At 41.2% G+C, this 57,671-nt stretch carries 49 protein-coding genes and 1 pseudogene (1 of these 50 running past the window's edge); 25 read left to right on the forward strand and 25 right to left on the reverse strand.

Annotated features, from left to right (window positions below; translation table 11 throughout):
* Positions 1–339: 339 nt before the first annotated feature.
* A pseudogene (locus V7K73_RS01305) lies at positions 340–646 on the forward strand (ISH3 family transposase); the annotation flags it as partial.
* 571 nt (positions 647–1,217) lie between these two features.
* Here the strand turns inward: V7K73_RS01305 and V7K73_RS01310 are convergent.
* The 3 genes from V7K73_RS01310 to V7K73_RS01320 all read right to left on the reverse strand — a co-directional run bounded on the left by V7K73_RS01310 (position 1,218) and on the right by V7K73_RS01320 (position 6,858).
* Positions 1,218–2,882 carry an O-linked N-acetylglucosamine transferase, SPINDLY family protein gene (locus tag V7K73_RS01310; RefSeq protein WP_334876414.1) on the reverse strand — a complete coding sequence of 555 codons (1,665 nt, stop codon included), beginning with the start codon at positions 2,880–2,882 and terminating at the stop codon, positions 1,218–1,220.
* Positions 2,879–6,352, reverse strand: a complete 3,474-nt coding sequence (locus V7K73_RS01315) for an FkbM family methyltransferase (protein ID WP_334876416.1) — start codon at positions 6,350–6,352, stop codon at positions 2,879–2,881. Before V7K73_RS01315 ends, V7K73_RS01310 begins: the two co-directional genes overlap by 4 nt.
* Positions 6,353–6,459: 107 nt before the next feature.
* A complete protein-coding gene (locus tag V7K73_RS01320) occupies positions 6,460–6,858 on the reverse strand; it encodes a tetratricopeptide repeat protein (RefSeq protein ID WP_334876417.1) in 399 nt (132 codons plus the stop codon).
* Between the two features lie 886 nt (positions 6,859–7,744).
* Here V7K73_RS01320 and V7K73_RS01325 point away from each other — a divergent pair.
* Positions 7,745–7,963 (forward strand): DUF4327 family protein, encoded by a 219-nt coding sequence (locus V7K73_RS01325; RefSeq protein ID WP_012407469.1) that lies wholly within the window; start codon positions 7,745–7,747, stop codon positions 7,961–7,963.
* Between the two features lie 86 nt (positions 7,964–8,049).
* Here V7K73_RS01325 and V7K73_RS01330 read toward each other — a convergent pair whose 3' ends face one another.
* Together V7K73_RS01330 and V7K73_RS01335 are read right to left on the reverse strand one after the other, a co-directional pair.
* Positions 8,050–9,318: an FHA domain-containing serine/threonine-protein kinase gene (locus V7K73_RS01330; protein ID WP_334876419.1), complete on the reverse strand. Its 1,269-nt coding sequence runs from the start codon at positions 9,316–9,318 to the stop codon at positions 8,050–8,052.
* Positions 9,319–9,498: 180 nt separating this feature from the next.
* On the reverse strand, positions 9,499–11,469 hold the full coding sequence (locus V7K73_RS01335) for a serine/threonine phosphatase (protein ID WP_334876421.1): 1,971 nt from the start codon (positions 11,467–11,469) through the stop codon (positions 9,499–9,501).
* A 628-nt stretch (positions 11,470–12,097) separates the two neighbouring features.
* Between V7K73_RS01335 and V7K73_RS01340 the strand changes: the two genes are divergently transcribed.
* On the forward strand, positions 12,098–13,300 hold the full coding sequence (locus V7K73_RS01340) for an aminotransferase-like domain-containing protein (RefSeq protein ID WP_334876423.1): 1,203 nt from the start codon (positions 12,098–12,100) through the stop codon (positions 13,298–13,300).
* Positions 13,301–13,466: 166 nt separating this feature from the next.
* On the opposite strand, the gene V7K73_RS01345 is transcribed toward V7K73_RS01340, so the two are convergent.
* The 3 genes from V7K73_RS01345 to V7K73_RS01355 all read right to left on the reverse strand — a co-directional run bounded on the left by V7K73_RS01345 (position 13,467) and on the right by V7K73_RS01355 (position 15,698).
* The gene (locus V7K73_RS01345; protein ID WP_334876425.1) at positions 13,467–14,093 is read right to left on the reverse strand and encodes a J domain-containing protein; all 627 of its coding nucleotides are present in this window, start codon (positions 14,091–14,093) and stop codon (positions 13,467–13,469) included.
* 207 nt (positions 14,094–14,300) lie between these two features.
* Positions 14,301–14,912, reverse strand: coding sequence for an ATP-dependent Clp protease proteolytic subunit (locus tag V7K73_RS01350; protein WP_334876427.1), 612 nt, complete (start codon positions 14,910–14,912; stop codon positions 14,301–14,303).
* Between the two features lie 123 nt (positions 14,913–15,035).
* Entirely contained in the window at positions 15,036–15,698 is a 663-nt protein-coding gene (locus V7K73_RS01355) for an ATP-dependent Clp protease proteolytic subunit (RefSeq protein ID WP_334876429.1), read from the reverse strand.
* A gap of 238 nt (positions 15,699–15,936) precedes the next feature.
* Between V7K73_RS01355 and V7K73_RS01360 the strand changes: the two genes are divergently transcribed.
* The 4 genes from V7K73_RS01360 to V7K73_RS01375 all read left to right on the forward strand — a co-directional run bounded on the left by V7K73_RS01360 (position 15,937) and on the right by V7K73_RS01375 (position 19,822).
* Positions 15,937–17,193 carry a vWA domain-containing protein gene (locus V7K73_RS01360; protein ID WP_334876431.1) on the forward strand — a complete coding sequence of 419 codons (1,257 nt, stop codon included), beginning with the start codon at positions 15,937–15,939 and terminating at the stop codon, positions 17,191–17,193.
* A complete protein-coding gene (locus V7K73_RS01365) occupies positions 17,190–18,470 on the forward strand; it encodes a vWA domain-containing protein (RefSeq protein WP_334876433.1) in 1,281 nt (426 codons plus the stop codon). The genes V7K73_RS01360 and V7K73_RS01365 overlap by 4 nt, the downstream gene beginning before the upstream one ends.
* A 42-nt stretch (positions 18,471–18,512) precedes the next feature.
* Positions 18,513–18,713, forward strand: a complete 201-nt coding sequence (locus V7K73_RS01370; RefSeq protein WP_334876434.1) for a hypothetical protein — start codon at positions 18,513–18,515, stop codon at positions 18,711–18,713.
* 659 nt (positions 18,714–19,372) lie between these two features.
* Positions 19,373–19,822, forward strand: coding sequence for a DUF1036 domain-containing protein (locus tag V7K73_RS01375; protein ID WP_334876436.1), 450 nt, complete (start codon positions 19,373–19,375; stop codon positions 19,820–19,822).
* A 359-nt stretch (positions 19,823–20,181) separates the two neighbouring features.
* Here the strand turns inward: V7K73_RS01375 and V7K73_RS01380 are convergent, their stop codons facing one another.
* Both V7K73_RS01380 and V7K73_RS01385 read right to left on the reverse strand, forming a co-directional pair.
* The gene (locus V7K73_RS01380) at positions 20,182–20,610 is read right to left on the reverse strand and encodes an MAPEG family protein (RefSeq protein ID WP_334876438.1); all 429 of its coding nucleotides are present in this window, start codon (positions 20,608–20,610) and stop codon (positions 20,182–20,184) included.
* A gap of 368 nt (positions 20,611–20,978) precedes the next feature.
* Positions 20,979–22,379: an esterase-like activity of phytase family protein gene (locus V7K73_RS01385; protein ID WP_334876441.1), complete on the reverse strand. Its 1,401-nt coding sequence runs from the start codon at positions 22,377–22,379 to the stop codon at positions 20,979–20,981.
* A gap of 466 nt (positions 22,380–22,845) precedes the next feature.
* Here V7K73_RS01385 and V7K73_RS01390 point away from each other — a divergent pair, with 466 nt between their 5' ends.
* From V7K73_RS01390 to gloA2, 3 genes are all read left to right on the forward strand, one after another.
* Positions 22,846–25,869 carry a beta-propeller fold lactonase family protein gene (locus tag V7K73_RS01390; protein ID WP_334876443.1) on the forward strand — a complete coding sequence of 1,008 codons (3,024 nt, stop codon included), beginning with the start codon at positions 22,846–22,848 and terminating at the stop codon, positions 25,867–25,869.
* 97 nt (positions 25,870–25,966) lie between these two features.
* The gene (locus tag V7K73_RS01395) at positions 25,967–26,494 is read left to right on the forward strand and encodes a PEP-CTERM sorting domain-containing protein (protein ID WP_334876446.1); all 528 of its coding nucleotides are present in this window, start codon (positions 25,967–25,969) and stop codon (positions 26,492–26,494) included.
* A 222-nt stretch (positions 26,495–26,716) separates the two neighbouring features.
* On the forward strand, positions 26,717–27,103 hold the full coding sequence (gloA2, locus tag V7K73_RS01400; protein WP_334876447.1) for an SMU1112c/YaeR family gloxylase I-like metalloprotein: 387 nt from the start codon (positions 26,717–26,719) through the stop codon (positions 27,101–27,103).
* A gap of 224 nt (positions 27,104–27,327) precedes the next feature.
* On the opposite strand, the gene V7K73_RS01405 is transcribed toward gloA2, so the two are convergent.
* Positions 27,328–27,825, reverse strand: coding sequence for a hypothetical protein (locus V7K73_RS01405; protein WP_334876449.1), 498 nt, complete (start codon positions 27,823–27,825; stop codon positions 27,328–27,330).
* Between the two features lie 195 nt (positions 27,826–28,020).
* Here V7K73_RS01405 and V7K73_RS01410 point away from each other — a divergent pair, with 195 nt between their 5' ends.
* The gene (locus tag V7K73_RS01410; RefSeq protein WP_334876451.1) at positions 28,021–28,815 is read left to right on the forward strand and encodes an Rpn family recombination-promoting nuclease/putative transposase; all 795 of its coding nucleotides are present in this window, start codon (positions 28,021–28,023) and stop codon (positions 28,813–28,815) included.
* A 63-nt stretch (positions 28,816–28,878) separates the two neighbouring features.
* Here V7K73_RS01410 and V7K73_RS01415 read toward each other — a convergent pair whose 3' ends face one another.
* A complete protein-coding gene (locus V7K73_RS01415) occupies positions 28,879–29,955 on the reverse strand; it encodes a PIN/TRAM domain-containing protein (protein WP_334876453.1) in 1,077 nt (358 codons plus the stop codon).
* Between the two features lie 249 nt (positions 29,956–30,204).
* Here V7K73_RS01415 and hemW point away from each other — a divergent pair, with 249 nt between their 5' ends.
* On the forward strand, positions 30,205–31,386 hold the full coding sequence (gene hemW / locus V7K73_RS01420) for a radical SAM family heme chaperone HemW (protein WP_334876455.1): 1,182 nt from the start codon (positions 30,205–30,207) through the stop codon (positions 31,384–31,386).
* Between the two features lie 44 nt (positions 31,387–31,430).
* Complete coding sequence (locus V7K73_RS01425; protein ID WP_334876456.1) at positions 31,431–32,318, forward strand: UTP--glucose-1-phosphate uridylyltransferase; 888 nt, start codon at positions 31,431–31,433, stop codon at positions 32,316–32,318.
* A gap of 507 nt (positions 32,319–32,825) precedes the next feature.
* Here V7K73_RS01425 and V7K73_RS01430 read toward each other — a convergent pair.
* The gene (locus V7K73_RS01430; RefSeq protein WP_334876458.1) at positions 32,826–34,226 is read right to left on the reverse strand and encodes a hypothetical protein; all 1,401 of its coding nucleotides are present in this window, start codon (positions 34,224–34,226) and stop codon (positions 32,826–32,828) included.
* Positions 34,227–34,532: 306 nt separating this feature from the next.
* Between V7K73_RS01430 and V7K73_RS01435 the strand changes: the two genes are divergently transcribed.
* Positions 34,533–35,657 (forward strand): THUMP domain-containing class I SAM-dependent RNA methyltransferase, encoded by a 1,125-nt coding sequence (locus tag V7K73_RS01435; RefSeq protein ID WP_334876459.1) that lies wholly within the window; start codon positions 34,533–34,535, stop codon positions 35,655–35,657.
* 121 nt (positions 35,658–35,778) lie between these two features.
* Here V7K73_RS01435 and V7K73_RS01440 read toward each other — a convergent pair whose 3' ends face one another.
* From V7K73_RS01440 to V7K73_RS01465, 6 genes are all read right to left on the reverse strand, one after another.
* The gene (locus V7K73_RS01440) at positions 35,779–36,198 is read right to left on the reverse strand and encodes a type II toxin-antitoxin system VapC family toxin (RefSeq protein WP_334876461.1); all 420 of its coding nucleotides are present in this window, start codon (positions 36,196–36,198) and stop codon (positions 35,779–35,781) included.
* Positions 36,188–36,463: a hypothetical protein gene (locus V7K73_RS01445; RefSeq protein ID WP_334876463.1), complete on the reverse strand. Its 276-nt coding sequence runs from the start codon at positions 36,461–36,463 to the stop codon at positions 36,188–36,190. The genes V7K73_RS01440 and V7K73_RS01445 overlap by 11 nt, the downstream gene beginning before the upstream one ends.
* 26 nt (positions 36,464–36,489) lie before the next feature.
* Positions 36,490–38,109, reverse strand: coding sequence for an NAD(P)/FAD-dependent oxidoreductase (locus V7K73_RS01450; protein ID WP_334876465.1), 1,620 nt, complete (start codon positions 38,107–38,109; stop codon positions 36,490–36,492).
* Between the two features lie 133 nt (positions 38,110–38,242).
* Positions 38,243–39,733 carry a helix-turn-helix domain-containing protein gene (locus V7K73_RS01455; protein ID WP_334876467.1) on the reverse strand — a complete coding sequence of 497 codons (1,491 nt, stop codon included), beginning with the start codon at positions 39,731–39,733 and terminating at the stop codon, positions 38,243–38,245.
* Positions 39,734–40,169: 436 nt separating this feature from the next.
* Positions 40,170–40,652 carry a hypothetical protein gene (locus V7K73_RS01460; protein WP_334876469.1) on the reverse strand — a complete coding sequence of 161 codons (483 nt, stop codon included), beginning with the start codon at positions 40,650–40,652 and terminating at the stop codon, positions 40,170–40,172.
* Between the two features lie 129 nt (positions 40,653–40,781).
* Positions 40,782–41,237 (reverse strand): CAAD domain-containing protein, encoded by a 456-nt coding sequence (locus tag V7K73_RS01465; RefSeq protein ID WP_334876471.1) that lies wholly within the window; start codon positions 41,235–41,237, stop codon positions 40,782–40,784.
* A gap of 679 nt (positions 41,238–41,916) precedes the next feature.
* Here V7K73_RS01465 and V7K73_RS01470 point away from each other — a divergent pair.
* From V7K73_RS01470 to V7K73_RS01485, 4 genes are all read left to right on the forward strand, one after another.
* Complete coding sequence (locus tag V7K73_RS01470) at positions 41,917–42,777, forward strand: DUF2382 domain-containing protein (protein WP_334876473.1); 861 nt, start codon at positions 41,917–41,919, stop codon at positions 42,775–42,777.
* A 224-nt stretch (positions 42,778–43,001) separates the two neighbouring features.
* Positions 43,002–43,439 carry a hypothetical protein gene (locus tag V7K73_RS01475; RefSeq protein WP_334876475.1) on the forward strand — a complete coding sequence of 146 codons (438 nt, stop codon included), beginning with the start codon at positions 43,002–43,004 and terminating at the stop codon, positions 43,437–43,439.
* Positions 43,440–43,506: 67 nt separating this feature from the next.
* Entirely contained in the window at positions 43,507–44,028 is a 522-nt protein-coding gene (locus V7K73_RS01480; RefSeq protein ID WP_322675423.1) for a hypothetical protein, read from the forward strand.
* Between the two features lie 66 nt (positions 44,029–44,094).
* The gene (locus tag V7K73_RS01485) at positions 44,095–45,048 is read left to right on the forward strand and encodes a hypothetical protein (protein WP_334876479.1); all 954 of its coding nucleotides are present in this window, start codon (positions 44,095–44,097) and stop codon (positions 45,046–45,048) included.
* A gap of 222 nt (positions 45,049–45,270) precedes the next feature.
* Here V7K73_RS01485 and V7K73_RS01490 read toward each other — a convergent pair whose 3' ends face one another.
* Positions 45,271–46,296: a S66 peptidase family protein gene (locus V7K73_RS01490; RefSeq protein WP_334876481.1), complete on the reverse strand. Its 1,026-nt coding sequence runs from the start codon at positions 46,294–46,296 to the stop codon at positions 45,271–45,273.
* Between the two features lie 329 nt (positions 46,297–46,625).
* The gene (locus tag V7K73_RS01495; RefSeq protein ID WP_334876483.1) at positions 46,626–46,937 is read right to left on the reverse strand and encodes a threonine dehydratase; all 312 of its coding nucleotides are present in this window, start codon (positions 46,935–46,937) and stop codon (positions 46,626–46,628) included.
* Between the two features lie 365 nt (positions 46,938–47,302).
* On the opposite strand from V7K73_RS01495, the gene V7K73_RS01500 reads away from it, so the two are divergent.
* Positions 47,303–49,624: a glycoside hydrolase family 10 protein gene (locus V7K73_RS01500; protein ID WP_334876485.1), complete on the forward strand. Its 2,322-nt coding sequence runs from the start codon at positions 47,303–47,305 to the stop codon at positions 49,622–49,624.
* Between the two features lie 26 nt (positions 49,625–49,650).
* On the opposite strand, the gene V7K73_RS01505 is transcribed toward V7K73_RS01500, so the two are convergent.
* The 3 genes from V7K73_RS01505 to V7K73_RS01515 all read right to left on the reverse strand — a co-directional run bounded on the left by V7K73_RS01505 (position 49,651) and on the right by V7K73_RS01515 (position 51,235).
* Positions 49,651–50,529 carry a phosphodiester glycosidase family protein gene (locus tag V7K73_RS01505; RefSeq protein WP_334876487.1) on the reverse strand — a complete coding sequence of 293 codons (879 nt, stop codon included), beginning with the start codon at positions 50,527–50,529 and terminating at the stop codon, positions 49,651–49,653.
* A 241-nt stretch (positions 50,530–50,770) separates the two neighbouring features.
* Complete coding sequence (locus tag V7K73_RS01510; protein ID WP_334876489.1) at positions 50,771–50,914, reverse strand: hypothetical protein; 144 nt, start codon at positions 50,912–50,914, stop codon at positions 50,771–50,773.
* 186 nt (positions 50,915–51,100) lie between these two features.
* The gene (locus tag V7K73_RS01515) at positions 51,101–51,235 is read right to left on the reverse strand and encodes a hypothetical protein (RefSeq protein ID WP_334876490.1); all 135 of its coding nucleotides are present in this window, start codon (positions 51,233–51,235) and stop codon (positions 51,101–51,103) included.
* 223 nt (positions 51,236–51,458) lie between these two features.
* On the opposite strand from V7K73_RS01515, the gene V7K73_RS01520 reads away from it, so the two are divergent.
* The 6 genes from V7K73_RS01520 to V7K73_RS01545 all read left to right on the forward strand — a co-directional run bounded on the left by V7K73_RS01520 (position 51,459) and on the right by V7K73_RS01545 (position 57,457).
* Positions 51,459–52,073 carry a PEP-CTERM sorting domain-containing protein gene (locus V7K73_RS01520; RefSeq protein WP_334876492.1) on the forward strand — a complete coding sequence of 205 codons (615 nt, stop codon included), beginning with the start codon at positions 51,459–51,461 and terminating at the stop codon, positions 52,071–52,073.
* A 148-nt stretch (positions 52,074–52,221) separates the two neighbouring features.
* Entirely contained in the window at positions 52,222–52,728 is a 507-nt protein-coding gene (locus V7K73_RS01525; RefSeq protein ID WP_334876494.1) for a hypothetical protein, read from the forward strand.
* Positions 52,729–52,966: 238 nt separating this feature from the next.
* Positions 52,967–54,310 (forward strand): adenylosuccinate synthase, encoded by a 1,344-nt coding sequence (locus V7K73_RS01530; protein ID WP_334876496.1) that lies wholly within the window; start codon positions 52,967–52,969, stop codon positions 54,308–54,310.
* A 177-nt stretch (positions 54,311–54,487) separates the two neighbouring features.
* Positions 54,488–55,093, forward strand: coding sequence for a 50S ribosomal protein L25/general stress protein Ctc (locus tag V7K73_RS01535; RefSeq protein WP_334876498.1), 606 nt, complete (start codon positions 54,488–54,490; stop codon positions 55,091–55,093).
* Between the two features lie 99 nt (positions 55,094–55,192).
* Complete coding sequence (locus tag V7K73_RS01540; protein WP_334876500.1) at positions 55,193–56,722, forward strand: bifunctional aminoglycoside phosphotransferase/ATP-binding protein; 1,530 nt, start codon at positions 55,193–55,195, stop codon at positions 56,720–56,722.
* A 228-nt stretch (positions 56,723–56,950) separates the two neighbouring features.
* The gene (locus V7K73_RS01545; RefSeq protein ID WP_334876502.1) at positions 56,951–57,457 is read left to right on the forward strand and encodes a hypothetical protein; all 507 of its coding nucleotides are present in this window, start codon (positions 56,951–56,953) and stop codon (positions 57,455–57,457) included.
* 99 nt (positions 57,458–57,556) lie between these two features.
* Here the strand turns inward: V7K73_RS01545 and V7K73_RS01550 are convergent, their stop codons facing one another.
* A protein-coding gene (locus V7K73_RS01550) for an APC family permease (RefSeq protein ID WP_334876504.1) crosses the window boundary here: on the reverse strand, positions 57,557–57,671 show its 3' end. 1,343 nt of this gene lie beyond the right edge of the window; only the last 115 of its 1,458 coding nucleotides appear in the window; its start codon lies beyond the right edge, outside the window; its stop codon occupies positions 57,557–57,559.

Here is a 57,671-nt window from a genome sequence, read left to right on the forward strand (position 1 = left end):
AAGCTATAAAGCTCTTTGCTTCAGGCACTTATTCAATATAACCAACCTACCTTAATCTGTCAACTATTTTTCCCAAATATTTTGGGACTGTTTCTCAGTACTTATGAAAATGCCTACAGTGCCGGGTTCTAGGCAACAATAGTTTATCCACTATCAGTAAACCAAAAAGTTTTTCCCAAGAGCGATGCCTGCGGCGGGCTACGCCTACGCCAAGAAATAACCCCGTAGTCTCAAGTGCTTCATAATACCATTAATATAATTTATACTTATCAGATTCTGGGATGTCCCCAAAAATGAAATGATGGAAGTAGTATTTGCGCCTGCTTTGGCTAAAAAAAAATGACTATTTCATCAGAACAATTGGTTCTAACAGACTCGGAAACTTTGGATGAAGTTCTTAAATGAAAAGCCAGAAAATTTCTCCATTAAAACTCAAGGTGCTTATGACCAACAGAGTTTGTTTGAAATTTTAGTCAAAGCTGCAAGTAGTGGAGATAGTATTGAAAACACAGCAAAAATATTAAAGAATATTCCAACCGCGAATGATATTAGATATCATCTTGATAAAATAAATAATTTTGAGCTATTAGAATCACAGATTAATCAGGCTTTGAAAAGTAGAATGACTGCGAGAATTCAAAAAGGCTAAATTCGATAATCGCTCTTTTAGGAAAAACTTTTTGGTTTACTGACTGTGCCAACTAATTGGACTTTGGACAAAAAGAAGCTGGTTTGCGATATTTTTAAAGGGGAGCGGTCGAGCAAAAAGGTGCGATCGCTAAAAATTATTATATTTAAGTTTAAGTACAACAAAAATATTTATACATTTTAATCAGTATTAACATTGCTAAAAATTAGAGAAATCAATGCAGCAGACACGGGGATGATGGCATAAGACAACGCAAAAGCATGGTTATAAAAAGCGACAAATATGGTTCTGTTGGGAATGTGGAAGTAACTTTAAAACTACCGTATGTAGTTGAATGTCTTTTTGCCAAGCTTACTTCTTTGGGACGTATTCATGCCGTTTCTACAGGCTTTAAAGTCTCGTATATTGGGAACGGTATTGACTAATTTAATGGTATTTATACTTTGATAATATTTTATCAATCCTAAAACAGTTGGATAAAATTTATACTTACACTTACTACAAACAATTCAAAAGTTTGCAATGAGGATTAAAGTTCTCCGATTCTGTAATTAAAAATTTAAGCACTTCAGTGCTTACTACAAACTTCTTTATAAAAGGCTTCTAAACCTTGGACACAAGCTTTATCATCAAAAAGACGATCATGATTTTGGCTCATTCTTTCTGCAATAGTACCTCGCCAAGCCGGATCTAGTCCTAACTTGACAGCAATTTCAATATATTCAGTTTTGTTTTCAGCAATAGTATCTGTCACCCCTAGCATTTTTAAAAAGCTGTCAGAGTGACGACCCCGCATAAATTCTCCTGGACAGGTAACAATAGGGAGATTACAAGCGATCGCTTCTAGAGTAGTATTACCACCAGACCAAGTGAATGTATCTAGATAAACATCTGAAAGTAAGTTAATCATTAGATAGTCTAGCCGCTCTGGAATATTGAGGAATACACAATAATCCTCACTGTTAAGTCCAACAGCAGCAAAAGCAAGCTTTAGGCGTGGCTCAAGTAAACTACCACGCAAAAATACAAATTTAGCTTGAGGAAGACGACGAGCAATTTCCGCAAAAATAAAATCATATTGCGGTAGGTATTTAAAAGGAGCTTGACAGCACAAGTAGATGACTGCATCATCTCCTAAGCCAAAATATAAACGGGTTTTGATAACTGGTGGAATATATGGCTTAGGGTAAGAAACTCCAATGTTTGGTAAACGAATTAATTTTTCTGAATAATGTTCTTGGGCATTTTCGGGTTCCATTAACTCGCTAGATAAAAAGTAATCAATTGTAGGTAAGCCAGTTGTTACCGGATGTCCCCAAGCTGTACATTGTACAGGGGCAAGCCGCAGACCGGCCATTTGCATGGTTTGCGGGTTCATACCTATTTCAGGAAAGACTAAAATATGCAATTTATCAGCAATTATCTGTTCACAAACTGCTGAGAAGTTATAAGGAATATGATGAAAAACATCGCTGTAATTTTGGAACTGTTGGGTAACAGGATCTGGCTCGTTTCCTGTGTAGTAACAGTAAATTTCAAAGTTTTGGCGATCGCAGTAATGTAACCAGCCAGTTAACCAAAGTGTGCCACTATAAGAATGCAGGTAATGTGAAGCGTAACCAATACGAATTTTGTTATTAGGCTGAAGCTTAGGCATAGATAAAGGAACTACCCATTGTGGATAGTTAGCTGCCATAATTTCATGTACTAACTTTCCATACTGGCGTTGCAAATCTATATCATTTTGTGCCTGATATGATAAGTAAAAATTTGTGAGGCGACCTATACCTGCTAAAGCACTTTGTTGAGCTTCTGTAGTTTTTAGATATGTTTGCTGAATTAAATCTTGCAGTCCTTGACTAAAGCGCTGGCGATAGAAATTAATTTCCTCTGGACTTTGGTATATTGATGGAACTGTTAAATATTTTAGAATTTGAAAAGTGTAATCATTCGGTAAGCATTTAGCCGCATTTTCTGCACTTAATATTGCTTCTTGAATCCGTCCATTGCGCCGTAAGTCGATGATTAATGAAAAATGTAATCTTCCTTCTTGAGGGTAAAGTTTAATTCCTTGCTGGAGAGTCTGAAAATATTCGTCTAGCAGGTTTAATTGTCTATAGCAATAACTTAAATTACAATAAACATCTGCATCACCCGATTGAATTTCTAAAAGTTTTTGATATTGAGCGATCGCTTCTGTCCATCTGCCCTCACAGAATAATTTATTGCTCAAGCAAAAAAAAACTGTTCAGCTTGTGCTTCGCTAAAAAATTCTATATCGTAAGATGTGATAGTTTCTGCTTTTACTTGACTCACCGCGTTTGTATCTTCATATTCCAAAATAATTCTTGCCTGGATGCGAGATAGTAAAGCTTCCCATTGAATATCAGCCAAGTTTGCGACTAGAGAAATTTCTAACCCTTCAGTAATATCTAAATCTTCTTCCACCAAAAGATTCATAACCACACTAGATAAAAACAGTTCAGCGTCCTCAACAGCAATATTAGCAGTATTAATAAGTAGGGTACTTTTTTGACTATCAATATGAGTTGCTACCGCCTTCATTACTGCTTGTAATTCTAAACCAATTAACTCTTCTGGTTGCGACCAATCTGGGAAAATAATGAAATTTACTTCCTTAAGCTTTAAAGATAAGAGAGTAGCATCGATCAATGCAGAACTTACGGTTTGCGCCATTTTTGTCCATGAGAACTTTTTCGCTTGTGCCAAACCCGCAGTAATTAAAGATTGACGGATACCAGGCTTTTGCACCTCACAAAGCGCATTTGCCAGATCATCCACATCATTATCATTGACATATATTGCTGCATCTCCTGCTACTTCGGGGATTGAAGAATTAGGGCAGGTAATAACAGGACAGCCACAAGCCATAGCTTCTAATATAGGCATTCCAAAACCTTCATATTTAGAAGGATAAACTAACGCCACAGCACTAGAATAAGCTAAAGCTAATTCTTCATCACTTAGTTGGATAAGATGTATAGTACTACCTAATGTATATGCTCTTAATTCTGTTGCTAACACTCCGCCAATGCCTGTACAAATAATATCAAACCCAGAGCTACTAGCTATTTTTGAGAAAGCTTGGAAGAACAAAATGCCATTTTTGTAACCCGTTCCACTACCAACTAACAAAAAGTATGGTTTATCAATACCATATTTATATTTAAAATCTTTAATTTCATCTACAGAAGCGGAAGAGAAGAGAGAATCTACTCCACAATGAGCCACCGTAATTGATTCTAAGGGTATCTCAGGGAAACAATTATTTAAGTCTTTAGCTGTATTTTCAGAAATTGTAATAAAAGCAGAGGCGTGTTTAATGCCGTTGTGTTTTTCTTGCCACATAGGTTCATTTAAGTTTCCTCCTAATACTTCAGGAATCATGTCATAGGCCATAAATACGGAAAGGGTATTAATGGGGGTAGTGTAGTAAGAAGATATAAATAATTCCGCTTCTTCCTCATCACAAATTTCTTGAAGCATCTGTTTATCAGCTTCGGTATTGTTATAGTCATAGGCGGGAATTGTGCGATAACGAATCCCATTAACTTTAGGTGCAGTATTGGCTCTATCTAAGACTAAGATATGATTAGCAAAATCACTGTTTGACCATTGTTCTAACAGACTTCGCCAAACTCTAGCAATTCCTGTTTTATAGAGTTGGAAAAAGACACCATCAATTAAAATGTTACGACGAGGTAAAGTTTTTGCTTTTTCTTTAGCTAACTCGTAAATTTTGATAGTTTCTTCAATATATTTATCCCAACTAAATTTTTGAGCCTGTTGAAGAGATTTGTTAGCTAACATTTCTCGATATTCGGGTTCACAATATAGCTTAAATATGGCATTACAAAGCCCTATTGCATCATTAGGATCAAGCATAATTCCGGCATCTCCAACAACTTCAGGTAAGGAAGAAGTATTAGACGTTATGACTGGAGTTCCACATTGCATGGCTTCTAATGGTGGTAAGCCAAAACCTTCATATAAAGATACATAAATAAAAGCTAATGCCCCTGAATACAAAGGAGCTAAATCATCATCGGGAAGATAACCAGTAATAATAATTCTGTTTTCTAATTCTTTAACTTTATCTATTTCTGCAAAAATTTCTTCATACTGCCATCCTTTTGTACCTATCAATACCAGATTAAGATCATCAATCTGTTGGTTTTTAATTAATGTCAAAAAAGAACGGATAACATGAGCTATATTTTTTCTTGGCTCCAGGGTTGATAGAGTTAAGATATAAGGTTGCTCTGGTATTTTATATTTTTGTTTCGTTTTGATAATTAATTCTTGATTATCGCAAGGATAAAATTTTTCTTTATCAGCAGCTAAATGTGTAACAAATACTTGCTTTTCATTAAGATTTTGTTGATACTTACAAATATCTTGTTTTGTTGATTCGGAAATACAGCACACAAAATCATTCTGATCTATTTTATCTATAGTATTTTTAACCATATGTTCTGAATTATGATTAAAATAGTGTGGAAAAAGAATAGGAATTAAATCATAAACTGTTATAATTCTTGTAGCAAAGTAAATATTATTTGGCAAAGGATAATAAGTAGAGTGATAAATATCTATATTTTGATATTTTAGTTCTGATAACTGAAATAAATGAAAATTATTATATTCAAAGTTTTCATTTATATAAATTTGACAAGCATCAAATAACTCAGGATTACTCGTACATAAATAAATATCACACTGAGGATATTTTATTAGTCCTTTTAAAAGATAATCTGTTACTCTATAAACTCCTGTTTTGGCAGTTTCAAGGATAGTACCTAAACCTAATACAGCAATGTCTAAGGCTATTTGTAGTTTCCGTATATTATTTAAAGCTGATAAATTGTCTTCTTGATTTAAAGATTCATATATTGTTGTTCTTTTTTCAGTATGAGGCGTAATTAATCTTCCAAATTGTGTATTTATCTGATCTTGATTTTGTATTATTTTTTCTGCTCTTTGTTTTTCGAGCAACCTGTAATTTATATAATTATCTAAAACATTAATAGGAAAAGAGAAGTATTTGGCTAAATCGGCTGACTCTTCAGATATATAATAATCATTAATTCCATCAAAGAAAACTTGTTGATAACGTTTTTCCCTTAAAAAAACGGGAATATTATTTTCACAGCGAACGTTAGTACCTGGTAAAGTAGTTTCTATTACTAATATTGTTGGTCTAAATTGCTCCCAATCACCACCCAAAAGAACTTCCTCTTCTACTCCTTCAACATCAATTTTAATAAAATCAATTTTCTGATTGACATATTTTTTGCAGACTTCCGCTAAAGTCTTAACATAAACAGTATATCGAGAAAGTTCTAAACCTTTCTCTTGGGCAATTTTTTCAGCTATTTCTTTATTTAAAGTAGAGTTTCCAGGTTGTCCTACTACTTGAAAAAACTCTAGGTAGCCTTCTGAATTATTTAGAGCAATATTCAGATTAATATCTCTCGGACGCTCTTGCTCAAATAATTTATAGCATTCTTTTATTGGTTCTATATTTATTCCTGACCATCCAATATCATAAAAAGCTTTGGTTACTGAATCAACAGTTGGATGTAAGGCTCCTACATCAATATAATGCCCTTTGGTTTTATTTTTAAATACTCGATTAAGTAAAACATCTTCAAAATTCTGGGCATATGAAATAAATGTCATTTTTACTAACTTCGCTCCTATAAGTGTTAACAATTTAATCTAGTGAAGATAATTTTGGCTAGATTGTCTAATTAGACATACCAATTAAGTTCTTTTGGGTTATTTGTTTAGCGATCGCCCCTTCCCTGTTGCTTCTTAATCTGCTCTAATACAACTTTGTAATCTTGCCGATCGGGGTGCAACTTCACCAACTTCTCCAAAGGTTCCATCGCACCCTTAGCATTCTTCAAGTGCAACCGCACTATAGATAGTTTCTCTAAAGCAAGCTGGTTTTCTGGTTCCCGTTGTAAAACCAACTCGTAACCCTGTGCTTGTTGCTGTAATAATGACTCAGGAGAAGCAGATGCAATTGCTGGCTTAGGTTGACTAGCCTGTTGGATTGCTGGAATTACTGCAAACACCGTAGAACCAACAAAGGATACTAATGACACTATCGTGACAATCTTTTGTCGCCGTTCAATCTGCTTTTTACGGGTAATTACGTATTCTTGCCCCGAACCAGCCATGCCTTATATACTTGCTGTGTTAAATACTTAGGTAGTAGCAAGCCTCCCGTTCTGAGGATACCCACCTGCTCAATAGAAACTAACATCTTCGCTAGAAATTTTTTACACAAAATTTAAATGCTGACTCTAAAGACAAAGAAGCTTTATGGTGAGCCTATGCTGTAGCGACAATTTTGCTATGCGTAGTTTACCGCCGTAGGCATCGCTCTCCAAATCTTATTCACTGGGCGAAAAATTAAGATTATATAAAGATTTGCGATGATTCAGCCTAAAGTTAGATGTTTGCGATATTGTAAATAACGTTTAAATAAAGAAAAAATAGTAGATATTTCTACTCAATTGCAAATTTACCTGTCAGTCAACAACTTTCAAACTAGCCCGTGTCCTATAGTTCTTCAACAAGCACACATATTTTTCGTGATTCAAACAAATAAAATTTTGCCAGTCTTCCTCAGTCACACTACATAGTGTAACTTTCCAGAAGACTAATTATTTTGCTCGGTGTCCACAATAGATATTTTACAAAAGGTACTGTTGCACCCTAGTGCTTAAAGGTTACAAGGAAAAAAAAGACGGCGAAAGGTTAAAGGAAAATGGGGAAACAAAAGCATCCTTTACCCCTTTATCCTTTAACTTTTCCCTCTGTACTTTTGCCTAGCTTCTGCAAAAAGTTTAAGGACTGCTTGGTGAATTTAGACTTTTGTGGTGGTAATTACCGTACAAAAGCGAATTTACTAGTAATTTAGTAGAGTTTGTTATGGTATAGTTAAAAAGTTAAGACTAGCTTTACCAAAAATTACACCACTCTACGATCCGGCAACAATTCCAGAATGGGAAGCAGTTTTAATTAAGTATTTACCAACAAAATCTGAATTCAATCGAGGTTATGACTCAGCAAGTGATTCACCCAATGGTGAAATTGCAGCGCAACGTGCAATCACTCATAGAATCGAACATTATCAAGCCAAGCGATAGCATCTGGAAAATTGCTTTGCTTTACGGTAATGAATGGCAGCACTGGAAACAGGAACTGCTTGACTTTGGCTTTAGTATGCAAGACCCAGTTAGTGAATTGCTAGCTGTAGAGACTTGGGATGAGGAATAGAACGTAGGGGGGATGAGGAAGCAGGGGGAGCAGGGAAAGAATTCTAACTTCTAACTCCTAACTCCTAACTCGCTAATCCCCACTCTCTAAAGTTGGCAACCAGCTAAGGCCGCAGCTAATTCTTTTGCAGTTTGGTAGCGATCGCGTGGCAATGGTTCTGTAACGCGATCGATCACATCTCTTAATTGGGAACTAATGGTGGGAACTTTTGCCACATCAAACCTGAAGTTTCGCCCTCGTTGGCGGTAATACTTGAAAGGGTTTTCGCCTGTGAGCAGAAAAATTACCGTTGGTCCAATTGCATACAAATCAGATTGAGTCAAAGGTTGTCCTCGTTCTTGTTCAGGAGCGCAGTAACCTTCTGCACCAATACGAGTACCGGGCGCTGTGCCAATTTCCTTAACAGCGCCAAAATCTAGCACCACTATGCGATTTAGGGAACTTCGCACCATCAGGTTAGCGGGTTTAATGTCGCGGTGAATCAGTGGCGGCTCTTGGCTATGAAGATAGTCTAAAATATCGCAGGTTTGAATCATCCAAGCGATCGCTTGGTTGGGGGTAACTGGCCCAGTAGTATAGACACGTCTCTCTAAATCTTGTCCGTGGATTAATTCCATTGCCAAGTATTTTTTTCCACCTTCTACAAAGAAGTCGTAATATTTGGGGATTCCCGGATGATTAAGGGATTTAAGAGTATACGCCTCTCGCTCAAATAATTCTTGAGCTTTGGCAATTTTTACCATATCAGCATTCATTTGCTTCAACACCAGCAGTTGTGGCATACCCGCAATCTGACCAGCCGCATCCCAAGCGAGATAAGTAGTACCCATACCTCCTTGTCCGAGAGTTCGCAACACCTGATAATGGCGAATTTTCTGTTGTACTGAGAGAGGTTGGCCGCAGTGGATGCAAAACAGATTGTTTGGGGAGTTGCCTTCATGGGTGCAAGTATATCTACCTTGGGCTGAGTAGAGTCCTGCAACGGCGTTCTCTTCTGTTTCTTGCATTTGTTGCGATCGCACACCAGTTTCCACTACTGTTACATCCTGAATTTGGAATTTCAGTATTGGGCCTCCCTGTGCCAGTTGCAACAGGGAATTATCTGGTAACGGACTCTGAATCACAAGGACACCGTTGAGGAAAGTCCCATTAGTCCCCTGACTAATCAGCCGCCAACCACCGCCATTGTCGGCATCTACTTGTCTCAGTTCTAGATGATGGCGCGAAACTAAAGTATCACTTAAAACAACATGATTATCTGCCGCTCGACCAATCCGAATTATGGAAGAGTTCTCAAAGCACCACTGCTGGAGGGGCGTTTTATGTTGCGGTTCTAACAGAGTCAGACTAACCACAATACAACCTACAAGTTAAGAGGGAGTGGGGGATGGCGAGTAGGAAAGACAAGAGGACAAGGGGACAAGAGGTGAGAACTTGTAACAAGTCTTTCCCCTTGTCCCTAATTCTCAAGAGTCCCCAAGTCTTCTTCACCATGCCCCATTCCCGATTCCCCATTCCCCACTCCCCATTTTTTTTCAACTTTCCAAATTTGGGCGTACTTTTGCCCGGACAATTATACCAGTAATATTGTCGTGACCATTGTGTTGGTTCGCCAACTCAATTAAGTCTGTAACGCCCCGTTCTAAGTTAACGCCAGAACTAAGTAACGGTTCTAAGTGAGTCTGCCAATGGGTTTCTATTAAATCATTATCTGATAGACCGTCCGATGCTAACAGCAGAAGAGTATCTTCATTGATCTCGAAAAAGCCCACATCGGGATTAATCGAGTTTTCATCACGAGGCCCTAAGGCTTGGGTGAGTTGGTAGGCATCTGGGCGGGCGTAAGCGATGCTTGCTTCCACTCCGCGGATAATTTCTCGTTGCCCAACTTCGTGATCTACTGTGACTTGTTCTAGTCCCTGCTTGCGCGTTAAGCGATAGAGACGGCTATCTCCCACATGAGCAACTGCTGCTTGAGTGTCTTTAATTAACAGCATGACCAGAGTTGTACCCATGCGCCCAACTCCAGAACGGGCATCTTGTTGATTGAGCTTGTAAATCGCCTCATTAGCTAAAAACACTGCCTCACGAATGCTATCTTCCGTTGGCAGTTGGTTGGTAATCCAGTGTTCTTGAAAGTATTGCCGTAGGGTGTTGACTCCTAACTCACTGGCTATTTCGCCGCCAGCGTGTCCACCCATACCATCACAGAGAATATACAAACCATGCGCTTGCAGAACTCGACTTTTGGGGAACTCCAGCTTGTGAATTTTGGTTTCAATGCCAAAGTAGTCTTCGTTATGATGACGTTGACGCCCTACATCTGTGCGTCCTGCATCTTCTAAGCTACTTAACTGCATCGCCAGCACAACAGTTGGCATATCATCAATTTTGCTTTCTGATTTTTCTGCCTCATCTGATTCTGGGTTAGTGAACACAGCAGTATTTGTCTCCTTTATTGGGGGTATTGCGGTTCCTAGTGCTTCCAGTTCAATAGAGATTTCCTCCAAACGCGATCGCAATTGTGCGATCGTCTGAATCTTACCTACCTCTAAATCCCCCAACATCTGGACTACAGAGCCAAATTGAGTGCGTTGAGACTGCCTAAATAGCGCTTGCCAAACCCGCCCCAAAGCTTGAATAGTTAACGGTTGCTCTGGAATAGCAGATGTTTCGGCTTCGGCATCTTCTGGCGACTCCGTGACGGGCAAAGAATTGGATGATTCTACATACAACCTTTGTAGCGCCAGCGTTTGGTCTTCATCCAATCGTAAATTCGACAAATTTAAAAGGCTTTGACGACAACCTACTGGTTCCAATAATGCCCAAAGTTGGGTCATTTCATAACACCAGTGTAAAATTTTGAACGAACTCGTTGTTTCTTCTTGCCACAAATCGAGTAGAGCCTGCCAATGTGAGCGGTCTTCGATTATGACTACCTGCATATTTCCCTGCTGCCATGCATCATGAATCGGCGGTATCCCCGGCTGACCTTGGCATTGTAAGGCAATATAAAGTTTAGCAAGGTGAGGAATTCCACTTGCTTCCAGTGATGGCTTTAGCAAATCTGATTGCTGACTTGCTAGTATTGCCTCAATTGGTGATATTTGATACGGCTGGCAGTCTAGAACTCTCGCGCCTACATCAGTAATGCTGGCAGTTTCCGTTTCCGCAGGTAGCGGATCTAACAATTGATAGCGCTCTTGAGAGTCTAAATAGGAGCCTAATGCAATCTGAGAACTAGCGGATAGAGGAGATGAAGATATTGCTCCCTCATCTGCCTCATCTCCATCTACTCCCAAAACTTTCGCAGTCGTTTCCTTAGCAATAATTGCCCAAAACACTGTTCCACATTCCGTGCCACAGTTATGACAACGTAGTGCATTCACAGGTACATCTTCGGTACTGCATTTAGGACAAACCTTGTGAGTCAGGGATGTGCCACAGCTTTGACAGAATTTATTGCTATTGGGGTTTTCAAATTTACACTGAGGGCAAATCAGCATAGTGGAAGTTCCTTTATTCCCGTTCCAAGGTGCTTCTAGCCACTAAGATCCAAGGTGCCACAATTGGCTGTCCCTGACTACAGTAGACCTATAAGAGATTGTAGTTTATCAATGAATTTTGGTGACAGTATTAATTGTGACGCATATTAGATAAATATTTAATATATTGGCATATTGGCAGCCAATTGGTTAGAAATGGGGAATGGAGAGTGGGGAGTGGAGAGCAGGAAAGACAAGGGGACAAGGTGACTTGAGGTGAGAACTTGCAATAAGTCTTTCTCCTTATCCCTAATTCTCAAGAGTCCCCAAGTTCTCTTCACCATGCCCTATTCCCTATTGTCAAGAATCTGGCAATTGTTGGGGATGGTTTTGGCAAAATATGTCCCAGTAGAACCAATTTGTACAGCGATTTTTTTACCTTTGAGACTATTGAAATCTTTAATATTTTGATTGTCTTCGCGGACACGACTAATGAAAGTTTAATACCCCCACTTTATTGAAAAGTGATGCTCATGCGGATGCTCGTTCCGATGCTACGCTAACAGATTGAAGGCTTCCTCCGATCTGACTTTTCGCTAATTGCCTTCTTTGTGTGTTCTGTATTCTGACTTCCAATTTTGAACTTCTTATGGCTGCCACTACCCCTGCTTACCGAATTGCTGATTTGTTCGCCGAACGAGCTAGAAACATTGCACCACCAACCTATAGTACAGAGTTAACCAAAATTGCCACTGTCAGCTTTACCTACGGTCTAGCTGATCCAATTCTCTTTCCTCACGCTCACTTAGCTGCTGCAAGTGCTACTGTACTGGCAGAAGAGGCTCCGATCGCTCTTAATTATGGTCCACCTTCAGCTCAACTATACGAGCAAATTATCCTCCGCTTGCAGGCTAAAGGAATCACTACCGATCGCGATCGCCTAATCATTGGCTATGGTTCTGGTCAGATTTTGGGCTTGTTACCAGATGTGTTTGTCGAACCTGGTGATGTGGTAATTGTGGAAGGCCCAACCTTCCTGGGAGTAGTTGTTAGATTTGTCCAAGCTGGCGCACGCATAATTACCATTCCTGTGGATGAGTTGGGGATGGATGTAGATGCCTTAGAAGTAACATTGAGCGACTTGAAAAAGCAGGGTATCCGACCCCGGTTTATTTACACCATCCCCACCTTTCACAATCCCACAGGCACTACTATGCCGTTATTTCGCCGTCAAAAACTGGTAGCATTAGCGGCTGAATATGGCGTGCTGGTGGTGGAAGACGATGCTTATAGCGATTTGCGCTTCCAAGGAGAAACTGTGCCTCCCCTGGCAACCCTGGGCAAGGAGGGGTGGGTATTATATGTAAGTACCTTCTCGAAAATTATTGCGCCTGGTATCCGCCTCGGATGGGCTTGTGGCGATCCAGCGATTATTGAGCGGCTGGCAATGTTCAAAAGTGAGGGACCTGTAGGGCCATTTGTTAGCCATGTGGTCGCCCGCTATTGTGCCACAGGCAAATTAGATAATCACATTCAGGAGTTAATTGCCTGCTACAAACATAAGTGCAATTTGTTGTTAGAAGCGATCGCTCAAGAGTTCCCCACTGATATAGTTGCAAAGCGTCCCGATGGCGGCTTCTTCGTTTGGTGTAAATTGCCCTCAGATATTAGCGCCAAAGCACTGCTGATGGCTGCGAGTGAACACGGTGTCAGTTTTCTACCAGGGACTCGCTGCTACACCAATGGACAGGGAGATGATGCCATCAGGTTAGCTTTTAGCTTTCAGCCAACACAGAAGATTGTTGAGGGAATCGCTAAATTAGGAGCAGTGTTGCGCGGATGGCGGCACTAATTTTGGATTTTAGATTTTGGATTTTGGATTTTGGATTTTGGATTGAGGATAATCTAAGTAAGTGGGTCAAATTCAGTATGAAACCTCACCCTATATCCCTCTCCTTAGTAAGGAGAGGGAAGCCGGAGGCAGGGTGAGGTTTGATCTTATGTTGTTTAATTAGGCTTTACAAAATTTGTTCTAATTGTTGGAAATCGCGCTGCACTTCATACCAGAGACTTTTATTATGGGGGTCTGTCTTCAGAGCTTTTTTGAGATAAATTCTGGCTTTGAGCAGCTGGTTTTGGGAAATTAGCGCCCGTCCCCAAATCTGATAGGCGATCGCTAACCATTGGCGAACTTCTGCATCTGTTGACAAACGATCTGCTAAAGCTTCCGCCAGGGCGATCGCTTGCGGAAATCGTCTTTCTTGCAAAAATCGCTGCAATTGCTCATAAGTCTTCCACTTCAGCCGTTCTTCTATTTCCAACACATTCGGCGGCTTTGGTTTCCCTGGTTCTTGGCTTGTCACCGTTGTTACTGGTGTTTTCTGCCTATGCGTTGCTTTAGGGTCATCACGCCTACCAGATGTTGACACCTGAGTTGAATGTGCCACAGTTTCCTCTGGCAATACCACCGTCAGCAGGAGTTTGTACGCCTCTGTCAACGCAATAAACTTATCTTTGGCTTTGTTGTCATCTGGGTTGATATCGGGATGATATTGCTGCGCCAATCGTCGGTAAGACGCTTTGATGTCAACAAAAGAAGCTCCCGCTCTCAAACCTAGTAAACGGTAGCAATCTCCAAGATCCATCTTGAGCTATGAGCTATCGAATATCCAGCAAGAGGCTATCAGCTATCTGCTTCACGCCTAAACTATTAATAATAAGGGGTAATTTGCTATTTTTAAGTTCAATGTTGACAATTTGTTTGGGAGTTAGGAGTTAGGAGTTAGGAGTTAGGAGTTAGAATTCTTTCCCTGCTCCCTCATCTCCCTCATCTCCCTCATCTCCCTGCCTCCCTATTCCCCTGTTACTATCGAGGTTCGGTCTTCAATCACACGGTCAATTAAACCGTATTGTTTTGCTTCTTCGGCAGACATGAAAAAGTCGCGATCCATATCTTTTTCAATCTTTTCTATAGTCTGACCGGTTTTATCGGCATAAATGCCATTGAGCTGGTGACGAATCCGCAGAATCTCTCTAGCTTCAATTTCGATATCGCTTGCTTGTCCACGGGTGCCACCTGAAGGCTGGTGAATCATAATCCGTGAGTGAGGCAATGCTAGCCGTTTGCCTTTGGCTCCACCTGCTAAGAGAAAAGACCCCATAGAGGCAGCTAAACCCATGCATATCGTTACCACATCTGATTTGATATGTTGCATGGTGTCATAAATAGCCATGCCAGAGGTGACCATCCCACCTGGGGAATTGATGTATATGTAAATGTCTTTACCTGGATCTTCTGAATCCAGATATAGCAAGAAGGCTATAATCTCATTGGCAATTTTATCATCAATTTCTTCTCCCAGGAAAATAATCCGTTCTAGGGAAAGACGAGTGTAAATGTGAACCCACTCTTCTACCTGTCCCCCTGGCAATCGATAGGGAACGCTAGGATAACCAATAGGCATAATTTGCTCCGTTATTACAATGATTAATAGCAAGGATAAAGCCTACTTAGCCTAAGCTAGAGGCGCTCCTATGGGGTAGCGTGAGTTGAAGTCCCAAGAAATCAATCGTACTCACTTGATCTTTTAAAGAACGCTAGCAGGTAGTGGGGGATTGGCCACTTCTTCTTTTTCAAAAACTCGGTCAATCAAACCGTACTCCTTAGCTTGATAAGGAGTCATGTATAGTAGACGATCCATATCTTTGCTAATCTTTTCTAGCGGCTGTTCAGTGTTGCGAGACAGAATATTAATCATTGATGCCTTGTTTACTAAAACTTCCTTTGCCCGAATTTGAATATCCGTTGCTTGACCTTGGGCGTAACTCTTGGGTTGGTGCAGAATAATGGAAGCATGGGGTAAACTGGCACGGCAACCTCTTGAACCAGCGCTGAGGAGCATCGCTGCCATACCCATCGCGGAACCGACGCAGATGGTGTGGATAGGAGGCTTGATATATTTCATGGTGTCATAGATGGCGAAGGCTTCGGTTTCAAAGCCAATGGGTTCGCCACTGTAACCGGAGGTGCCGGTTGAGTTGATGTAAATTTTAATTGGTTTATCTGGGTCATCGGACTGCAAATACAGTAGTTCGGCGATGATCAGTTTTGTGACCTCTGGAACTAGAGGAGTTCCCAAGTAGACAATTCGCTCCTTTAACAATAGAGATTGTAAATCTGGCGGCGGTCTCCGGTAAAATCTATCGCCGGAATAGGGGGATTGAACAGCCTTGATGGCGGAAATGTCCATAACAAGTGATCGCCTGAAACTATGCCGTTAACTGTAATACATCCTAGCGCGATGCTCACTTTCCTCAAGGTGCGGATTTCTCCCTAATGCTCAAGGTGGCTTCGCATCTGCCAATGTTTGGCTTCTAAGATATTCTGATTATATTAGTGTATTTGTGTTGGATAAGTTTTCCGTAGAGTTAAAGTAGCGCTTTGAAGTTATTTTTTTATATGTATATCCTGAATAGGGACTTTGAGTTATGAAGGTTAATTTGCAGCCTGCCTTGAATGATGGTAATTTGGACGCAAATCAACTGAACAGTCAACGTCAGTTGGGAATTTCGATTTCGGCGAAGGCAGAAAATGAAGACCGGAATGTGCCTCTGAATTTATGCCTAATTCTCGATCATAGTGGTTCTATGAACGGGCGATCGCTAGAAACGGTCAAAAAAGCAGCAAATCGTCTGGTAGATAGACTCAACCCTGGCGATCGCCTCAGTGTTGTAGTTTTCGATCACCGAGCTAAAGTCTTAGTACCTAGTCAAAGTGTCGAAGATCCTGAGAAAATCAAACAGCAAATTAATCGCCTCGCCGCCGATGGTGGAACTGCGATTGACGAAGGACTGCGCTTAGGCATTGAAGAGTTGGCAAAGGGCAAAAAAGATACTGTTTCTCAAGCTTTTTTATTAACCGACGGTGAAAATGAACACGGTGATAATAATCGCTGTTTAAAATTTGCTCAATTGGCTGCTAGCTATAATTTGACTTTAAACACTTTGGGATTTGGTGACAATTGGAACCAAGATGTTTTAGAAAAAATTGCTGATGCTGGTTTAGGTACTTTATCTTATATTCAAAAACCCGAACAGGCAGTGGAAGAGTTTAATCGCCTGTTTAGCCGGATTCAAACGGTGGGATTGACTAACGCTTATCTGTTATTCTCGCTGATGCCCAATGTCCGGCTAGCAGAACTTAAACCTGTAGCCCAAGTTTCCCCAGACACAATTGAGTTACCACTGCAACAAGAAGCTGATGGACGTTTCGCTGTGCGGTTGGGAGATTTAATGAAAGATGCGGAACGGGTAATTTTAGCTAATATTTATTTGGGACAATTGCCAACAGGTGAACAAGCGATCGCTAATGTCCAAGTCCGCTACGATGATCCAGCCGCTAACAAGGTAGGTTTAGTTACACCAAATGTCCCAGTTTATGCCCATGTAGTCAAAAATTACCAAGCAGACCCGAATCCCCAGGTGCAACACTCTATTTTAGCATTAGCTAAGTATCGCCAAACCCAGCTAGCGGAGACGAAATTGCAACAAGGCGATCGCTCTGGTGCGGCGACAATGTTACAAACGGCTGCGAAAACTGCACTGCAAATGGGAGATACTGGCGCGGCGACGGTGTTGCAAACTTCTGCTACCCAGCTGCAATCTGGTGGAGATTTATCTGAAAGCGATCGCAAGAAAACCCGGATTGTCTCTAAAACAGTTTTGCAAGATAATCCTCCTCAATGAAAGTTAAATTGCTCTCGGCGTTAAATGACAATAATGTTGATCTGGCTCAAACAATTAGCCAACGTCAACTAGCAATAACGATTTTTGCAATCGCTGGTGAGTTTGACCAAAATCTGCCCCTTAATCTCTGCTTGATTCTGGATAGAAGTGGTTCCATGCATGGACAACCAATTAAAACGGTAATTCAAGCAGTGGAAGGATTAATAGATCGGTTGAAAGTAGGCGATCGCATCTCAGTTGTCGCTTTTTCTGGTACTGCGTCAGTCATTATCCCCAACCAAGCGATCGAAGACCCCGAAAGCATCAAATCTCAAATTAAAAGCAAACTCACTGCTAGCGGCGGTACTGCGATCGCTGAGGGTTTGGAACTGGGAATTACAGAACTGATGAAGGGGACAAGAGGCGCTGTTTCCCAGGCGTTTCTGCTGACAGATGGGCATGGTGAAAGCGGTTTACGAATTTGGAAGTGGGATATTGGGCGAGATGACAACAAACGCTGTGTTCAACTGGCTCAAAAAGCTGCCAAGCTGAACCTAACTATCAACACTTTCGGATTTGGCAATAGCTGGAATCAGGATTTGCTAGAAAAAATTGCCGATGTCGGTGGTGGAACTTTAGCCTATATTGAACATCCTGAACAAGCTGTGGAGCAGTTTAGCCGACTGTTTGGGCGGATTGAATCTATTGGGTTAACTAATGCCTACTTACTGTTATCTCTAGTGCCTAATGTCCGATTAGCAGAATTAAAACCCATTGCCCAAGTTGCGCCAGACACAATTGAGTTACCAGTGGAACCCGAAGCTGATGGTAGCTTTGCTGTGCGTTTGGGAGATTTGATGCAGGATGTAGAACGGGTAGTTTTGGCTAACATTTATCTGGGACAATTGCCAGAGGGTAAACAAGCGATCGCTCATCTGCAAATCCGTTATGATGACCCGTTGGTTAACGAACAAGGCTTACTTTCGCCCCTCGTGCCAGTGTATGCAGATGTGGTGCGATCGTATCAACCAGATGCTAATCCGCAGGTGCAGCAGTCTATTTTAGCATTAGCGAAATATCGCCAAACCCAGTTAGCTGAGGCGAAATTGCAACAAGGCGATCGCACTGGTGCCGCAACGATGCTGCAAACGGCTGCTAAAACCGCTTTACAAATAGGAGATAAAGGGGCGGCGACAGTGTTGCAAACCTCCGCCACTCGCTTGCAAGCTGGAGAAGAACTTTCCGAAGCAGACCTCAAGAAAACTAGGATTGTATCAAAAACTGTTTTACAAGAATAGTAAAAATTCAACGTTGCTGATTAACGGTATAGAGTTTGACTTATGCTGATCCAAAAGATTGTCCAAGAATTGCAAGACATCCCTGAAGATAAACTAGCAGAACTTTATAACCTAATTCACCACTTTCGACTAGGTTTAAGTCAAGAACGTACACAACCCCGCACCCCTGGTTTATTGAAAGGACAACTCGGCGATGCTTTCTTTGAACCACTCCCAGAAGACGAACTCCAGCAATGGGAATGAGCTACCTCATCGACACCCATATCCTCTTGTAGTGGCTCTTTGACGATCCAAAACTCCACACTGACTTTTGACTTTTGACTTCGAGCGAAGCGAGTCACTGCCGAGACATCATTCGGAACCCAGATTATCGCATTGATTATTGTCAATAGTTAAGTTATTTAATTGTTAAGTTATTTAATTCTCTAATAAAAGAATTATAAAACGTTCTACTATCAATTTATCAAATCTTTTAACAAATGGTGGAAGTTTAAGTCCCCATACATCTGGCAGCAGGTTTTATGTCGAGGCTTAAATCCCGGTTATAAAACGTAATTGCGAATTTGTTTAATAGCTAATTAGCTATACCATCTCCTAAAAGATTCGGAAAGTCCTTAATTTCTTGACTTTGCGCGAGCTTGAGATAAGCGGTTTAGCATCGAAATTAACTCGTTAGCATTAAGAAGGTAGATATTATCAACTGTTGCATAAATAGTGTTGTAGTTCGTACTAGTATCTGCATTCCTTAGCTCAACTTGACCCATATTTTGTGACGTAAATCGTAATATTACTCAAGGGTTTTGTACTTATTTCTTAACTAACTTGGGTGTTTTTATATGCTATTAAGACTCCTTTTAAATTATTGTACAAAAACTGCAACTCTTGCAGGTTTATTTGTTGGTATGACATTTGTAGTCCTACCAAATGAAAAAGCTTCTGCCGATCCATCACCTGGTTTCTATGTTTGCAACGAATCCGGCGAAAATCTTAATGTCATAGTCAGCTACTACAACAATGGTACTTGGACTACCCAAGGTAGATTCCCGTTATCTCAAACACCTGGCTCATGCATACAAACTCTTTACTCACTCAATAACACTCGCTACTACCTTTATGCCACTAGTGATTCAGGTAACGAGTGGCAAGGAAACCATCCTTTTTGTATTGGAAATACCCCAAACTTTACAATCCCCGACGCTGAACAAACTCAATATTGCGGCAGTTTTGTAAAAAACTTTTTCTCGGTTTGGGTTCCTAATGCAGTAACAGGAATCACTCCTGGGTTCTACGCTTACACCTTTGCACCCAATAATTATTCTATCAACTGGAACTCTCCGCGTGCCGAACGATAACTGACTACATTGTTCTCAATACTGCGTAGGTTTTGCAAATTCGTCAACCGAAAATCCTTGTGGAGACGTTATATATAACGTCTCCACATTTAAATTAAATATGCGAAAGGTCAGGCATTCAAACATTAGCTTCAGACATCCCAATTTCACTCACATGGATGGTGTCGATACCTGCATCACGTAGCAATCCTGGCGCAGAGAGTGGTAATTCCTGACGGGGCAACAGTTTCATAGCGGTTAGGTAGTTCAATGATGCGATCGCTCACAACTAAAAGCTCCGCCACAGCAATCATTCAGGCATCATAGCGGTTCACACATGGGTAAGGTAGACAAAAAAATAATTTCTCAGTTCAGCATACTTACATACTGAAGTGGATCAGGGCTGCGCGGATAGCGATGAACCACACTGCAAGTGTGGCAAATAGGTAGAGGTAAAATCGAAGCATGATGAGATTAAATGTGCAATGGACAGCGCTATGCAATGCGCGAAATACAACGAAAACCCATGCAGCATTCACATACACTGAATCCACCTGATTCGTGATAAAAAGATATAGCACAAGCGCATAGAAAAGTACCGGAACCTCGAACAGATTCTTTAGGTTATCTGACGGATTGGATACGTTTGGTGGCGAGAGTTGTGCCAGTGTGCCAGGTACAGCAAGGTCTTTCGGGCTGATCTTTCTACTTATGATGAAACTGATACGACGGATGTACATATACACCCAGACTAGGAGTGTTAGAAACACTGTCGCAAAGAAGGGGCTGAAGATTGCATCTTGCGTCATTTCTACCTCTCAAACTTGATTATTAGTGATGAATCTTGCTAGATGTAGGTCAGCGCCTTTTAGCATTTTATTTTACACTAACGCGATCGCAAGCTTTTGACTCAATAATACACCCAGGGCGAACGCACGCAATTTGTGAAACCCTTGCTGCGTAAGGATATTGATGAAAAAATAGTCTCAACGCTCAAACGCTCAAACCCTTCCTATTAAAGGATTCTTATACTTTAGATGCGTTTGCCCTGGGAGGGAACCGGGCTTTTCTTGGCTTGGCTGAAGCGTAACGGCTGCTCCTGAGCATTTTGCCTACTCTAACAGCTTTTAGCGTAGGCATAGCCCGTCGTAGACATCGCTATCAACCCAACTCAATATCAATTTTTTCCTTTAATCTTCTGCGCTACAAAACCCGGCAAATCACTACTGTCAACCCCAAAAACGAAAAACTTGTTTGGGTTGTCAACACTTGTCGAATGGTAGGTGTCCGGCCCTACAGTACCAAGAAAATCGTTGTCATTGGCGATGAACAATGTATGCTTTTCGACTCCGTTGATCTTCACATCTTTTCCGAAAGCTAAACCTTCAAGCTTGGCTGGAATGTCTTCTTGTTTGATGCCGTATTGAGTCAGCGCAGCCACCACATCAAGGAACAGCGTCTTACTAACCCCCTTGCCAACAAGGTTGCTTTCTCCGGTTATATTGCTTACTTCTTGAGCATTTGTCAGATTGATATAGTAAATTTTCTTAAAGGCTGCTTTAGAGCCGTCGCCTAACCCCTTGCCATCGCGTTCATCTACTAGGAATTCGCTATCGTTGATGGCCAAAATCTCGCTGACGGTAGGATATTTCGGTTTAGCCGCCGTACCAATATTATCTAGCTGATAGGCGTATTCCTGGGTGGCACCTGTGGCGATGTCAATCTTGACGATTCTGGTATAAGCCCCATTAGTACCACCGTCCTGAAGCAGTGGACTCTGCAAAATGCCAAACAGGGTTTTACCGTTGGGAGAAATCGCCAGTCCTTCCATGCCTTTGTTCGCAACCCGACCGGAAGTGTTACCACTAATCTCTGTATCACTAACGGGACTCAAGTTGCTAACTGCGAACTTGTTAGGTAGGTTAAAGACCCTCATCCGCTTACCTGTATTGCGGTTAAATTCATATATATAGGGGCCGTATTCATCCGAGATAAATATCTGCTCTCCACTATTAGATACACGCACCCCTTCAGGATCGAAACGCGCATTGTTGGCATAAGTTGAGATTTGGCTGGGGTCGAAGTTGTCTGAGCGTCCAGTGAAATAGTTTTTATTCTTGCTATTCAAGGCTGGGACACCGCTAGGTACACCCAATCCCGCACCACTTCCGTAGTAAAGAGGCTGATTGCTTAATAACAGAGTTGTGTCAATTAAGGAAGGGGTAAGGGTGAAAGGCAATGCTGATAAATCAATGCTTGGTACAAGTTCCAGTTGGATAGTTTGGAAGCGGTTGATATAGGATGCTGTATCACTCACAGCGCTGTTGTATGATACCGCATTTGGCCCCCGGTCTGGGATAGCGATAAAGGTATTATTGCCGGCGTAGGCTAGTCCCGACCCTAGACCACCCAAGAGATTTCCCGCAACGCCGTTTTCCAAAGGAGCAGATGTTTCGGTGGAGCGATCGCCTATCTTACCATCTAGGCTCCCAATTGCAATCAATTTAACCTCTGCATGGGCCGCAGGAGCGATTACAAATAACGCCAACAAGGACAAAATAATACTTTTGTTGAACATATCACTTCCATTGCTAAAAGACAGTATTTATTGAATAATATTGTCAAGTTTTTACTTTTTTATTATCTAGGATTAATTATTAAGTAAAAATTAAGCTTAGATTAATCAAAGATTATTAAATTTTCTCTGAAAACCATAATTACTAGCATTCTCAATCTACTAGCAAGAGACAAAAAAACCACGTTATATATAAAATTGGATAAAAATAAAGCCTAAAACCTAAAAATTAAATAATCGGAATTTATCAGCCAAATTAAACATTAAAAAAATTGCAAGTAATTTAAGATATAAAACCTGATTACATTTACACTCAGCAACGTCGAAAAGTAAATAAGGTATTAAAAAAACTTAACTAGATAAAATCCGCCACAACCAAAACATAACCAAAAATTACTGATAGCTTAACCATTAACCATAAATATCTGTACTTGAATAGTTATGGTTATCCCTATTAGAGAAAAATTGCATGAAAACTAGTAGAAACCAAGGGTATCTATTAAGTCTTTTGCTGTTAAGTAGCTTGAGTGCAAGTATACAACCAGCTAGTGCTGGAACTACCAAACCCGTTGGTAACTTAGAAAGTGGAGCAGCTTTGCTACCCACAGGTCAAATCATCACGCCCGCAGCAGCACCAGGCTCGACGTTTGCACCTTTATCAACTGGTTTGCGTACAGATAATAATGCTGATGCTGCTGAAGCCGTAAGCACAGCCCTCAGCCCAGATGGAAAAACTTTACTGGTGCTTACCAGTGGCTATAACCAAAACTTCAAAGATGAAAATACAGGTAGTACTTTTACTTATCCTGTATTAGACCCGCTAACTGGCAAGCCAAGTGGTACAACAACCCCCAAAGCAGAATGGGTTTTTGTCTATGATGTCAGTAGCGGTAAGTTAGTTAAAAAACAACAAATTAATATTCCTAATACCTATAACGGTTTGGCTTGGGCTAAAGATGGCTCGCGCTTCTTTGTATCAGGCGGAATTGACGATCGCGTGTATGTTTATGCATCTAATGGTAGCCAATATTTACCAGATGCCCCCTTTATTTTACTAGGTCACAATTCTAATCAAACTGCCCCCTTCCCTAAATATGATGGTGGTTTGTTGAAGGATACACCAGCTAAGGCTGTGAGTACAGGAGCAGTTGTAGCGGGTATTGCAGTTAGTAAAGATGGCAAAACCTTAGTGGCTGCAAACTTTGAGAATGACTCTATATCAATCGTTGACACTCCTACCCGTAAGGTAACTAAAGAAATTAAGTTCTTTAGGGCAGGCGATAAAATAGCAACCGGTGAATTTCCTTTTGATGTCGCCATCAAAAATGCAGAAAACGGTCAAGCAGCGAAAGTTTTTATTAGTAGCCAGCGCGATAACGAAGTAGTTGCTGTTAGCATTACTTCTGGACAAATCACCCGGATACCAACAGGTAGCCAGCCAAACAAAGTACTGCTTTCGGCCGATCAAAATCGACTATACGTAGCTAATGGTAATGATGACTCGATTTCAGTCATTGATACAAATAACAATAGAGTTGTCCAAACCATCTCTCTGTCTCGGCCAGGTGATAAATACAAAGGTGCTAATCCCAACTCTTTAACTCTGGGTCCAGATGGAAGAACACTTTATGTTACTCTAGGCGGCGAGAATGCGATCGCTGTTGTAGACTTGCAAGGTGGTCGGGTGAATGGACGCATCCCCACTGGCTGGTATCCTAATTCTGTAAGTGTCAGTTCTGATGGTCTAAGACTTTACGTTGTCAATGCCAAGAGCAATTCTGGCCCCAACCCGTCAAACAATCGCACAACTCCAGCCGGACTTGCACGTAATACCAATTTTAAAAACGATTACACCTGGGCTTTAGAAAAAGCTGGAATCTCAATTATTCCAGTGCCAAGTAGCAGTACTTTGGCTACACTTTCAACGCAGGTAGACAAAAACAACGGTTTTTATAGTCGTCGTCCTGACCGGATAATGAGGTATTTACAAGGCAAAATTAAGCACGTTATCTATATAGTTAAAGAAAACCGTACCTACGACCAGGTACTCGGTGACTTACCTATTGGTAATGGCGACCCAGCACTTACCTTGTTTCCCTACAAGATTTCACCCAACCATCACAAGTTGTCCCTTGCCTTTGCAACTTTTGATAACTTCTACGACAGTGGCGAATCCAGTGGAGTAGGTTGGAACTGGTCTACTTACGGTCGGACTACAGACTACACCGAAAAAAGTCAATCAGTTCTTTACGGTAACGCGGGCTTTAACGGCTTAACCTACGATTACGAAGGTACAAATCGGAATATCAGTCTTGCACTACCGCAAACTTCCTCGAATAACTCGCCAATCAAGACCCGTATAACAGGAGTTTTAGATCCTTCTGGGCAGTCTTCCATATTACCTGGAGACAGGGATGTTGATGCTCCCGAAGGAGATGGTAATCTCCAGCCAAATGCCATTGGTGGTTATCTGTGGGATACGGCGCTACGTGCTGGCAAAACTGTACGCAATTACGGCTTCTTCGTTGATAATGGCGCTCCCTACGTTACTAGCCAAACCGATCCTACCAAACCCGATCCGAAAAACCCGGCTTATATCCCCATTTCCACAACCCCTTACGCTGATAAGATTCCTCAAGCTCCCGTTACAAAAACTGCATTGTTGAATAAAACCGATCTTTATTTCCGATCATTCGATCAAAATAATGCCGATATTTATTTGTACAACGAATGGGAAAGGGATCTTAAGCAAAATGGACTACCCAATTTAATGCTTGTGCGTTTATCTCACGATCATTTTGGTTCTTTTGGCACTGCTTTATTTGGACTAAATACTCCTGAATTGCAAATGGCAGATAATGACTATGCTATTGGCAAGCTGGTAGAGAAAATTTCTCATCTGCCGGAGTGGAAGGAAACAGCAATTTTTATCATTGAAGATGATTCCCAAAATGGCCCAGATCACGTTGATTCCCACCGTTCGTTAGCCTACGTTATTTCGCCCTATACAAAACGGGGTGCGCTCGTTAGCACTAACTACAACACCATTAATATATTGCGGACAATGGAGGATTTGTTAAACATTAAGTATTTGGCAATTACTGATGCTAATGCTCAACCAATGTCAGATGCCTTCACAAGAGAACCGAACTTTGAGCCTTACAAAGCTATTGTGCCAGGTAACTTGTGTGCTAAACCTGTAGATCCGAAACTAGTACCAGCTTGCCAAGACCCCAATGTTGAAAATACAGCAGCTATGCCCATTCTAAATTCTAAAGAATGGTGGGCTGCTATGACCAAGGGTTTCGATTTTATCGGTGAAGATAAGGTTGATCCAGAAGAATTCAACGAAATTATTTGGACAGGAATTAAGGGCAATAATATTCCTTATCCTGAAAAACGTGACGGTAAAGACTTACGACAAAACCGCGATCAACTTCTAAAGCATTGGCAATTGAGTGATGTGAATAACTCGACTGGAGTTAAGAAGTAAGTATTAGACATTGGAGTGAAAAAGTAGAGCTGTAGCAGTGCTACGTCTCTACAAGGGTTTAAATAGGTTATTTATCTAATGCAACAGGAAAAGTGATATGAAATTGTTTCAAAAATTAGCGATCGCTACTAGTCTAGTTATTGGTTTAGCTACTTTAACCACTAAATCTGCATCGGCTGCAATTATTAATTATGCTTTCACTGTTAATAGTTCTACAGCTAAGGGTAACGGTCTATTTAGCTTTGATGACTCAACTTTCAGTAATGATAATATCCCGGTAGCGCCAGTTCAATCGCTAACTTTTCAATTCGATAATAACCCCAATATTTACACCGCAAAGGATGATGTTGAATATCCAGATTATCCCCTTGCATTTCCAACTGTATCCTTAGCAGATAACGCACCGATTGGATTGCTATACAGCTTCCAGGACAAAGCTAATTCTGACAAAAATTACGAAATTGCTGGAACATTATTTTCTGTTTCCTCTGAAACTTCCGATTCCGGTACAGTTTCTTATCGACAAGTACCTGAACCTAGTACTTTAGGTAGCACATTTCTTGTTGGCAGCATTGGCTTGTTCTTGAAAAGAAAGGTAAGATCAATTAAAAAGATTAAAGCTTAATTTATAGCGATTCTCCTGAAGGGTGCAACACAGTTATAACCTCACCCCGCATTTGATATTGCAAACACTCCCCTCTCCTTGATAAGGAGAGGGGTTGGGGGTGAGGTTTAAAAATATACTTCATGCAAACAAGAACCGCTATATACTTGAGAGGGTGTAATGTGGTTGTGTTATAACCTACGTCCACTCTCTTAATAATTGTACTAAAAAAGCAAAATATCAATGAAAACTACTGGTATTCATCATGTAGCTATTATTTGTTCTGACTACGATCGCTCCAAAAAATTTTATGTAGAAGTTTTAGGATTTCCGATTATTCAAGAGACATTCCGCGCCGCCAGAAATTCTTATAAATTAGATTTACGAGTTGGAGAAAATGCTCAAATAGAGCTATTTTCTTTCCCAAATCCTCCAGAACGGCCTAGTAAACCAGAGTCTTGTGGTTTAAGGCATCTTGCTTTTAAAGTTGATGATGTTGAGGAAACTGTTTTTTATTTAAAATCAAAAGGAGTGGAGGTAGAAAATATCAGAGTTGATGAAATTACAAATAAAAAATTTACTTTCTTTAAAGACCCAGATAATTTGCCATTAGAGATTTATGAGTTTTAAAATTATTTGAAACCCACGGAGGTGGGTAAAGTCTCGCATAGCTGCGAATTGCATTCGCCAGGTTAGGCGTGTTTTTACAAAAGTGATATAAGCTAAAAAACAAATAAGCTTGCATAACCCTTATTAAATATAACTCTTGTGGGGTGGGGAGGAAAGCCCACCCAGTATATGCAAGTTTATTTGTGCAACAGCTTACTTGCAGCTGTTTTGATTCTAAATCTACTTTACGGCATAAAATTTATCTCGTTATTTGGCGGACAGTAAATACTTCTACCAAAAGAATCGCCAGTTTCTGCATCCATTATTTCCACAAGTTTGGCGTTATCAGTGCAAATACTTCTACCTCTAGACATACTCAACTCACCTTGAACATAACCAGTCACTATCCACACCATTCGGTTGTTAGAAATAGATGATTTATAGTCTCCTGTATTGGCTGCAAATTCCTCGTATGTTGTAAGTTTTGCTTCTGTTATTTGCATCTTACTAGACTTTTTGATAACACGTTCAATCGTAATCAAGCGACTTGCTGGTAGGCCATTATTTGCAGGGTATATTCGTACTTTTGAGTTAAATGGTATTGGTTGATTGACTTGCTTTTTTGTCTGTACTGGTTTAGCTGTGACTGTCTGCACAAGCAATAAACTAGTGGCATCAGCAAATACAAAAGCAGATAATGAAGTTATTATAAAAATATTAACTATAGTGCAAATTTGCTTCATAATACCCAGAATACTAATAGCTTATAATACCATTTTAATTAATTCCTAATTACGCTTACAATTAAAAAAATTACTTTCTTTAAAGACCCAGATAATTTACTATTAACTATTTATGAAACGTAGAATCTATAGATTTTTTAATTAAATAATTTCACATAAATAGCAAATGAGTAAGCTATTTGGTAAAATTTTAAAATGTTTGACAATATCTGTAAATTTTTAGCTGAAAATTTCTCCAGCGACTTTGCCACTTGGTTATTAGGCGAACCTATTACTTTAACCGAACTCAGTCCAAAAGAATTATCTCTCGAACCGATTCGTGCTGATGCCCTAATTCTGCTACAGTCAGAGCAAAACATCTTACATTTGGAATTTCAAACCCAAGCTGATCCTGAAATTCCTTTTCGGATGATTGACTATCGGTTGCGAGTGTATCGCCGCTTTCCAGACAAAGCAATGCATCAAGTTGTAATTTATCTCAAGCAGACAAATTCAGAGTTGGTGCAACAAAATACATTTACAATTGCTGGGACACGCCATGAATTTTCAGTTATCAGACTTTGGGAACAACCAACCGAAGTATTTCTGAGAACGGCTGGACTGTTACCCTTTGCGGTTTTGAGTAGTACAATTGATCCAGAAGCTGTGCTTAACCAAGTTGCACGGGAAATTAATAGTATGACAGAATCAAGAAATCAAAGTAATATTGCTGCTTCCACAGCGATTTTAGCTGGTTTAGTATTAGACAAAGAGGTTACCCTTCGAGTTTTGAGGTCAGATATTATGCGCGAGTCAGTGATTTATCAAGATATTTTAGACGAAGGCAAGGCTGAAGGCAAGGTTGAAGGCAAGGCTGAAGCTTTACTTGAAGTTGCAAGAAATCTATTTAATACTGGTATGCCATTAGAAGAGATTGGCAGAGTCACAGGGTTATCAATTGAACAGTTACAGTATTTGCAGGTAAATGAGTCTGGTGAGTCTAATCAATAAATAATCGGTGCAGTCAACCTGCACCGATTAGTAAGTGTGACTCGAATGAAACATCCCATCGTTTCACGCTAATGCTGAAGCTTGGGGTTTAGCAAAAATCATTCTTCCTGCGGTGGTTTGCAAAGCACTGGTAACTACTACTCGCAGTTCACCACCCACATAATTACTGCCTTCTTCAACAACTACCATTGTGCCGTCATCTAGGTAGCCAATACCTTGACTCGGTTCTTTGCCTTCCTTGAGAATTTTCAAATCAAGGTTGTCGCCTGGTAAATAACTAGGACGGACGGCGTTTACTAAATCATTCACATTCAAAACAGGGACTTTCTGAACACTGGCGACTTTAGACAAGTTGTAGTCGTTGGTTAGCAATGTACCGCTAATTTCTTGGGCAAAGCGGACTAACTTGGCATCGACTGTGGGAATATCTTCGTAGTCAACTGCATTAATCAGGATGCGATCGGGATATTGTTCTTTAATGCGGTTGAGAATTTCTAGTCCTCGTCTTCCCCGCACGCGCTTTTGGTCTTTGCTAGCATCGGCTACTTGTTGGAGTTCTTGCAAGACAAACTGTGGTACAAGGATTTGCCCTTCCAAAAACCCTGTTTCTAGTAACGCTTCAATGCGACCATCGATAATACAGCTGGTATCCAAAACTTTGGTATTGGCGGGTTTTAGCGTTCCTTCCACTACCATTGATTCGACAGTGTTGGGATTAATGAACCGCAATAAGCCTCGCCCGTGGGTATCTGCCAAATTCATGCCAGTGACGGAGAGGATAATACTACCGACAACTGCTACCAATGGCTTAATAAATCCAAAATCTGCCGGGATGGGTAGCAAAAATAGTGGGGCTAGCATCAGGTTAGCTAGTAATAGCCCAATCACTAAGCCGATCGCCCGAGTTAAGATCACTTCCAGAGGCATTTCTTTGATTTGTGATTCTAGGCGACGATATGTCGTCTGGAAACTCAGCCCGATCGCACCACCAATAATAGCAGCAAAGACGGCAACAACTAAGCGTAAAGCTTCAAGATTTGTTACCTGATCTAGTGTGCCATTGGGCAGTAGTTCAATGCTGTAGAACCCTATTCCCGACGCTGCCAGAATAAATGAGAAAATAATAATGGCGTCAAGCATGGTTGTCTTGTTTCCTGCAATTGTGGTAACCGATAAAATTAAGTATTTTTTATTTCATCGGTAAGATAAACTAATCAATATTGACTTACACTAAGGGTTTAGTAGGGCAATATCTGCAATTATTATAACTAAAGGCTTTTATCTTCATATTTTTCATTGTTTCGTTGTAAAACGACAAAAACTTGTAAAGGAACTACTTATTTTCATTGTCTCTAATTTGCAGCTGGCTTAAGTTAATCTTTTCGCAAAATGAGTCAAAAATTTAGTCTTTCTGAAATTGCCAGTTCTGCGTATGTGCATATTCCCTTTTGCAGACGGCGGTGTTTTTATTGTGATTTCCCGGTGTCTGTTGTGGGCGATCGCTTGCGGGGCGAAACATCTGGTACTATCTCCCAATATGTTGAGGTGCTATGTCAAGAAATTGCCATTACACCAGCATTTGGTCAACCCTTGAAGACAATTTTCTTCGGTGGTGGTACTCCTTCGCTGCTATCAATAGAGCAGTTACAACGGATAGTAACAGAGCTAGAGAAGCATTTTGGTATTGCCTCTGGGGCAGAAATTTCTATGGAAATTGACCCAGCCACCTTTGATTTAGCCCATATAGCAGGCTATCGCAATGTCGGCGTGAACCGGGTAAGTTTAGGTGTACAAGCCTTTCAAGCAGAATTATTGCAAAGGGCGGGGCGATCGCACTCAGTTGAAGATATTTTTGCAGCCGTGGAACTAATCCACCAAGTCCAGATTCCCAAATTTAGCTTAGACTTAATTTCTGGGTTGCCGCATCAGTCTTTGGATCAATGGCAAGATTCTCTCGCTAAAGCGATCGCTATCGTACCCACTCACATTTCCATCTACGATCTTACCATCGAACCAGGTACAGCCTTTGGTCGTTACTACAAACCTGGTGATACTCCTTTGCCTACGGATGAAGCCACAGTCAAAATGTACCAGATGGGGCAGCAGGTTTTGACTAGTGCAGGTTATGAGCATTATGAAATTTCTAATTATGCTCAACCCGATCATCAGTGTCGGCATAATCGAGTCTATTGGGAAAACCGCCCTTACTATGGCTTTGGTATGGGTGCGGCGAGTTATGTTGAAGGGAAACGCTTCACTCGTCCCCGTAAAACTAGGGAATATTACCAGTGGGTAGAAGCTGGCGGTGTGATTGATTGTGATGTGACTCCCCCAAAGGAAGTATTGTTAGAAACGTTAATGTTGGGGTTACGTTTGGCGGAGGGTTTGAGTTTAGCGGCGTTGGCGGAGGCGTTTGGCGAAGAGAAGGTGGAGGAGATTTGCAGGTGTTTGCAACGGTATTGTGATAAAGGTTGGGTGGAAGTTGCAGAGGGAAGGTTGCGTTTAATTGATCCCCAAGGGTTTTTGTTTTCTAATGTGGTGTTAGCGGAGTTGTTTGAGAAGTTGGGGTGACCAAGAGGCAGGGGGCAGGGGAGATTTTAAGCTGATGAGGATTTATGCAGAAAAATAAAGTTAGAAAAGCTGTGATTCCGGTAGCTGGTTTTGGGACTCGGTTGTTTCCAGCTACTAAAGTTGTGAAAAAAGAACTTTTTCCGATTATTGATCGAGATGGTAGGGCAAAACCTGTGATTATCGCAATTATTGAAGAGGCAATTAGTGCTGGAATTACAGAAGTGGGGATTGTGGTACAGCCGGATGATCAAGAAATATTTGAAGATTTGTTGAAAAACCCACCCAAAAAAGAACTTTTAAATAAACTCTCACCACAAAATCAAGAATATAGCCGATATCTCGAAGATTTAGGTAGCAAAATTACCATTTTATTGCAAGAGGAGCAATTAGGCTATGGTCATGCTGTATTTTGTGCCAAAGATTGGGTGCAAGATGAGCCGTTTTTGCTAATGTTGGGCGACCATATTTATGCATCTGATATTGACAAATCTTGTGCTAGTCAACTTTTAAATGTTTATGAACAAGTTAATCAAAGCGTTGTTAGCTTAACTACAACTCCAGCAGAAATTCTTCATATATCTGGGTGTGTAACAGGAGTTTGGCAAGAGTTAAACTCGATTCTGGAAGTTACACAACTCTATGAAAAACCTACCATTGAGTATGCACAACAGTATTTGCGTGTAGAGGGTATGGCAGAAAATGAGTTTTTATGTATATTTGGTTTATATTTACTTACGCCGAAAATTTTTGACTTTTTAGCAGAACAGATCAACCAAAATTTACGAGAACGAGGCGAATTTCAGTTAACATCTTCTCTTGATAGATTGTGTCAGGAAGAGGGAATGATCGGATATGTTGTTAAAGGCAAGTGTTTTGATACAGGTTTGCCGGATACTTATCGCCAGACAATGATTGATTTTAGAAAAATATAGATTATAGGACTAGCCCTTTCAAGGTGACTCGTAAAATAAGATTGTTTTTTCTCAGCGCCGCGCCAGTTGCTTCAAGTCTCTTAACCGCAAGGGCGCAGTTCTCTGTGCTTCTGGGGTTTAAAAGTAATTTATTTCACCTTATTAGGCGCAAAAAACACACAGATAAGAGGTTAGAGAGGTATTTATTTTCGAGAATTTTTACCCACCTTGAAAGGGCTAATTATAGGACTTACGCATTGACAGAAAAATCAAAATAGGGAGTATGGTTTTCAGGGCTTAGAGCTTGGTTTTTTGTTCCCCGTCAAGCGATCGCACAACCAAGAAATGATGATTTATAAAAGCCTGAAACTACCTATTTGCGTTCATGCACAACATAGTCTTTTTGTACAGTGAGTAAGTCCTAGATTAATCTCAGTTCAATTTGTTTGTCTAGCAGCATCTCATTTTTACTGAGTACTTTATTCCTTAGAAGTCTCTTATGTGAAGTTAAAAATTAAGCTAAATCAATCACAAAACTACCTCAAAACTAGCGGTACTTAGAGCAGGAAAGCAGCTAGCACCCAATTGTGCAAATTTACCTCCCCCAGAATTTATATCAGCAAAATCAGCCGCCGAACCATTGGGGTTATAAAAGAGACTACCATTTACGCTATTATAAACAATCACCGCATTACTACTTGCTGCTAAAGTATCGTTCGTCACTGTGGCAAAGTCTGCGGAATTTAATTGAGTTGGAAAGACTGAGTTACTTAGAGCGGTAAAGGTAGATTTAGATAGTAGGATTTTGTCTTCATTAGGAGTGAAATCACTAATAATATCAACTCCGAGTTCTTTAATATCAAACTTTGATCCTGTTGCAAATGCAAATTTATCTGAACCAGCGCCTCCTTTTAAGAAGTCGTCCCCACTATCTCCCTGTAGGTAATCGTTGCCTTGATTGCCGATCAGAATATCTTTTCCACTACTGCCAAAAAGAATATCATCACCCTTGCCCCCCACAAGCTTGTCGTTACCACTACCCCCATCTATTCTGTCTCCACCATCTCCACCAATAAGGGTGTCAGAACCTGCTCCCCCATCAATGTAATGATTACCAGTAACACCAGAAAGCGAAATTTTGTCATTACCATCCCCAGCAAAAATAACCTTATCGCCAGCCGAAAAATTCCCCGAACTAAAGGTATCGTCTCCATTTGTCGTAACAACATCAGTACTTATCACATTTCTGGCTTGGGCAACTGCCTCTTTTATGGCATCAGCAAAATTCTCACTTTTAGGACTAAGAGTCAGGACACTACCTCGACCAAGCTGGGTAACTAGTGTCTCGTAATCGGCTGCAACATTACTCGTAGTTAGAAAAATTGGAATAATGTTATTTGCTTCTAGCGCAGTTTTTACTTGGCCAATCTCTGGATAATCTTCATTACGATCAATTACACCATCTCCATTATTGGCAATAGTATCACTTGGACTAACTGCTGCCCGATCGCCAGCAACGTGATAAGTACTATCGGTAGCTATTATAACAACCCGAAATGAATTGGCTCTGTAACCGAGACTGCCACCGCTATCTAAAGCTGTGTACAAGAGTGCGTCTAATTGTGATTCGGGCGCATCATTGCCACCAAAGGCTTCAAGGTTAAAGATTTGGTCTTTAATTGTTGTTACATTATTTGTCAAAGCGACTTCTGGTTTATATACGTAGTCAGCGTAACCCCCAAGAGGCGCTATTGGCTTATCCTTGAAGGAAGCAATACCAAATTTCAGGTCATTACCAAAGATACTTGCTAACATCGGGTTGGTTAACCGATTTACCGTCGCCGGAAGTACGGCTTTTTCCTGGGCTAAATCGTTATCTGATGACGATGTTAAGTCTTTTAGCAGAACAATATCAGATACTAAAGTCATTCGTTTATCCCTCTGACTATTTTAATTAATGGGTTATATTGCAAAGTGCCTGAACACTATTTCAGCTTGATATTATCAGGGTTAATTGGATTTAAGATAGTACTGAAAATGAAGAAATAATAATCTCTTTCCAAAAATATTTGCTGTATCCTTACTTTGGCTTGATTTTGTTTGTCAGGTGCTTGTTATACTGAGTTACTTAAAAGGTTATAATCGCAGACTTAACGAGAGAGAATGTCGCAAGATATGAGTTAAGCTAAAGTGCGTCAATGGGTCAGCAGTGAAGACAATGCTTTGGATTAGAGGATGAATCAGTATTTTGCAACGGTTGCTCGTGGACTAGAAACCCTCGCGGCTCAGGAGTTAGAGCAGTTAGGCGCTCATTCAGTGGAGCCTGGGTTTTGCGGTGTAGCCTTTGAGGGCGATCGCACCCTACTTTATCGCGTTAATATCTGGGCTAGGCTACCGTTCCGAATCTTGGTAAACATCCATGAGTTTCCTTGCCTTGATGCTAAGGATCTCTATCGCGGCATCCAAACTATCGATTGGCAAAAGTATTTAACGCCAGACATGACGCTGGCGGTGACTACCACGGGTAAAAACGATCGCCTCAACCACAGCCACTTTACATCTCTCCAGATCAAAAATGCGATCGTTGACCAGCAGCAGCAAAATCTCGGTGAACGTTCAAATGTAGAGCTTCATGAACCAGATGTGCGGATCAATGTTCATATTGAACGTGACTTTTGTACCGTTAAACTCGACAGTTCTGGAAAAAGTCTGCACCGCCGAGGCTACCGTCCTGCGGTTGGAGTAGCCCCTCTAAAGGAATCTCTGGCTGCGGCCCTGATTCAACTTTCAAGTTGGCAGCCAAACCAAATGTTTTATGATCCTCTGTGTGGATCTGGCACTTTACCTCTAGAAGCTAGCTTAAAGGCACTGAATATAGCACCAGGGCTGTTTCGTGAATCCTTTGGATTTGAAAATTGGCTCGATTTTGATTTATCCCTTTTAGAAAAGCTGCTGCAAGAAGCGAAAGATAGCCAACTGGATACTTTGCCTGCACCTATTTGGGGAAGCGATCGCGATGAAAATATAATCGAGCAAGCGATTAATAATGCTCAAAACTGCGGCGTTGATAACCATGTATGGTTTTCTCAAATGGAGCTTGCCGATGTTGTCGCCCCCGCAGACAGTGGGGTTTTATTCTGCAATCCCCCTTATGGCGAACGGCTGGGGCGAGATAGTGATTTAGGGGCATTTTACAAACTTTTGGGCGATGTGCTAAAACAACGCTTCAAAGGCTGGACTGCATTTGTGCTGAGTGGCAACAAGGAATTGTCTCAATCGATTGGATTAAAATCATCCCAGCGAATTGCAGTGTATAACGGAACGTTGCCCTGTCAGTTAATGAAATATGAGTTGTACTAAGACAGAATCGGTCATATTTTGCGATTTACATGAAGGCGATCGCTCTTAACTGCTTGTACTTCGCACTCTTGCCAGCTTACCGTAGGTATCACTGATCCCTTTTCTGAAATTGACAATGTAGCTACTTGAGTAAACGAATAAAGCTTGCTTGCTCAAAATGTTGGTCGGTTGTTAAAGCCTCCTGGATGCCTAATTGTTGCATTACAACGAAAGATGTGCAGTCAACTAGTGACCAAGCTTTGTCTAGTCTACTTTTGCAAAGTTCCCAAGCTAAGGTATCAGTTACTTCATCAACGTGAATAACCTCAACATAAGCCACAATCTTAATAGCATCGACAATTTCAAAGATGCGTAAACGAGGAATCCGAAGCGGACTGTGTAATAGTGCTACTAATTCAGCAACTACATAATTTGTCGTAAAAATTCTTTTCTGTTGTTGGAGAGCTAAACGAAAGCAGCGATCTGCTTGTGGATAATAAGTTTGGGTACTAACAAAGAGACTTGCCCAACCAGATGTATCCACAAACAAACTATTCAACACCTCTTAACTCTTGATAAAGGGCTTGTCCAATATAGTAGTCATGGTTCTCTGCCAAATCAGGAATATCTACACTGAGGGAACCAATTAGTCCTAGAAGCGGGTCTGTGTCTGTTTGCTGTATAAAATTAGTCTGAGATGAAGTTGTTAATTGTTGTGATAATACTTGCAATACAACTTCCTCTGGAGACTTATTCAAACGTTCTGCTTGGGCATTCAGTGCTTGCTCTAAGTCATCTGGAAGAGTAATCAAGAATGTTTGAGCCATAGATTTTCCTTCAGGCTAGATTATAACTATTTTAGTCGATCGCAATTCCTCAAAATACTTAAAGCCACCGCCTCCGCCACCTTAATACCATCGATACCAGCCGAGAGAATGCCCCCTGCGTATCCCGCGCCTTCACCACCCGGATAAAGACCGACTGTATTTAAACTTTGATAATCTTCTTTGCGTTTAATCCGAATTGGTGATGATGTGCGGGTTTCTACCCCAGTCAACATGGCATCATCCATTGCAAATCCTTTAATTTGTTTGTCAAAAGCAGGAAGTGCTTCACGGATGGCTGCGATCGCATAATCTGGTAAACTCTGACTCAAATCACCCAAATGTACCCCAGGTGTGTAAGACGGTTTAACTGTACCAAATGCTGTAGAAGGGCGATGGTTGAGAAAGTCTCCCACCAACTGCCCTGGAGCTTCATAAGTTCCACCGCCCAACTCAAAAGCCCGTTCTTCCAAGCGCCGTTGCAAGTCAATTCCCGCCAAAGCATTGCCCGGATAATCTTCGGGGGTGATACCCACAACGATCGCACTATTGGCATTACGCTCATTGCGAGAGTATTGGCTCATCCCATTGGTGACGACTCGCCCCGGTTCTGATGCGGCTGCAACCACCAAGCCCCCCGGACACATACAAAAACTATAGACGGAACGGCCATTTTGGCAGTGGTGAACCAGTTTGTAATCCGCAGCACCTAAAAGCTTATGACCAGCTTGAGTGCCGAAACGGCATTGGTCGATGAGAGTCTGGGGATGTTCGATGCGAAAGCCGATGGAAAATGGTTTCGGCTCTATGTAAACTCCACGTTCAAATAGCATTTGGAAGGTATCGCGGGCGCTATGACCAACTGCAAGAACTACATAATCGCTGGCGATATATTCCCCACTGGCGAGGGTGACTCCCCGCACCTGTCCATTTTCGATGTTGATATCTTCCACCCGGCTTTGAAAGCGAATTTCACCGCCGAGGGATTCGATTTTGGCACGCATACTTTGGACGATTCCCACCAGTTTGAATGTGCCGATGTGCGGTTTGTTGATATAAAGAATTTCTGGTGAGGCTCCGGCATTCACGAGTTCGGTTAGTACTTTGCGTCCATAATGCTGAGGATCTTTAACCTGACTGTAGAGTTTGCCATCGGAGAATGTACCCGCCCCACCTTCACCAAACTGGGCATTAGATTCTGGGTTGAAGTCTGATTTTTTCTTCCAAAAGCCAAAAGTATCGACGGTGCGATCGCGGACTTGTTTGCCACGTTCTAAAATGATCGGACAAAAGCCCATTTGCGCCAGCATCAAACCCGCAAATAATCCACAAGGCCCAGTACCAATAATGATGGGGCGAATCGCCAAATTGCTCGGTGCTTGTGCCACTGGGCGATAACTCATGTCTGGCGTGACCATCACATGAGGATCTTTTTTCAGGCGCTTAAGTAGATGAGTTTCCTGAGTCGTTTCTACATCCAGAATATAAACAAGGGTGATCTCTCCTTTCTTACGGGCATCATAGCTACGCTTGAAGATGGAATAGCTGATCAAATCTTCGTCCGTGATTTGCAGCTTTTTGAGGATGGCAGTCTTTATCTCATCTTCAGGATGATCAAGCGGGAGCTTTACTTCAGTTAGTCGTAACATAGCGAGGAGAAATTCATACTGTCTATCAAAATATTAACAACAGAGGCAGAAGGCAGGACGAATACTGCCTTCTGCCGACACTGAGAGGCATAGACTGTATGCTTGCTACAGTGTCGGAGTATGTTACTTGAAATCAATACCTGTTAAGATGCAGTTCCAGTGTATTGAGCAACTTGGGCAAGTCCTTTTGAGAAATCTGACGTGTACCCGTCTCGACTGCATCAACCCAGGAAACGCTTTTCCCCATCGTTGTAGCGAAAAATGCTCTAGACCAGCCTTTTGCTTTTCTCGCTTCTCTAATGACATTACCTGATAAAGGCTGGATATTGTTTGCACTTAGGTGATTCGAGTCCAGGGTCAAGCGTTCCTGTACTTCTGCTGGTAGATGAAAACGCCATCTAGAATTAAGTATTTGATTCCAGTAACCTATAGGTCTTTTAGCACTTGTGCTGCTTGTTAACCAAGCTGGGCCTGTTTCCAGTTCTGCTTGCCATCCGGCTTCTTTGACAACTTTCAAGTCAGTTTCGAAATCATCAGCCATTTGCCGTCTAAGCTGTCTGTCTTGCTCTGCTGTTGCCACTTTCTCTGCACCGTAAGCAATCTCCATCAGAGTCTTGCCTATTACACAATCCTGGAATTCCGGTTGGATTTGGAAGGTTAGCCAAACTAGCATTCTAGCCGCGCCAGCATTTTGTTTACCAATACTAAATAGTTTCTGTACGGTTTTCTTGGTAATAATTCCAGTGTGGTAGTCGTATTTAGATTTGTTGAGGAAGTATTTTGTCCATACTCCAGCTTGACCTATCACTTTTAAACCCACTAGCTTGTTATTGCCAGCTTTATCTGTTTCAAAATCTCGTATTATGCTGATGTCCCAAATCTTTAAATCAGCAACAGTAAAAGCTCCTGCTTTACCCTGTTTAGGCGATGCAATACAAGCTAGTACCTGAGCAGGTTGCCGTAATAACTGGTACAAAATACTCAATTTTTCATGCTTGCATAAGTCCCTGCGTTTAACAAGCCCTGTGTATTCAAGTAGTTGCTTATCATCAATTACAAAATTGCCTGACCAAGGTTTATCTAGGCTAGCTACTAAGGCACAGTAAATTAGGTGAATAGCACAAGCCCTTGGATCAAATTGGTCTATAACAACTAAAGCTGCCTCTTCTGCAAGAGTTTCTGGTTGTGGAGTTTCGGGATTATCTGTTACATAATAAAAGATTTTTCCTTTTCCAGTTTCAGCTTCTTTTGCGTAACTAAAAGTATTATTTACTTGACTTTTCCATGACAAATTCATTTTTTGAGATAAGACTTCAGCAACTCCATGCAAAAGTAGCGATAAGGCAGCAACATTAGTTTTACTATCAGGAAATAAAGAAGCTTTTTGGAATTGCTGATCTTTTACTGGATACTGGTAATTTAATAGTAAGTTTTGCTTATTTATATTACCTCTGTCTTGAAGAATAATTTGCTTTGATAATTGAGTATTTGGGTCTTCCAGAGATTCTTCACCAACAGCAACATTAGTTTCGTTTTGATTTGGATTATGGGAAATGGTAATTCCCATTACCTGGTGAAATAGATGCAGAAGTTTACTATATAATGTTTTTGCTAATTGTTTCATTTTTCTACAAATCCGCTGCTCACGTAGGTAATTTACAATGATGAAATAAAGCTGAGTTTCTTCTACTTGACCTTGCTAGAATATAACTCTTAGCCGCTTTGAGTCGCTTTAAACAACCATCAACAATGCAAGATATTTGACACTAGGTTATACCAATCTAATAAAAATTGGTCAAGTAAAAAAACTGATTTTTTACTTGACCATAATTATCAGTGATGAGTGCAAGCTTTCACTGATTGTAATTACGAATTGCAGCTTTGCTGCTTGACGTTACTAGCGGTACTGTTGGTCACAGGGATCTCCATAGGGGCCTTCGCTAGCTTCTTGTCTTGACATCCGACTAAAGGCTTCTTGTGCAGATTCCTGATATATGGAAAAAAGTTTCTATTAAAAAATAGAATGACGAAACGCCATCTATTTATAATATGTACAAAAATTAATTTGTTGGAACAGTACCTTCACCCAAACCCCTTAAGTCTCGCCCTGTAGGACTGTTATTATATCCTTGAAAGTCCCGGTATTGTTGTGCCTGCTCCTGTGGAACACGAATGCCCTCTTGTGGCGGTGTTACCCAGACAGGGCGACGTTGAGCATCTCGATAGTAAACACGCCCATTCTTAGAAAGGTAGTATTTCCCCTGCGCTCCCGTTCCTTGGGCATTCTTTCGCTGATTGTAGAGGTAGAAAAGTCCAGCAGCTCCTGCTAAGATTGCCACTTTCTGCCCTGTACTTAACCCCCTCTTAGCTTGGGGTTGATTTACGGGGGCGCTATTATTTAAATTTCTACCAACACTATCGTCAATTGGAGGTGGCGCAGCATTTTTGGAACCTCCGCCGCAGCTATTAAGCAGCGGGACTGTTAGCAATGTTGAAAGAAATACTGTTGTTGTCAGCGAAGCTAATCTATTTGTCTTGATCATACATTTTCTTTTCCTGCTAATTTAGCTGACATGGTATAAAAGTCTACAGTTCTATACAATGGTCAAGTAAAAAGCCGAGTTTTACTTGACCGAAAGTTCAAATACACTGTATTCGCCACTATACTTTAGTTAGCTTAAAGTCTCTGATTCTTCTCTGCCTAGAATTTGTTTTTTAAGCAAGCGAGTTTCTGCTGTAAATTCTTGCCGAGTGGAATCTTTGAGCAAATAGCGGAAAGTAAACCAAATTGTGTAACCAAGTCCAATTAATTGGAGAAATGGAGAAACTAGGGGAATATCATTTATTGCGTTGAGTACCGCTAGAAAAATTCTCAGTGCCGTAACTGCTATGACAAGCAACCCAAAGCTGATAATTGGTAGTTTGTATTCTTGGTAGAAACTACCTATGTACTCAGGTAGTTTTGCCAAAAATATAGAAATCTCTCTACCAATTTTTTGCCATTGTTCTTCATTTTCCGAGGCGGGTGGTAACATTGCTAGGTTTCCAGACTCTGAACCTTTAAGTGCTTCTATCTGGTTTTGGGAGGCAGCATCGACATACTGCTGTTGCTGTAATTCTGTATCCATAATTATCTCCTGATTTTCTGCAATGAGAGCAGTTCTAAAGTTTACACTTAGCCACAATTTATCAAATTATACAGCGCTTATTCCGCATCTCGATGATGAGTAAATACGCCTATAGCACCCTGATATCCACTTAAGTCAATTATTTTTCCTTATTGCTCCTTAGCAGCACAGGTAAATATTTGTTTGCGAATTTATTAGGACTTTAATAATATTTAGGCATTTTTAGATTTACTTATCATCAATCTTTTGGAATAAGTTCGTTTTCAACAAGAGTGATAAAGCAAGCATTACAACTGAAGGCAATAAATCTTTAAAAATGTGAGAATATGTGATTTAAGTGTAAGGTATTAATAAACATATTAAACTAGCTAGGTTTGATGGTATGTATCGATCTAGCTAAATTTAGACTTGATTTGTATTGCTAGTAAGTAGTCACACAAATGCTAGAAACTAGTCACAAAAGTTATAAAAATTTAGTTATAATCAATTTCATTCAGAGTAATACATTGATACTAAAAGCCTTGTCCTCTCTCATACTTTTGGGTTATAAAACTATATTTAATTACTTCGATTGATGAAATATCAATATGATTGAAGTCAATCCTCGGACAGAAGATTTATATAAACTAAATTGTGTAATTTATAAGAGACACACAGGAAAATTTTAAGGAATAAAATAATGCCCCTCCAGAAAATAAGTGAATTTGATGCAGACTACCATAATACTATTGAAGGCAATGACATCAAAGGAATGGCTGTGTATGTTCAGGGAACTGATGAGAAGATTGGCACAGTAAGTGATGCTGTAGTAGACGACCAAGGAGCATTCCGGTATTTAATTGTTGACATCGGCTTTTGGATTTTTGGCAAAAAAGTCTTACTACCAGTAGGTAAATCGCGTATTGACTCTACAGCAAACCGTGTATATGTCGTTGGTATAACAAGAGAGCAAGCGGAAAATTTACCCGAATATCAAGAGCATACAACACTTGACTACGACTATGAAGAACAGGTGCGTGGAGGATATCGTACACCGTCTGTAGAAAGTTCAGCTGCGCTAGGCTCGACGGTTGGCCGCACTACTCCAAGTCCTGACAGCTACACCTACGCACACGACGCGGATCTGTATGATGTCAGCGCTCACGAAGATCAAACCTTCAAACTTTACCAAGAAAGGCTAGTTGCTAATAAACAGCGCCGAAAAAGCGGAGAAGTAGCGATTAGTAAGCGTGTTGAAACCGAAACTGCAAGAGTTGCTGTTCCGGTGGAAAAAGAGCGAGTCGTGATTGAGCGAGTGACTTCTCAAGACACAGGGAAAGTTGTGTCTGGTGCGACTGACTTTGCCGAGGGCGAGGTAGCGCATATAGACCTCTATGAAGAAGTTGCAGACATCCATAAGGAAGCTTTTTTGCGAGAAGAAGTCAAAGTGCAGAAAGTTGTAGACAAAGAAACCGTTGAAGGTCAAGAAACGATTCGACGCGAAGAATTAGATGTTAACACTGATGGAACTCGAATAGAGAATAAAACTGACCGGGGTTAACCTACTTAAACTACAAAGGTCATTGCTTTTGAGTTAGTAGGAGTGGGTTTTCTAGCTACTTAGGACTTACGCAAATGTACACGCCGTAGGGGCAATTCATGAATTGCCCCTACGCGAAAATAAGGGTTTCGGCTATTGTTTGCGTAAGTCCTGCTATTCTACTCAAAATACTTTCAATAGATTGATATTGCAAAAGAGTCATTAGTTTAGATGAGGTGGTTAAATTGAAAATAATTCAACAGTTTCGTCGGGTTTTAACAGCTTTAGTATTGGTATTAGTATTAACAACGACTGCCGCTTGTAGTGGTACTGTTCAAGCTAAACAACCAACTCAATTCCCGCCTGGAATCAGTCATAGTGATGACTATGACTTGTTGTCACGCGGTAACAGTGTACAGGGTAAAGATTTTGGGAACTGGGTTGTCGCTACAGCCAAGGGAATTGTCCAAGATGCTTATGTACGTGACAACAATAAGTTAGGTGTCGTGATTGCGCCTCAAGTTCGTCCGACCGAAGTGCGACCATTAGCAAAATCCTTGCTCCAAGGTTTTCACCAAAATTTCCCGAATCAAGACTTAAAAGTTTTGATGTATGCACCAGACAAAAAACTGATTTTGACGGCTCAGTATGATGTGCAATCTAAGCAGATTCAGTATAAATAATGACTCAAAATTTGGGAAAAACCGGAATTAATTCAGTTGATTGTAAGTACAAGAGGAGACATTTAAAATGAGTAGCAGTGACAAGTATAAACGCGAAATTCTCAACGAGTTGGCTCACGGTAATACAGAGTCTTTAGATGATGTTTCATCTGACCCAACTCAGGAATACCAAAATTTTGACGATTTTGCCCAGCGCTCATCTCACGATCAACGTCGGCAATTATTTAGTCAATCTTTCAACCATAACAGCATTCCACCAAGCCAGCTGGAGCCAGAACTCCAAAAAGCGATCGCTCAGATTAAGCCTAACGAACGGGATGATGTTGCACGGGCATTTTTCAAGCACTTAAAGCAAAGAGGTCTAGACGAGCGCCATCTGGAGCGAGATTTGGGACTTTCTACCCACAACCCTAACCACATAAGTGCAGATGACCTCAGCAAGGTGGCATCTTTCACATATCATAGCCATCCTGACATCTTCCACGAAGTAATGGCTGAACAACCAGCGATTCTAAAGTTTCTCAGTAATCCAATGGTCGGAGCAGCTTTAGGAGCGATCGCCTCTAAATGGTTTGGTCGTCATAAGTAAGCATTTCCAAACTTGATACACATAGTCCTTTGTCTGGACGCTACAAATATAAAGGAGACGATGATTATGACTCAGAATAAGCAACAAGCAGATAAGTATGACGAAAATACCGACCCCGATCAAGAGCAAACCGATGCTCAATCTTCAGGATCAGGCATTGGTGCTGGTATAGCTGGTGCAGCGATTGGTGGTATAGTTGGTGGTCGAGTTGGAGGTGTAGTTGGTGCTGTCGCGGGCGCGGTAGCAGGCGCTTTGGCTGGCAAGGGTACATCTGAAGCTGTTCACGATTCTGTTGAAGGTATAGTAGATGCAGCCAAGAGTATAGCTGAGACTGTTAACCACTCTGTAGAAGAGGTAACAGAAGTCGCCAAAGATACAGCACAAGCAGTGAAGCCATCCGTTGTTGATGTAGTAGAGGCAGTTAAGGAGACAGTTGAGGAAACCAAGCCATCTGTAGTTGATGCAATTAAGGGTGCAGCCCAAGAGGTCAAACCAGCCGTTAAAAATGTAGCGGACGCTGTTAAGGAGACAGTTGAGGAAGCCAAACCAGCTTTCAAAGATGCAGCAAAAGATACAGCCAATGCAATTAAGGGTGCAGCCCAAGAGGTCAAACCAGCTGTTAAAAATGTAGCGGACGCTGTTAAGGAGACAGTTGAGGAAGTCAAACCAGCTTTCAAAGATGCAGCAAAAGATACAGCCAATGCAGTAAAGGGTGCAGCCCAAGAGGTCAAGCCAGCCGTTAAAAATGTAGCGGACTCTGTTAAGGAGACAGTTGAGGAAGTCAAACCAGCTTTCAAAGATGCAGCAAAAGATACAGCCAATGCAGTAAAGGGTGCAGCCCAAGAGGTCAAACCAGCTAGTAATCAGGGCGTAGGATTAGATGAACGGCTGGTTGCAGATAATAAGCAAGCGAAAACTGAAGATGTTGGTATGAGGAAAAGTGTTGAAACTCACTCACCCCAATCACTCCCAGTAGAGATTATTGATCGAACCACCTCTGTAAACACTGACATATTATGAGATGGTGATAAGTTAGACATTCCTTAAGGGGTGTTAGGGGACTTGCAAAAAATAAAGCATTCCCCCATAGATAATTAGGACTTACGCTTTCAAGGCAGTGAAAGCCTTGATTTACTGTAGGGGCAATTCATGTAGACGCCGAGCGGCTTAAGGCAGGGTATTGCCCCTACATATTAGATAAAATGTGAGCCACTATTTTTATATTCTAACCTCTTGCCTTCTTCAGACAAGACTAACAGCCGCCTCTAACATTTGTATTGTCCCAAGTTCAGCATTGATTTGGACTTCTACACCGATTGGTAAAGTAAATTTATCCTTAATATGACCAATCATTGAGCCGTACCAAGCAGGAATACCTAAAGGAAGTATGTGTTGTTGCAATACTTCAATTAATGTAAATGAGGGTTCATCTCCAAGACTACATTTAGTGCATTGGCCAAAGATAAAGCCAGCAATTTGATTAAGTATCCCAGCAGTTTTTAACTGCGTCAGCATCCTATCTATACGATAAACATCCTCGCCAACTTCTTCTACAAACAGAATGCTTTTGTTCCAAGAAGGTAGGTAAGGTGAACCTACCATTGCTGATAAAACTGACAAGTTTCCACCCACAAGTTTACCTCTCGCCTTTCCCGGTGCTATTGTCTCCACCCGCACTTCGCTAGGGTTGAGATTTTGCATAGTTACAGCTTCAGCATTAAATAGGATGCGCTTGAAGTAATCGACTGTAAATTGATTCCAGGTAGACGTAGCAACTGGCCCATGAAAAGTAATCATTTGACTACGGGCATTAATTGCTAACAACAGCGTCGTAATATCACTGTAACCGATGATAATTTTCGGCTGAGAGCGGATTAGCGAGTAGTTGAGTAAAGGTAAAATGCGATTACAACCCCAACCACCACGCATGGGAATAATTGCTTTTATGGTGCGATCGCTAAACATCAAGTTTACATCCTGGGCGCGATCGCTATCTTTACCTGCTAAATAGCCGTAACGGTCTAAAATATGCTTTCCTAGCTTGACTTTTAACCCTAATTGTGTAATTGATTGCTGCGCTGCTTTGATGTCTTTAGCGTCAACGATACCCGCAGGAGAAATCAATCCTACAGTATCGCCAACTTGCAGGCGGGGCGGCTTGCGGGTGGTGTTTGGAGATGGCTTACCCTCAGCAGTAAGTGATGGTATCTGGGTGGCTAGTGTAGCTAGTCCACAGGTTGTGATAAATTCCCGACGTTTGATATTCATAATCATTTAGTTGGGGATTGGGATAGTGATACCAATTCACGAAAATCCTCGCCTATTCCGAAACTCGGTTTAAATCGAGAGTGTGAGGCGACACCGAATAGCCCGTCGTAGACATTGCTCTTTATAGTAGATATTAAATAATTCGTAATTCGTAATTACGTTTTGTGACGTTCGCACAAAGCCTCTCGTAGAGTTGAGTGCTGTTGTGGGGACGGTTTGGGTTTATAAAACTTCGGGGGATTTAGCTGAGGCGTTCAATTGGCGCTGCCTGTAGAGACTCTTGACTTAAACTGAACATAGTTCGTTAAAAAATTATTTCTTGGAGTTCCTTAATTCTTTTTCACATCACGAGCCATATTGAGAAAGTAGTCGTCAATTTTGGCATTAGGACGACGGCGGGTAGTGGCGGAAATTTTAGGAGTGTTATCTTGATTCGTTTCAACTGGTTCTTTTGCAGAAGCTTGTTTTATACCTTGATCCTGATTAGATTCCAAGAAATAACCAGAGCTATTGAATCCAAACAGGTTGCCAAAAAAACCAAAGAAATTTCCGAAAAAATTGGAAACACTTTGGAATAAAATATCAAACAAGCCTTGAAGACGAAGGAACAAGTTCCGAACAGTTTGAATTATACCAGACATAACAGCACCCTCTATGATTGCCTATTATCATTGTGACTTAATTTCAATAAGAGGAATGGTGCTATGCAAAAAAATTTACCAGGGGTAGGCGTGATACTATTTTGGATTTTAGATTTTGGATTGGAAACTGCTTAGTGTCTCTGGTTTTTCTCTCTTTATCTGTCGCAATCATTTTTAAAATTGGTATGAGAGCAGCAAAAATATATTACAGGTTACTTTGAAACATTTCTATTTGGCACCACTAACCCTATAACTGCGTCAACCATCTTGCAGCTAAATTACTGTATCAGTTTTCCTGGTGCAGCAATTCAACGTTGATATGGAATGAAATATAACCAATTAACCTAATTTAGTAAGTAGAAATAATGACAACTCAGTTCTGGGAAAAAACCATAGAAATTAATGCTACTCTAACTAACTTACTATTTAAACCTGTACGTAGAGGCTTACTTTTATGTCGCAGTAAGCTACGCAAAGCATCTAGTATTGCAGCTCACCAGACATCGCCTTTGATTCATCAAGGTTGGTGGCTTTTAAAGAAGCGTCTGCTGCCATTATTATGTCTAATATCATTCGTTGCGGTATTGCTACTCAATAGCTTTGCCCCTAGCGTTGCCCAACTATCTCCTCAACCTCGTCAAGAAATTCGAGGAGTGTGGCTCAGTGGTAACGATTTTAGCGTTTTCCGAAATCGCTCAAAGGTGGTTGCAGCCATGAGCCAACTGCGGCAGTTAAACTTTAACACTATTTATCCAGTAGTGTGGAACGATGGCTATACATATTACCCCAGCGCCATCATGCAAAAAATGGGTATTCCCTTTTTCTTCAAGGGAACAGATGGACAAGATGTGATTGCAGACATAATCAGCCAAGCCCACAGACAAGGCTTACTAGTAATACCTTGGTTTGAATTTGGTTTCATGGTTCCCCTAAGTTCGGAACTCGCATCAGAGCATCCAGATTGGCTGACACAAAAGGTTGATAAGACTCAAACTTCAATTAGTGCTGCGGGTGAAGTAGCGTGGTTGAATCCGTTTCACCCGGAAGTGCAAAAGTTTATCACCGAACTCGTGATGGAAGTCATTACTGAATACGATGCTGATGGCGTTCAATTTGACGACAATACCAGTTTACCTGTGGATTTTGGTTACGATAAATACACAATTAGTCTATATACTCAAGAAACTGGCAATCCTCCCCCACCCAATCCCCAAGCCACAGCATGGATAAAATGGCGAGCAGATAAAATCACTGCGTTCATGGTAGACCTCCACCAAACTGTGAAAGCTAGAAAACCCAATGCTATTTTCTCACTTGCTCCTAATTATTATGATTTCGCCTACAAGCTGCAACTGCAAGATTGGCTCAACTGGGTACGGTTGGGTATTGTCGATGAGTTGGTTATGCAAGTATACCGTAATGATTTAGAAAGTTTTATTGCTCAAATTAACCGCCCAGAAATTTTAGAAACAAAACAAGTCATCCCAACTGGTATTGGTATTATGGCTGGGTTACGAAATCGCTCAGTTTCGATAGCACAAATTCAATCCCAGGTAGAAGCAGTGCAACAACGCGGTTTAGGTATCGGTTTTTTCTACTACGAAAGCCTTTGGGATTTCGCGCCTGAACCAGCAGCACAACGACAGTCAGCATTTGCGGCTCTTTTTCCAAATTCAGCGTTGCGCGATATCTCTCAAAATACACCCCGCAAGCCAACTTTTGATACTATATCCCTACCTTTATACACAAAACCTTCCCTCGGTCAACGGGTTCGCGGGTATTTTTTGGAAATGGCGATCGCAGGTGGTCAACCAAGACGTATCTTATTAGATACAGGGTCAGCAGGGCTGCGAGTTCCCAAAGAGTTTTTAGGTAATGCCCCTATCCGCAGAACCGGGCAAAATATCAAGGAGGTATTAAGTGATGGTACTATTTTGGAGGGCGAATTAGTTTATACTAATATCCGATTTGGTTTGCTTCCCACCGCAGAACCCATTCCGGTACAGATTGTTACTAATCGTCAATGTACTGCCCAAAAGCCTAATTGTTCAGCAAAGAGTGGTGTGCCATTTTCCGGTATTATCGGTGTCAACTATTTTGAAAAGTCAGTTCTCTATAATCCGTTGAGAAAATTACCAGGCAATCTGAGTAACGGATTTATCGTGATTGGAAATGGTGGTAATAACAAGAATGGCAGTTTAATTCTCGGTTTAACTGCTGATAATCAAGCAGATTTCAAAATGGCTGCTTGGAGTAAACAACCTGAAATTAATGGTGTACCTGGTAATATATGGGACTCTCAACTGAGCAAAGTTTGTCTAACTCTTGCTGGGAGTTCTGCTAAAAATTCTTGTAATGGCACAATGATTACTGATACTGGAACTATTAATGGTTTGACTGAATTCAAATCAGCTTCTACAGCAGCTAAACTCAAACCAGGAGTATTAAGTTCAGCAAATGCTTTGAAATTAGCAATCAATGGCATTTTTGATTACAGCCTGACACCAGGAACCCGCGACGGATTTAATCGCTGGAATTTGAATATTTCACCACAGTCAGAACTGACTATATTTGTAAATACTGGCATCGCATTTTTTGATAAATACGATGTCCTTTTTGACCAAGTTAATGGAAGACAGGGTTTTCGCAGTCGGCGGAAAGCGGAAAGTAAAGACTTACTCCCTTAGATAGCGTTTAAAACTAGTAGGCTTAACTAGTTTTCCTGAACCAGCAAAACTGATTTCACACGACGCTTGATAGAATTTCCCTCCAAATCAACCTTCCCGTAAAAGGTTTTGCCATTGTAATAAAGTGAAGACGAACTCGCCCCATCAAAATTCATCGCTTTATCAGCACCAAGAGTTTTCATAAAATGAGCTAATGCTGGCAAAGATATTCCAGAATTAGTGGGAGCAGAGGGTTTTTGAGCCACCATAACTAATATAATGCTGCCATCACGGGTAATACCTACGGCAGTTCTGGCGTTGGGTTGGTTGCTGCCAAGTGCATCTCGTTTGGTGGCATTATCTACAAAGCCTTCTTTTGCTAAAGTGAGTTCTGGTAATAGGCTTGGGCCTGCGCCTATAGCATCGACTAACTGACAACCTGCTGGTGGTGATTGACTGTGTAAAGCAATCGAATAGCGGTTAGTTTGTCCACATAAATAGCGGCGAAATTCTGTGCGATTAAAAATTTGACTCAGGTAAGGTTTTAAGTTGGGATTATTCACCAATCGCTCGTTTTCTTTGGGGTCAGCAACCAACTTTCTTTGTAAGATGACATAAGATGTAGTTTTTTGGTTAATTGGGTCAAAAAAACCTGCGTTCAAGATGGCTACGGCTTGATGCTTTTGGGCAAATTCCTCTACGGTGGCTACTTTTTGTGATAGTGCAGGAGTTACCAAAAATTTGCTATTAGCTGGAATCAACAGAATGTGAGCGATGCTTTGGGGCAAAGTGCGCTCGAAGTAACGGATAGTTTTTGGTGGTGAAGATGCAACAGTTGGTATTGACGGTGTTGAGGAATGCAAATTAACCCACAATACCATTGCCAAACTAATTAATATCAAAGCCAGTAGTTTGATTCTCCTCACATTTAAACCTTAGCCATTCAATGAACTCGGATGCCGTTAATGCTATCAGGACGTTATGCGATCGCGGCGAACAATTGCACATTGTACCGCAAAACTTGATTGAATTTTGGAATGTCTACACATGCAAAATAGAGGGAATGAAATTGTAGCATATATCTGTGCTATAATGTTGCAAAACACCTTATCTTTCATAGAAATTGAAACGCTTGAAAGTTACTAAAATCCCTATTGCGGATTGAAATTAAGACCATGCCTCATCAATAGCTTTACCAATTAATACATCAGCACTTTCCACTTCCATCATTGCCAGCCCTTCTGCATTAATTTCTAAAAGGGTGCTATCGCCGGCAATTAACTGGATGCATTCTGGTTCTGCATCTATCATCGCTCGTAAACGATTTTCGCTTTGCCGTAGGGCTAGTTCTGTCTGCTGAAGTTGCCTGATATAACGCTACAACAAGTCATACAGCAGCGTCACCAGCACTAAATCCACAATAGCAGCGATAAAAAATGTGACTATCGCCTTTTGAGAACTTGCTTGCGACTGCTGCATTCCCTGCTGTAATAAATTTTACTCTACCTCTAAAAAGCCGTGAATAAGTTGTTGGATTTCTTTGCTACTTTGCTTGTCTTTGTCAGATAAGATTTGTTGCCGAACTGCTTCAAATCCCTGGTTTTGTCTGAGAAAAATTTCTTGTTGCAGCATTTTGAGCCTGTTACTAATTTTCGGCTCCAGCAAAGAAATCCCTGCTGGTTTTGATGGTTCGCAGCAGTTAACTTGCTAATAAATAGAAGGGTCTATCAGGTTGGGGAGCAAAGCAACTATAAACAAACATTATAATTAGCTTCAACAAATCAACTTCAACTTAGCGATCGGCCAACGTTTCTGTATAATCGCATAGAAACCGTTTACAAGATCCGCTATCTCCATGAAAAATCTAGCTGTACTATCTGCCACAGCCCTTGCCATTACATCTGGCTTAGTTTTTGGGAGAATGCAAGCTGCCTCTGCTTTAAGTTGGGACTGGAATTCTTCTGGTACTGGCATAGCCGCGAACGGTACTTTCACCACCAATGACACCCCTAACAATTCCGGGTTTGACGCGATTACTGGAATTATTGGTACACAGAATGGTGAAACAATTACTGGTCTGCAACCCACCGGGACTGCAATACCAGGAAACGAACCTTTTAATGTTGACAATTTAATTAGTTTTGATACTCCGCAGTTAACAGATAACGGTTTTGGGTATTCCACTTTGGGAGGAAAATATTATAATACATATTTTACTAGTTCTTTGCCGACACCAGGTTATTTTGAGGTTGCTTCTAATTTCACTCTGCAAGATACTGAATTACCCATTACTTTTTCTGCAACCATAATCACCATCCCGGAACCCACCTCTATTCTTAGTTTACTCGTCCTCGGCACTGTCGGCGCACATTTAGCACTCAAGCGTAACAAGCTATCCAAATTCACTCAAAAGAAGCTCGAACAAGTTGTACTAAAGCACAACTTTGCTACTGAATTTTCAGGCGATTGAATGTGAAAAAATGACAAAATCATTTTCTCACATTTTTTGATGTTACTAAATTTAATTATTATATGTGGCGCTTCATGGCATAATTTTAACTGCCTGCACAAGTTATCTAACTTAGGTAGGCAATTTTTTTCTATAAGACAGACTTCAAATGAAAAGATTTAAATCTTTGGCGACATTAATGCTTTGTATTTCATCAGCATTCGGCACTTCAGTTATTCTGAATAGCCAACAACCTAAAGCACATGCTCAAATACAACCTGGTGGTCCAGTAATAGGACTAAGCCCAACATGTACAAATAGCAGTTTACAAGGAGCCTTTGAAATTCAAGGTGGAGGATATTTGAATAAGACTCAGCCTTATGCATTAAATGCTTTAGACACCTTTGATAGCTTTGGAAAAATCACAGGAACTGTTCTGGTTAAAAGTGTTGCAGGAACCGTGACAACCAATGTTGCCACTAAAGGCACATACCATGTAAAAACTGATTGTAGCTTTACAGCATCCTTCATTAGAGCCGATGGAACGAGTGCTAATTATAGCGGTGTTGTCTTCGATAAGGGTAGTAAGTTCGGTTTAACTCAAACAGACCCCGGTGCTATTGTTAACTTAAAAGGTGAAAGAAATAATCCGACAATAACCTCCGTCAATAATTAAAAGCCAAGTCTAACTACCCAACGTGGCAGCCAAACTCGTAAAATAGCGTAATGTTAGCGAGTCCGCCCTCGCTTTTAGCGTCTCGTAGAGAGCGTGATTACGAATTACGAATTATTTAAAGTATGGTTGCTCTATTTACGCCGTGCTGTACTAGCTAGTTCTAGAAAAAGTTTGACATGATTCCGAAAATATGTTACTAATTGTAGTTTGTGGAAACTTTACTTCTTAATTTAAGCTCTTGGCTAACGTCATTGTCATAGGTGCCCAATGGGGCGATGAAGGAAAAGGTAAAATAACTGACTTACTCAGCCGTTCGGCAGATGTTGTGGTTCGTTACCAAGGGGGTGTCAATGCTGGACACACGATTGTAGTTAAAGGTCAGACCTTTAAGCTACACTTGATTCCCTCTGGTATTTTGTATCCAAATACCGATTGCATTATCGGCTGTGGAACAGTCATCGATCCACAGATTTTGATTGCAGAAATCGACCAACTAAAAGAACTAAATATTTCCACTGACCACCTGCTGATATCTGAGACAGCCCACGTAACCATGCCTTATCATCGCTTGATTGACCAGGCATCGGAAGAACGACGGGGAAGCCATAAGATCGGCACAACAGGTCGGGGCATTGGGCCGACTTATGCTGATAAATCTGAACGTACAGGCATTCGGGTTTTAGACTTGATGAACCCCGATGAGTTACGTGAGCAGTTGGAGTGGACGATTAATTATAAAAACGTCATTTTAGAAAAGCTTTACAACTTGCCGCCTCTAAATGCAAAAGAGGTGATTGAGGAGTATTTGGGATATGCAGAACGGTTGCGCCCTTACGTTATTGATACATCGTTAAAAATATCCGATGCGATTGGGCGACGGCGGAATATTTTGTTTGAAGGCGCACAAGGTACGCTTTTGGACTTAGATCATGGAACTTATCCCTATGTCACCTCCTCTAATCCGGTGGCTGGGGGGGCTTGCGTTGGTACAGGGGTAGGCCCGACAATGATTGATCGGGTAATTGGAGTGTCGAAAGCCTACACAACGCGGGTGGGAGAAGGGCCATTTCCCACAGAATTGGATGGACCATTGGGAGAATTGTTGTGCGATCGCGGTGCAGAATTTGGCACAACCACCGGACGCAAACGGCGCTGTGGCTGGTTTGATGCCGTCATCGGTCGCTATGCCGTGCGGATTAATGGTATGGATTGTATGGCACTCACTAAACTAGATGTCCTCGACGAATTAGAGGAAATCCAAGTTTGTGTAGCTTATGACATAGATGGCGATCGCAGCGAACACTTCCCCACAAGTTCTCGTCAATTTGCTAGATGTCGCCCCATCTACAAAACCTTACCAGGATGGAAAGTGTCAACAACCCACTGCCGCACCCTGGAAGACTTGCCACAGCAAGCACTGGACTATCTAAAATTCCTCGCTGAATTAATGGAAGTCCCGATTGCGATCGTCTCACTAGGAGCAAGCCGCGATCAAACCATAATCGTAGAAGACCCCATCCACGGGCCCAAACGTGCTTTATTGCACGCCGACGGCACACCTGCTACCCCACTCAGTGCTTAGTTAAGAGTGAGGAGTTAAGAGTGAAGAGTTAAGAGTGAAGAGTTAAGAGTTAAAGAGTTAAAAATGAGTAATTCAATCAAAACTCCCAACTCCAAACTCCAAACTCCAAACTCCAAACTCCTAACTCCTAACTCCTAACTCCTAACTCCAAACTCTAATTAACAATTAACAACTTTTATGGCTATTACAGTCGAATCTCAAAAACGTGCAGAAGGTAGCAAGCCAAGAGCTTTGCGCCGTGCTGGACTCATCCCTGCCAATTTGTATGGTCATAAGGGTACAGAATCCATTTCTTTGACGATTGATGCTAAAACTGTTGAACGCTTGCTCAAAAGAGCTTCAGTCAACAATACATTGATTGAGTTAAATATTGGTGATGTACCTTGGCGCGGCAAAACCTTGCTGCGGGAACTTCAAATCCATCCAGCAAAAGGTACGCCTTACCACCTCAGCTTTTTCGCGGTTGCTGGCCACGGTGACACCACTGTAGAAGTTCGGCTGCGTTTTGTAGGAACTGCTGTTGGTGTTAAACAAGAAGGTGGGGTGTTAGACACCGTAATCACCGAATTGCAAGTCACTTGTGCGCCAGAAAACATCCCAGATGTAATTGAAATCGATGTCTCTAACATGCAAATAGGAGACAGCTTGAGTATCAGTGATATACCCTTTCCTGAAGGTGTAACACCTCTAGCTGAATTAGAGCGACTTGTTGTGAGCGTTTTGCCACCACAAATTAGCGCTGAAGATGCTGGGACAGCAACTGAAACTGAAGCAGCTTCTTAAGCTAGGTAAACTGTGTAATAATTTTTGATGATACCAGGAGGGAACTCCTGGTTTTTTTGTATTTGAACCGCAGAGGCGCAGAGAGCGCAGAGGAGAGAGATGACAGAAGCGACTCTTCCAGCTTTTATTGAGCAAATGTTGCAACCTGGATTTTATCCCCATCCAGTAACAGAACCTATTCAATTAATTCAAACCCACATTTCTTATGTGCTGCTGACTGGGGATTACGCCTATAAACTAAAAAAACCGATGAATTTTGGTTTTTTAGATTTTTCTACCTTAGAGAAGCGGCAACATTTTTCTCAGGAAGAGTTGCGGTTGAATCAACGAGGCGCAGGTGAACTGTATTTAGAAGTTTTGCCCATAACTTTGGTAGGGGAACAATACCATTTAGGAGGAAGTGATGAGCCTGTAGAATATGTGCTAAAGATGCGCCAGTTTCCGCAAGAGTCGCTATTAAGTACACTATTTGAGCAGGGTAAGTTGAATGAGACACACCTAGATGAGTTGGGACGGGTGGTGGCTCAATATCATGCCGAAGCACAGACGAATGATTATATTCGCAGTTTTGGCGAAGTGCCAAAAGTTCGGGCTGCCTTTGACGAGAATTATCAACAAACTGAAAAGTATATTGGTAGCCCCCAGACTCAGGCGCAATTTATAGAAACAAAGCAATATACAGATAAGTTTTTTGCCGAACGTCCAGAATTATTCGCTAGCAGAATTCATAACAACTATATTCGTGAATGTCATGGGGATTTACACCTGAGAAATATTGCGTTGTGGCACGATAAAATCTTGCTGTTCGATTGCATTGAGTTTAATGAGCCGTTTCGCTTTGTCGATGTGATGTACGATGTGGCGTTCACGGTGATGGATTTGGAAGCGCGGCAACGCAAAGACTTGGGTAATGCGTTTTTGAATTCATACATAGAGCAAACTGGAGACTGGGAAGGCTTGCAGGTGCTACCCTTGTATTTAAGCCGTCAGGCTTATGTTCGTGCGAAGGTAACTTCATTTTTGCTAGACGACCCGAGTGTACCCGCGACGGTAAAGGAAGAAGCGACAAAAACGGCTGCTGAGTATTACAAACAGGCTTGGGACTACACTAAGCCAAAGCTGGGAGAACTAATTTTGATGTCGGGGTTGTCGGGTTCTGGTAAAAGTACCACAGCAAGGCATTTAGCCCGTCAACTAGGAGCGATTCACCTGCGTTCTGATGCGGTGCGGAAACATTTAGGGGGAATTCCCTTGTGGGAAAAAGGTAGTGATGATTTGTATACCCCTGAGATGACCGAAAAAACCTACACACGGCTGTTGGAATTGGGAATTATCCTGGCTAGACAAGGTTTTTCGGTGATTTTGGATGCCAAGTACGATCGCCAGCAGTTACGGCAAGAAGCGATCGCTCAAGCTACAAAGCACCAACTTCCCGTTCAGATTATCCAATGCACAGCACCGCTAGAAGTTCTAAAAGAACGTCTGAACAATCGCACTGGTGATATCGCTGATGCAACTGCCGATTTATTAGCCTCACAAATCAAACAAGCTGAACCTTTCACTGAAGAAGAACAATCCTATGTAAAGATTTGGGATACAACTCAACCACAACAGGCACAATTAAAATAATTCGTAATTCGTAATTCGTAATTCGTAATTCGTAATTCAGTAAGTTGGCATAATAAAACCAAACTATGTCAACAAAGATAAACTAGGCTAAGATCCTCCTGCCTCCTGCCTCCTGCCTCCTGCTTCCTGCCTCCTGACTCCTGCCTCATGCCTCTTGCCTCCTGCCTCCTGCCTTATTCAAACGAGAAATTTTTACCCTATCTAGTTAGTTAATAGCTTTTTTACTCTATGGCAGACAAAAAGAACGATTTTTTTAGTATTTCTCCCAGCTTCTTTTCTCAACTGTTATTCGGGGGATTTTTAACATTTATATTAATAATGACCGGCTCTGCACCAGCCCTGAGCATCTTCTTAGGAATCATGGGCGGTTTCATCTTAAGCTGGATCACAAATGTAACCGATAATAGCGCCCAAACGTCAACTGTCGCCTCCTCTGATGGTGTCGATACAGGATTGAAATACTGGTTATTTTTCATGCTGGGTTTTGTATATTTAGGGTATCCAGCACCTATGAGTATCTTGCTAGGTGGAATAGGCGCTTTAGCTGGAGGCTGGATTACTGCTTGGTGGGGAAGTAAGGAAGAGACTAGAACTCAGTTGCAAGTTGAAGAGTCAGAAGACGGCGAAGGTCAAGCAACAAATGAGAGGATCAACAAACGGCAAACAAGAAGAACAACCCGCCGTTACCGTCGCGGTGCTGGAAGTAGTTTCAATTTCCGGTTTTGGCAAAAGTAGTAATTTGGGCATTGGGCATTGGACAAGGGTCTAAAATCTTAGGTTTGCTCCTAATGGAACTGTAGCCTAACTTGAAAAAATAACGAAGGTGATCAGAAATTAAAGGGTTTCGTCTTGGAATCGAGCGTGAATCTCATCAATGGAGCGTTCCATTTTCTTCACCATTTTGGGATAACGCAGTTTTTGAATGACAAGCCATCCAAACCCCGCAACA

The sequence above is a fragment of the Nostoc sp. genome, from assembly GCF_036916975.1.
Lineage (GTDB): Bacteria > Cyanobacteriota > Cyanobacteriia > Cyanobacteriales > Nostocaceae > Nostoc.

Excerpts from the sequence above, each read along its gene's own strand:
- V7K73_RS01315 (WP_334876416.1), bottom strand. The coding sequence starts at position 6,352 with ATGACATTTATTTCATATGCCCAGAATTTTGAAGATGTTTTACTTAAT.
- V7K73_RS01320 (WP_334876417.1), bottom strand. The coding sequence starts at position 6,858 with ATGGCTGGTTCGGGGCAAGAATACGTAATTACCCGTAAAAAGCAGATT.
- V7K73_RS01325 (WP_012407469.1), top strand. The coding sequence starts at position 7,745 with ATGACTCAGCAAGTGATTCACCCAATGGTGAAATTGCAGCGCAACGTG.
- V7K73_RS01335 (WP_334876421.1), bottom strand. The coding sequence starts at position 11,469 with ATGCTGATTTGCCCTCAGTGTAAATTTGAAAACCCCAATAGCAATAAA.
- V7K73_RS01340 (WP_334876423.1), top strand. The coding sequence starts at position 12,098 with ATGGCTGCCACTACCCCTGCTTACCGAATTGCTGATTTGTTCGCCGAA.
- V7K73_RS01345 (WP_334876425.1), bottom strand. The coding sequence starts at position 14,093 with ATGGATCTTGGAGATTGCTACCGTTTACTAGGTTTGAGAGCGGGAGCT.
- V7K73_RS01350 (WP_334876427.1), bottom strand. The coding sequence starts at position 14,912 with ATGCCTATTGGTTATCCTAGCGTTCCCTATCGATTGCCAGGGGGACAG.
- V7K73_RS01355 (WP_334876429.1), bottom strand. The coding sequence starts at position 15,698 with ATGGACATTTCCGCCATCAAGGCTGTTCAATCCCCCTATTCCGGCGAT.
- V7K73_RS01360 (WP_334876431.1), top strand. The coding sequence starts at position 15,937 with ATGAAGGTTAATTTGCAGCCTGCCTTGAATGATGGTAATTTGGACGCA.
- V7K73_RS01365 (WP_334876433.1), top strand. The coding sequence starts at position 17,190 with ATGAAAGTTAAATTGCTCTCGGCGTTAAATGACAATAATGTTGATCTG.
- V7K73_RS01370 (WP_334876434.1), top strand. The coding sequence starts at position 18,513 with ATGCTGATCCAAAAGATTGTCCAAGAATTGCAAGACATCCCTGAAGAT.
- V7K73_RS01375 (WP_334876436.1), top strand. The coding sequence starts at position 19,373 with ATGACATTTGTAGTCCTACCAAATGAAAAAGCTTCTGCCGATCCATCA.
- V7K73_RS01380 (WP_334876438.1), bottom strand. The coding sequence starts at position 20,610 with ATGACGCAAGATGCAATCTTCAGCCCCTTCTTTGCGACAGTGTTTCTA.
- V7K73_RS01385 (WP_334876441.1), bottom strand. The coding sequence starts at position 22,379 with ATGTTCAACAAAAGTATTATTTTGTCCTTGTTGGCGTTATTTGTAATC.
- V7K73_RS01390 (WP_334876443.1), top strand. The coding sequence starts at position 22,846 with ATGAAAACTAGTAGAAACCAAGGGTATCTATTAAGTCTTTTGCTGTTA.
- V7K73_RS01395 (WP_334876446.1), top strand. The coding sequence starts at position 25,967 with ATGAAATTGTTTCAAAAATTAGCGATCGCTACTAGTCTAGTTATTGGT.
- gloA2 (WP_334876447.1), top strand. The coding sequence starts at position 26,717 with ATGAAAACTACTGGTATTCATCATGTAGCTATTATTTGTTCTGACTAC.
- V7K73_RS01405 (WP_334876449.1), bottom strand. The coding sequence starts at position 27,825 with ATGAAGCAAATTTGCACTATAGTTAATATTTTTATAATAACTTCATTA.
- V7K73_RS01410 (WP_334876451.1), top strand. The coding sequence starts at position 28,021 with ATGTTTGACAATATCTGTAAATTTTTAGCTGAAAATTTCTCCAGCGAC.
- V7K73_RS01415 (WP_334876453.1), bottom strand. The coding sequence starts at position 29,955 with ATGCTTGACGCCATTATTATTTTCTCATTTATTCTGGCAGCGTCGGGA.
- hemW (WP_334876455.1), top strand. The coding sequence starts at position 30,205 with ATGAGTCAAAAATTTAGTCTTTCTGAAATTGCCAGTTCTGCGTATGTG.
- V7K73_RS01425 (WP_334876456.1), top strand. The coding sequence starts at position 31,431 with ATGCAGAAAAATAAAGTTAGAAAAGCTGTGATTCCGGTAGCTGGTTTT.
- V7K73_RS01430 (WP_334876458.1), bottom strand. The coding sequence starts at position 34,226 with ATGACTTTAGTATCTGATATTGTTCTGCTAAAAGACTTAACATCGTCA.
- V7K73_RS01435 (WP_334876459.1), top strand. The coding sequence starts at position 34,533 with ATGAATCAGTATTTTGCAACGGTTGCTCGTGGACTAGAAACCCTCGCG.
- V7K73_RS01445 (WP_334876463.1), bottom strand. The coding sequence starts at position 36,463 with ATGGCTCAAACATTCTTGATTACTCTTCCAGATGACTTAGAGCAAGCA.
- V7K73_RS01450 (WP_334876465.1), bottom strand. The coding sequence starts at position 38,109 with ATGTTACGACTAACTGAAGTAAAGCTCCCGCTTGATCATCCTGAAGAT.
- V7K73_RS01455 (WP_334876467.1), bottom strand. The coding sequence starts at position 39,733 with ATGAAACAATTAGCAAAAACATTATATAGTAAACTTCTGCATCTATTT.
- V7K73_RS01460 (WP_334876469.1), bottom strand. The coding sequence starts at position 40,652 with ATGATCAAGACAAATAGATTAGCTTCGCTGACAACAACAGTATTTCTT.
- V7K73_RS01465 (WP_334876471.1), bottom strand. The coding sequence starts at position 41,237 with ATGGATACAGAATTACAGCAACAGCAGTATGTCGATGCTGCCTCCCAA.
- V7K73_RS01470 (WP_334876473.1), top strand. The coding sequence starts at position 41,917 with ATGCCCCTCCAGAAAATAAGTGAATTTGATGCAGACTACCATAATACT.
- V7K73_RS01480 (WP_322675423.1), top strand. The coding sequence starts at position 43,507 with ATGAGTAGCAGTGACAAGTATAAACGCGAAATTCTCAACGAGTTGGCT.
- V7K73_RS01485 (WP_334876479.1), top strand. The coding sequence starts at position 44,095 with ATGACTCAGAATAAGCAACAAGCAGATAAGTATGACGAAAATACCGAC.
- V7K73_RS01490 (WP_334876481.1), bottom strand. The coding sequence starts at position 46,296 with ATGAATATCAAACGTCGGGAATTTATCACAACCTGTGGACTAGCTACA.
- V7K73_RS01495 (WP_334876483.1), bottom strand. The coding sequence starts at position 46,937 with ATGTCTGGTATAATTCAAACTGTTCGGAACTTGTTCCTTCGTCTTCAA.
- V7K73_RS01500 (WP_334876485.1), top strand. The coding sequence starts at position 47,303 with ATGACAACTCAGTTCTGGGAAAAAACCATAGAAATTAATGCTACTCTA.
- V7K73_RS01510 (WP_334876489.1), bottom strand. The coding sequence starts at position 50,914 with ATGATAGATGCAGAACCAGAATGCATCCAGTTAATTGCCGGCGATAGC.
- V7K73_RS01515 (WP_334876490.1), bottom strand. The coding sequence starts at position 51,235 with ATGCTGCAACAAGAAATTTTTCTCAGACAAAACCAGGGATTTGAAGCA.
- V7K73_RS01520 (WP_334876492.1), top strand. The coding sequence starts at position 51,459 with ATGAAAAATCTAGCTGTACTATCTGCCACAGCCCTTGCCATTACATCT.
- V7K73_RS01525 (WP_334876494.1), top strand. The coding sequence starts at position 52,222 with ATGAAAAGATTTAAATCTTTGGCGACATTAATGCTTTGTATTTCATCA.
- V7K73_RS01535 (WP_334876498.1), top strand. The coding sequence starts at position 54,488 with ATGGCTATTACAGTCGAATCTCAAAAACGTGCAGAAGGTAGCAAGCCA.
- V7K73_RS01540 (WP_334876500.1), top strand. The coding sequence starts at position 55,193 with ATGACAGAAGCGACTCTTCCAGCTTTTATTGAGCAAATGTTGCAACCT.
- V7K73_RS01545 (WP_334876502.1), top strand. The coding sequence starts at position 56,951 with ATGGCAGACAAAAAGAACGATTTTTTTAGTATTTCTCCCAGCTTCTTT.